We start from the raw sequence: 57,671 nt of genomic DNA on the forward strand, positions 1-57,671 counted from the left end.
CGCTGCGGTGGGAAAATCCGGGGTCAGGTTAACGTTCTGCAACTGGGTTCCCAGCCGGGTTGTGAAGATCCGCTCCTGGTCCTCAGGGACGTCCAGGGGCGGATCAAAGACACCGACGTCGCCCGCGCTTGCCTGGCCGGCGAGCTTAATGGTGCCCCTGTCAGCACTGATGACGGCCACGGCGCCGGGGATACCGCCGGTGGCCCGCACCTCGGCACTGTTTTGAATGAGGATGAGGTAATTCCGCGGTCCGTCCATGCCGAGCATGGGCGGCAGGACTTTGGCGGTGGCCGCGGCGGCGTTGAGTGCGCCGCGGGCCTCATTAAGGGGCGTTATGGCTTGGCCGAGGGGACCGGCGATTTGGGGCAGGAGGGCCGATTGGTCGATGGCCGTCAAACGTTCATAGGAGAGCTGGACTGTCCTCGCGGCTGTCCCGAGTGCGGGGGAGGCGTCGCGAAGGGCTGCAGCGTCGATCTTCCCACCTTTCGGCGCGAGGTCCTCCCACGCGGTCGAACCGAACACGCTGACCAGCGGCGCAACAGCTCCCTGGACGACGTCGTCCGCGGACTTGGTAACAGCGGTCACCGCTGAGAAATTGGCACCAATCCGGGGGACCGACGACGCTGCCTTCCACAGCGGGTCGGTTCCGGCTTCGCGGGCTGCTGTTGCGTGATCCTGCAGTTCTTCAAGGACGGCTTTTCCGCCTTCCACGTCACCGGCCAGGAGTTTTTGTTCGACGGCGGGAAGAAGGACAGCGGTTGCCTCGAGATGGGTCTTGACCTGGTCCGCGCGGTGGGCGAGCCAGGCCGCGCAGGCTCCGGCCGTCAAAGCAATAATGCCCATTGCGAGTGCCAGCCGTAGCAGTCGCCTGCGCAGCCTTCGCCGGGCGTGGCTCCGACTTTTCTTCCGGACCTTCATGGGCTGGCCCGCATGCTGCTGTGCCTCGGCGGTTTCGGTTCCTGTCACGCGGCAAACCCTTCCTGTTGTGGCGCGGCGCCGCGGCTAATAGGCGCCATGGCGGCTTACCACTGCGCGGAAGGTTCGCAGCAGGATGGAGATATCGCCGGACACGGACCAGTTTTCGACATAGTAAAGATCCAGGCGCACAGTGTCTTCCCAGGAAAGAAGGGACCGGCCGCTCACCTGCCACAGCCCGGTAAGTCCGGGCCGCACCAGCAGGCGCCTGTGCACATGGTTCTCGTACTGCTCAACCTCGGACGGCAGCGGGGGGCGTGGTCCAACAAGGCTCATGGAGCCGCTGAGGACGTTGAACAGCTGGGGAAGCTCATCCAGGCTGTAGCGGCGGATGAAACGGCCCACCCTGGTGACCCGCGGATCATCCTTGATCTTGAACAAAACTCCGCTGCCCTGGTTCAGGAGCTGAAGGTCGCGCACTTTGCTCTCTGCATCCACCTCCATGGACCGGAACTTGAGCATGTGGAACGTCATGCCTTGGGTTCCCACCCGCTCCTGCCGGAAAAGCACGGGGCCCGGACTGTCAAAGCGGACCACAAGGGCCAGCACCACAAGCAAAGGGGACAGCACCAGAATCAGCGCGCCCGCCCCGGCGACGTCAAAAGCGCGCTTCACGAACCGCTGGGCGGGCGCCAGGTTAGGGGTGGAAACGTGAATGAGCGGCAGCCCGGCAACCGGCTGCGTATGGATGCGCGGACCGGCAACATCCGTCAGGGCAGGAGCCATGATCATGCGGACATCCATATCAGCCAGTGCCCAGCCGAGGGCGCGGATTGCCCGGGGCTGAAGGTTGACGCCGCCGGACAGGGCCACTGCGTCGGGCTTGAACTCCCTGATGGTGCTGGCAATGCTTTCCGGGTCCGTCGCGTGGCCGAGTGTGGGAAGGTTCAAATCCGCGGCAACAGTCGTTCCCTCCGGGCTGCCCGGCAGGTACGTGGCGGCAGGAACATAACCGGCCATGGGCTGGAGGGCCAGGGAGCGGGCAAGATGCTCCGCGCTGCCGGGGCCACCAATGATGAGCACCCTGGACATGCTCTTTCCGGCATGGCGTTCAAGCTGCAGGAACTGACGGATCAGGTACCGGGACATGAGCAGGATGCCCAGCCCGGCAGGGAGCGCGATTCCGACGTAGCCGCGCGCTGTGTCGAACTGGAAGGTGTAGGAAACAATTGCGATTATTCCGAACAGCCACAGAGAGGAACTGACTACCCTTTTGTACTCCTCAGTCCCGTGGCCCAGAATGCGAGAATCCCTGGTACCCCAGGCCGAAAGCATGAGCCACCAGCTGCAGGCCAGGACGAGGGATATTGAAATATAGGGCATTCCCTCTTTGCTGATGATGCTGCCGCTATCCGGGCTGCCGAATCGAAAGACCAGGGCGCCCAGCGTAGCCCAGAGCACCGCAGCGGCATCCGTCACGGCCAAGCGCCGGGCGTAACGGGACTGCCAATGAGGGTCTTCACGCAAGGCCATAAGCACCTCTCGTAGGAATGGTGAGACGGGTCCTAGCGGTCAGCGGGCGGCATGGTCATGCGGCGGCTCAACAGAATCGAATGCGGACGGACGCGGCTTTCTCCTATCCGCCGGCTTCTTCTTTCCCTTTTTTGCCTTGGGTTGGTCCGTTTCATAGCTGTAATAGCTGTACGCATACGCATCCGGACCCTTAACCGGCAGGAAATTAAGCACCACGCCCAATACATCGGCGTCGACCATGTCCAAGGCATTCAGGGACTTTTCGAGATCGGGGAGCTTCACGCGGGAGGACCCGACCATCAGGACGACGCCACCCACATGCTGCGCCAGCACGGCTGCGTCCGTGACGGGAAGCAGCGGGGGCGCGTCGATGATGACTGCATCAAAATCCTGCTCCAGCCGAAGAATCAAATTCTTCATGGCTTCCGTTCCCAGCAGTTCGCTGGGGTTGTGCGGCGTCTGCCCCGCCGTCAGCACATAAAGTTCGTCCTGGCCCCAATGCTGCAGCAGCTCACTCAAATCCGCTTTGCCAAGGAGGGCGGTGGTCAGGCCCGCGTTCTTTTCAAGTCCTAGGTACTCTCCCACCCGGGACCGCCTCAAGTCGGCGTCCACCAACGCTACGGACTGCCCGCCTTGTGCCACGGCGATGGCAAGGTTGATGGCGGTTGTGCTTTTGCCTTCTCCAGGAAGCGACGACGTCACCAAGACGGCCTTGGAACCGTGGCTAACGTGGGCGAACTGCAGGTTGGTCCTTATCTGGCGGAACGACTCTGCCCGTGTGCCCTGGGACGGAGCCTGGGTGAGGAGAGGCTTTTTGGTGGCGTCGGCGTCGAACGCGATTCCTCCCAGAACGGGCGCATCGGTGACCCTTTGCAGGTCAGTCTCGCCACGCACCTTCGTGTCAAGGACGTTCCGAAGGAGGGCCAGGCCCGTGCCAAGGGCCAGTCCGATTGCCCCGCCGAGGGCAATGTTAAGCCGGTTGTTCGGGGCGGACGGCTCAGCCGGCGGCGAGGCCGGGGTGACAACCGAAAGCCGGACCGGCGAGGATCCTGTGCCGTTGGTCGGTTTTTCGAGTTCATCGATCACTTCGATGAGGCTCTCACCGACTGCCTGGGCAATCGCCGCGGCCTGCACCGCTGAACTGTCGGTGGCAACTATCGAAATGATCACTGTGTTCGGCCCGGCGCTGGCTGTCACTTTGCCCACCAGTTCACCCACTGGCTTTCCCAAGCTTTCAGCCGCAGGCTCCAAAACCGCAGGTGTCATGGCGGCTTCGACGTAGGACTGGACACGCGCCTGGATAAAGGTATTTCCCTGCTGCAGGTCACCCACCGATCCGGAGCTTTGGGTGGCCAGGAAAAGCTTTGTCTGGGCCGTATAGGTGGGTTTGATGCTGAGCGTGTAGGCCGTGGCGGCAACCAGCCCAAGAACCGTGAAGGCCACCACCATAATCCAATTGCGACGCAGGATTCGCAGATAGGTGCTTAGCTCCACGGGTGAAACCTTTCTGACCTTCGAAAAAGACTTCCCCTTGAAGGGGCAAGTTCTTTGATTCTATACACGCAATCCCTCGGGTCGGGTCCCCACAGGCAAGATAAAAAGTAGGCTTGTCAACTTTTAAAACTGAATATCAACAGCATGGTCATTAAAATTCTGTCCGTAGTATGTTGGAAGTGCAGGTGTTGTTGGGGCCGGTAAATCCCACGTCGGAACGTCTCATCCGGCGGACCCACAACACGGGCAAACAGCAGGGGGAAATGATGGTTGTTCTTTGCGGTTCCACCGAAAGCGGCACGGACCATGAGTGAAGAGCCCATGACCCCTGTCACCGTCGTCGTTCCCCACTATGGAGACCCCCAGCCTGCGGTTGGCCTTGTCAAAGCCCTCCAAATGCAGGAAGGCGCCGGGCCTTTGCAGCTGGTGGTCGTCGATGACTGCTCCCCGGTTCCCTTTCCTGACAGTGCAGGCGCGGCAGTTGTGCGCAGGCCAGTGAACGGGGGATTCGGCTCCGCGGTTAACTCGGGTGCCGCCCTGGCTGAGCACCCCCTGCTGCTCATCCTGAACAGCGACCTTGAGATCAGTCCCACTTTCGTTGCGGATCTCCTTCGCGCCGCCGCACCCTGGCAGCCAGCCGTGGCGAGTCCCCAGGTCCTGGGGCATAACGGCGTGCCGCAGTGGGTGGGCAGGCATTTCCCCGCAGTGCGGCACCAGGTCATTGAGTGGCTCACGCCGCTTGCGCGCTGGCGCCATTTACCCCTCCTGCACGAAATGGTGGGGCACGATACGCGCTGCGTGGACGGCGCGGTTGTTCCCGTTGACTGGGTCATGGGGGCCGCAATGCTGCTACCCACAGGCGAATTCCGGGCCGTTGGCGGCTTCGACGAAGAATTCTTCATGAACTCGGAGGAAGTTGACCTGCAACGCCGCCTCCGTGACCGCGGTGTTCCATCCGTCTTCATTGGAACGGTCGCCGTCACGCATGAAGGCGGGGGGTCTTCGGATTCCACCAGGCGCCGCCAGTGGCTGGTGGATTCCCGGAAGCTCTACGCAGAGAAGTGGGGGAGCCCCCGGACACTGCGGGCAGGCCTGGCTGCCGCCACTGTGGTGAATCTTGCGGTCAATACAGTGCGCCGCCTGGCCGGCACTCCGGTGAGGCCGATGGAAGTTGCGCGCACAGAGTGGCACCTCCTTCAGGACAGCCAGCTGGACGGGCCCACAATGGACCAGGCCGTCCGATGACCCGGAAGCCTAAACTCCTGCTCATCAGCCCGTCTTTTCATGGGTACCACGAATCCATCGGACGGGCCTTCAGCGATGCCGGCTACAACGTGACCATCCACCGCTACGATGCCTTCGACGGTGTGCGGGCGAAGCTTCGCAACAAACTGGTGCACGAGCTTCCGGCCAAGGTGGGCCTGGACGGCAGCGCCTCAGCGGAGCGGTGGCTTACGGAGCGGACACTGCGGGTCCTCCGGGAATTACGTCCGGACCGTCTGGTCGTTATCAAGGGTGACATCCTGGGCCCGTCGTTTTGGGCCGAGGTGGACACCCTCGCAGTCCCCCGGATCCTGTGGCTCTACGATGACCTTTCCCGCCACCGCTTCAGCATGGATTTCCTCCGGCGGATCGGCCCCGTGGCCAGCTACAGCCGAGAGGAAGCCGCGAGATTGCGTTCCGACGGAGTCAACGCCGCGTTCCTGCCGAATGCTTTTGATCCCCACCTGGCGGAGCGGGCAGGCAAGCGCAGGGATGAAGTGGTCTTCGTGGGGTCGAAGTACCCCAACCGCGTCGCCCTGCTGTCGGGCCTGGTCAAGGCCGGTGTTCCCGTCCGGGCCTACGGCCGGCAGTGGTCCCATCATCCTTTTGACCGGCTCCGCACGTGGGAGTTGTCACGCCCGGACATTCCGGCCGAACGGGACATCCCCCTGTCCGAGGCGTACCGGGTCCAGGCCGCAGCCGCGGCAGCGATCAACATCCATGGACTGCAGTCCGGCCTGGCAATGCGGACGTTTGAGGTGCCGGGAATGGGAGGCCTGCAGCTGGTTGACCGCCCCGATGTTTCCGAGTTCTACGACGTCGGCACTGAGTCTCTCGTCTTCTCGTCTTTGGAAGAGCTGAAGGAACACTCCGAAAGGGCGCGGTCTGACCAGCGCTGGGCTGAACGTATCCGGGAGGCCGGGCGGCGGCGGTCCCTCGCGGAGCACACCTTCGCGCACCGGATTGCAGTGCTGGAGGAATTGTGGGACTGAACATTGCCCTCGACCTTGATCAATGGCGCAAGTGGCAGCATGGCCGGCATCCATTGAGGAAGCTCAGGGCAGCGCTGCGCCCGGCTCCCGATTCCGGCTTTGCCGTTGCCGTCCGCGGAGACGTCCCAGTTGTTTTGGTAGCGCTCGACGCCGACACCCCCACCCAGCGCATGTCACTTTTGGAGCCGCTGAAGGCGCTGGGAGACATGCCTGCGGCAGTGCTTGCTCCGGCGGGCCTTCCCGGACTCCGCCAGATACTGCCGGGAGGGCCGTGGCGCGAGGAACCGGTGCGGAACATGCAGCTTCCCGGGCAGCTCCGGCAGCTTTCCGCCGTCCTCGCAGTGGGCCATTACCTTCCTGCAGGCGCTTTGGCCCATGCGTGGTCCCGGCAGCTTGGTGTGAAGTTCGATGTTGTCCAGCACGGACTCATGACGCCACACGCCCCGCCGCTGCCGCAAGATGCGCACCTGCTCGCGTTCAGTGACGCCGACGCCGAATTCTGGCAGTCGGGACGCGGCGACGTCACCTGGGATGTGGTCGGTTCGCAGCTGCTGTGGACGGCCGGGGCGCAAGGCGCCGAGCGGGCGGACGGGGCCAGCCGCCCGGTGTTTCTTGGCCAGTTGCACGGCGCCGAACTTCCGCGCTCCGGATTTGCGCGAGCCGCCACGCAGTTCTGCACCGCAACCGGAGCCGAATACCGGCCCCATCCGTCCGAGACGGACAAGCTCTCGCGGCTGCAGCACGCCCTCTGGGAGCGGCGGGGCGTGAAGATTGACCGGTCCGGAATCCCGCTCGCGGCGCTGAATGCTCCAGTCGCGTCCGTCTTCTCTACAGGTGTTCTCGAAGCCGCAGCACGTGGCATCCCCGCGTGGGTCACCTATCCCTCACCTCCCACCTGGCTGGAGGAGTTCTGGGGACGGTACGGCATGTCCCGTTGGGGAACTGAACCGACACCCGCTCCCGCCCGCCCGGATCTGGAACCGGCCCGCGCTATTGCCGCAATCATCAGCAACCAAGTGAGGGAAGTTTCGTGAATATCCTGTGTGTGATTCCGGTCCGCGGCGGCTCCAAGGGGATTCCCCGTAAGAATATCCGCGACTTGGCAGGCAAGCCGCTGGTCAGCTGGACCATTGAGCAGGCGCTGGCAGCGGACTGCGGACTGGACGTCCTGGTGTCCACCGATGACTGCGAGATCGCGGAAGTGGCCCTGCAGGCCGGCGCCGACGTGCCGTTCCTGCGGCCGGAGGAACTCGCACGGGATGAAACAGCAACGGAACCCGTGGTGCAGCACGCCATCGAATACCGCACAGCGCAGGGCAGGGAACCGGACGCCGTCATGCTGCTGCAGGCAACCTCGCCCATCCGCCATCCCGGCACCCTTGACCGCGCCGTTGCGCAATTCCTTGACTCGCGCGTGGACTCGCTGGTCGGCGTCGTGCCCCAAACCCCGTTCCTCTGGACGGCAGGGGACCCGCCCAAGGCCCAATACGCCGTCGACCGCCGGCCCCGCCGCCAGGACCTGGCCGAGGAGGACTACCGGTACAGGGAAACAGGTTCCCTCTACCTGACCCGCACGGAGATTTACCGCAAGTTCTCCAACCGGCTCGGCGGACGCATAGGTCTCTTCGTCATGGAGGAGGCGGAAGGCGTGGACATAGACACCGAACTGGATTTCACCACCGTGGAGCAGCAGATGCTCGGATCCAGGCAGATGCAGGGGACAGAAAAGGAAGCCCGCAGATGATCATTGAACGCAATACGCTGCCATACATCGTCTTCTCCGAAGATCCTGTGCTCACCGGCCTGCAAAAGATCACGGCTAACCAGGAACGCATCGTCTTCTGCGTGGACGAGCACGGCGTGCTCCAAGGGTCGCTGTCCGACGGCGACTTCCGCCGGTGGATCGTCGAAAACCCTGCTGAAGGACTGAACGTCAGCTGCCTGGCCGTCGCAAACCGCGCCGTCCGCAGCGCAAGCCACACCACCAGCCCGGCAGACCTGGCCGTGCTGATGCCCCGCAATGTCAGCCACCTTCCCCTGGTGGACGCGCGCGGGCACCTGCGTGCCATCGCCGTTGACCGGGCTGATGAAATGCGCATCGGCCGGCACCACATCGGACCAGGCCACCCCGCCTTCCTCATCGCCGAAATCGGGAACAACCACAACGGTTCGGTGGATCTGGCCAAGCGGCTGGTGGACCTCGCCCAGGAGGCCGGAGCCGATGCCGTGAAGTTCCAGCTCCGGGACATGAAGTCGCTCTACCGCCAGTCCAGCGGCAGCTCCGCCGGCGAGGACCTGGGCACGCAATACACGCTGGATCTCCTCTCCCGGTTCTCACTGGACGCTGCTGACCTGTTCAAGGTCTTTGACCACTGCCGGGACCAGGGCATTGATGTGCTCTGCACGCCCTGGGACATTGCCAGCGCCCAGTCGCTGGTTGATTACGGGCTACCGGCGCTCAAGATCGCATCCGCGGACCTTACCAATCACGAGCTCCTGCGGAACGTGGCTGACCGCGGCGTCCCGCTGATCGCCAGCACGGGGATGTCCCGGGAAGACGAGATCCGGGAGAGCGCTGCTTTGCTGCGTTCGGCAGGCGCCGCGTTCGCCCTGCTGCACACGCAATCGACGTACCCCGCGCCCTTCAAGGACGTGAACCTTGCGTACCTGGACCGCTTGGCAGAGATCGGCCAGTGCATCGTTGGGTACTCGGGCCATGAGCGCGGCTACCACGTGCCCATTGCCGCCGTCGCCCGCGGGGCAAGGATCATCGAGAAGCACTTCACGGTTGACACCACCATGGAAGGCAACGACCACACGGTCTCCCTCCTTCCCGAAGAGTTCGCCCGGATGGTCACCCGGATCCGGGAGGTGGAGGAGTCCATCGGCGGCAAGTCGCCGCGCACCGTCTCCCCGGGCGAGATGATGAACCGCATTAACCTGGCCAAATCGCTCGTGGCTGCCCGTCCCATCGCCAAGGGGCAGGTGATCGGCAGCGCCGACGTCGACGTCAAGAGCCCCGGGCGCGGCCTGCAGCCCAATGCCCTGCCGCTGCTGCTGGGCAGGACCGCGCCAAGGGATGTGGCCGAAGGGGACTTTTTCTACGAGGGCGACCTCCGGGACCACGCACCGAAGGGGAGAGACTTTGACTTCCGCCGCCCGTGGGGGCTGCCGGTCAGGTATCACGACCACGAGACGCTGATCAAGGACTGCTCGCCCGACTTCCTGGAGTTCCACTTTTCCTACAAGGACCTGGAGATCGACCCCGACTCCGTGTTCACGGCGCCGCTGGATATGGGCTTCACCACCCACCTGCCGGACCTTTTCGCGGGCGACTTCCTGGTTGACCTGGCCTCGGAGGATGGCGCGCACTGGGAGCGGTCCATTGCCGAAGTTCAGCGGACCATTGACATCACCCGCTCGCTGACCCGCTGGTTCAAGCAGGAGGACGAACCCATCATGGTGGTGACCATGGGCGGGTTCACCAAGGACAGGCACATTCCGGCGCAGGAACGGGCACGGAAGTACGCGCGCGTGGCTCAGGCCCTGCAACGGCTGGACACCGACGGCGTCCGGATTGCGGCCCAGACCCTGCCGCCCTATCCCTGGCTTATGGGCGGACAGCAATTCCACAACCTATTCCTTGACCCACACGACACCGCCGAGTTCGCGGCACAAACGGGCACCAGACTTTGCCTGGACGTCTCGCACACCAAGCTGGCCGCGAACTTCCTGGGCATGCCCTTTTCCGAGGCCGTTGAAGCTCTCGCCCCGCACACCATCCACCTGCACATGGTTGACGCCACGGGCGTGGACGGCGAGGGCGTGCAGGTAGGCGAGGGCGAGGTGGACTTCGCGTCCCTGGCAAAGCAACTGGACAGGCTGAGCCCTGAAGCCGGTTTCATCCCCGAGATCTGGCAGGGGCACGTCAACGACGGTGCCGCATTCTGGACCGCTCTGGAACGGCTCGAGGCATGGTACTGAGCGGGACGGCAACGACGACGGCGCACCCCACCGCGCTGTGGGTTGTTCCTGTGGCGGACCTCGGGGGCGTGGCCCGTCATGTCCTTGACGTCGCCAGGGCCGGGCTGCCGGGGTGGCGCCTGGTGGTCCTCTGCCCGGAAGGCCCGCTTGCCGGCCTGCTGAGGGAAGGCGGCACCGCCGTCGTCACCGGGCCGTTCGGCCCGGCGGCCGGCTTCCGCGCATCACTGCGGACCATGGGGCGGACTGTGCGAACCCTGCGGCCGGCCGTTGTGCACAGCCATCTCTCCTATGCGGACGTGGTGGCTGCGTGTGCTTTGGCGGGGGACAGGCGTACCCGGCTGGTCACCACCGAACACGGGATCGCTGCCGACGACCTCGTGTACCACGGGTCGGTTGCCAAGTCCCGGGCTAAGGCGGCGATGCACGCGCTGCGCCTACGCCGGGCCGACGGGATTATTGCCGTTTCTCAAGCGACGCGCCGGACCATGGAGGCGAAATGGAGCCCGGCCAAGTTCATTACTGTCATACCGAACGGCGTGGACCGCTCCGCCGGCGGAGGATCCGCTGACGCCTTCTTCATGCCGGCGGCGGTGGGGCCGCGCGTGCTTTCCCTCTCCCGGCTCTCTCCGGAAAAACGCCTCCCGGACCTGCTGAATGCCTTCGCGAAACTGCATGCGGACCTCCCCGGGGCCACCCTGACCGTGGCAGGCGAAGGGCCCCTGCGCGGCGAACTCCAAGAGCTTGCCGGGCAGCTCGGCATTGGGCAGGCCGTCCGGTTTCCGGGTTTCCTCGACGCGGGCGAAGCAATGGCCGCGGCCGACGTCCTGGTACAGCTCTCCGTCTGGGAAAACTGCTCCTACACCCTGCTGGACGCTGTCAACGCGGGCCTTGGCGTGGTGGCGACCCCCGTTGGGGGCAACCCGGAAATCCTGCCCCGTGAGTGCCTGGTGGAGGCCGGGGACGTGGACGGCATTGTGGAGGCGGTCAAGCGGCAGGTCTCCGATGCGGAGCAGCGGCCGCAGCTAGATCCACGGTGGCCGGACATTACCGCCATGGCCGCCTCCATTGCCCGGAAGTATGCGGAGGCAGGCCGGACATGAAACAGGCATCCGCACTCGCTGAACCCCGGACCGCCGCAGGTGCACCAACAGCACCGTTTGTGGTGCTGATGTTTTCCGCGGTGTTCCTGGATGCCATAAACGTGCCCGGCCTTGGCGTGCCGGCGAACTCGATTGCCATGGGACTTGTAGTGCTGTTCGCGGTTTTTGCGCCGTATCGGGGCCCGAAAATGGCCGTTACCCTCGCGCCGCTGGTTGTTGCCGTGCCAGTGTGGCTCTTCCTCACCTCACTGCTCAACGGTGATGTCGACATGCGGAGAATCCTTAACATCTCCCTCTTCGCAGCCGTAATTCTCGCAGTCGCCTCAGGCCGACTGAACCGCGTCGCGATCGGGCGGGGGCTGGCGACAGGTTTGGCGGCGGGAATCGTCTGGGGTGCCGTTACGCTGCCGCGCAGCTCTTACATCGGGCGGATGACGGGTCCTTTTGGCGATCCTAATGCCGGCGGATTCCTGATTGCTGTGTGCGCCGCGTTGGCCATCCCGGCCCTCACCAAAAAATGGCAGCGTGTTGGGCTGATCGCCGTTTGCCTCGGCGGTGTGTACTTGACCGAATCCAGGACCACCATGCTTGCGGTGGCGATCATGGCCGTCTGGGTGGTCCTTGGCCGATACGGGTCGCGCTGGCTGGGGCTAACCACAGTGGGCCTGTTGATGTGGTGGGTGAGCACCATCCCGCAGGATTCATTCGCCACAGGTGCCTTTGCGGACCGGGCAGGAAGCGATGCCTTGCGGGCACGCATTTTTGCCCTGGAGGTTGTGGATGTGGCCCGGAATCCGTTGATTGGAAACGGGGCGGGCACTGCCCGAGTCGATGTAGATGGTCTGACGTTTTTCTACCACAGCTCCTACCTCGCGATCCGTGCCGAGGCAGGGTGGGTGGGTTTCGTGATCATCACGGTGCTGCTGGGGCTGGCCTTCGTTGCCCTGATCCGCCTTCCCCGCACCCAACGCAACACGTGGTACGAGGCAGCCCTTCTCGGCGTGGCGGTCTGTGCGCTGAACCTGGGCGAGGTGCTGCTGACTCTTCCCACGGCGATCGCGCTAGGGCTCGCGATGCAGCATGTGGCAGCCCAGCGGCGCCCGGCCGAGCCATCGCCGCGGTCTCCGCGGAGCAACAGGACGCGGAGGGCACCGGTGCCGCCCTCACGCCGGAAGTGGAGGATAGCCGCATGAAGGCGACACCGATAGTACTTGTCACAAACAATGGGGACGTCGGCGGTGGCGAGGTGATGCTTCTGGCGCTGGCCAAGCAGGCCACGAAGCTCGGAATCCCTGTCGTGGTGGTGGGTCCCGCGGTGCCGTCGACACTCGTGGATGCATCCCGCGCCGCCGGTCATCGCACAGTGGTGCTGCCGGTCTCAGGCCGGGCCGGATACATGGCTGCGCTGCGGCGCTGGAGGCTGAGCCACCCGGGGGGCCTGCTGTGGTGCAACGGGCTGGTGCCGGCCGTCGCCACCGCCCTGATGGGCCACCGGGTTGTCCATCTTCACCAGCTGCCGCGGGGCGTGCAGTCCCTCCTCGTGGGGCTTGCACGAAGACGCGCGGTGGCGACACTTGTTCCGTCCCGGTCGATGGCTGCGCGCCTTGCGGGCTCGCATGTCCTGGAGAACTGGGTGGAAGAGGTCCGCCCCGTGGCCCAGCAGCCCCGGGAAGGAACCGTTCGCCTCGGCTTTCTCGGCCGGCCCTCTCTTGAAAAAGGCGTGGGCGTTCTTGCCGCAGCGCTGCAGAAGCTCGACCGGCGGGCCCCTGGAAGATACCGGCTAGTGCTTGCGGGAGAACCCCGATTTACCTCGGAAGCCGCCCAGCGCGAGCTGGAGCAGGCGTTGCTACCCGTAAATCATTTGATAGACCGCCCAGGGTGGATGGCGCCTGAGGAATTTTTTGGCTCGATCGACCTCATGGTGTGCCCGTCGCTGGTATCGGAAAGTTTCGGTCTCGTTGTGGCAGAGGCCATGTGCGCGCGTATCCCGTTTGTCATAAGTGATGCGGGAGCCCTGCCTGAAGTCGCCGGTCCGGAACACCCGTGGGTTGCTCCGGCAGGGGATGCGGAGCTATTGGCCGAGGCCATCAGAGGAGCGGTGGATGGCAACAAAGGCGACTTCGCGGAAAAGGCCTATGAACGCTGGCTGTCGCGCTATTCGCCCATTGCCGGAGGGGAACGCCTTGAAGCGCTGCTGAAACTGTGGGGTATTGCACCAAGCTCTTCCTTTTCAGGAGGAAAATCATGAATTCCCAGGTGGGAGCATCCATCGTTGTACCTTCCCGTGGCGGGGCACTTCGCCTGCCGGTCCTGCTCTCAGCGCTGGCGCGGCAGGACTCGAATGACTTCGAGGTGATTGTCGTTGTGGACGGCGACATCGACAACAGCGCAGGCACGCTCCAACGCTTGGCTGCAGAGCATCCCGGCATGGCATTGCGGACTATTGTCTTTCCCAAGAACCGAGGCAGGGCAGCTGCCTTGAATGCCGGGGCGGCGGCCGCGTCAGGGCGGGTCCTCATTCGGTCTGATGACGACCTTGAACCCAGCGCGGACTACGTCCGGAACCACGTGGCAGAGCACCAAGGAGATCCTGTAGGCGTTATAGGTCTGTACCGTAACGTTTTCCCGGAAACCGCATATGCACGCGTCTACGGCCGAGCGTCTGACGAGCGTTTCCGGTCCGATGCCCTGGCAATCAACCCGAACCAGCAGTGGCGGTACTGGGCCGGCAACGTCTCTGTACTGAGGGAAGTTCACGAACGGCTGGGCGGCTATGACGAGCGGTACCGCGCTTACGGCTGGGAGGATGTCGATTACGGCTATCGCCTTAAGCAAACGGGTATTCCTGTTCGCATCCAACCCTCACTGACCACGGCACACCACGTGGCGGCAACGACGACAGGCATCAGGGCTACACGCGCCCTCCACTCAGGGGCAGCGAGGGAGATCTTCGTAGCCAAGCATGGTTCTGAGCCGCTAACCGCGGTCCCGCATAGCCCAGGCCTCTGGTCAGCTCTGGTGGCTGCGGCCAGCATGATCACGAACGAGCGGACCATCAAGGTGGGTGGGTCAGCCATCGATGCCGCCGCCGCTATTCTTCCTAGGCCGCTCGCAGAAAAGCTTGTGGCGCTGGCGGTGGAATCAGCCGGGAGGGCCGGAGTAGTCCATCCCCAGCGCGCCAGAACGCATTTCTGATCACACGCTATAACGAGCTTGAACCAGGGAGAGGTGACCAGTGAATATCGAAATAGACCGGGCATCGCGTGCAAATGTGCCGTCCGCGAAGCCGAGACCCAAAATTGCGATAGCACATGACTACCTCACCCAGCGGGGTGGAGCCGAACGCGTGGTACTGGCCATGCTCAGCGCCTTTCCCGAGGCAACGATTTACACGACGCTGTATCACCCGGATGACACCTACGCGGAGTTCCGGTCCGCCAGAATTGTGACTTCTCCCCTCAACCGGGTCCCACTATTCCGGCGTGACCACAGGCTGGCACTGGCTTTGCTTCCGCACGCTTCGTCGATGCTTAGGATCCCTGCCGACATCGTCGTCGTGTCCAGCACCGGCTGGGCCCACGGCTTCCACATGCCAGGCAAGGTATTCGTGTACTGCCATTCGCCCGCCCGTTGGCTCTACCTGACAGAACAGTACCTGGGACGCCCGGCTTGGCAGTCCCCGGTGGGCTGGGCCTTGACTGCCCTGAAACCCTTCCTCCGCTGGTGGGACGGCCGCGCCGCAAGGAGGGCGGACAAGTATGTGGCAAACTCCACCGTGGTCCAGCAGCGGCTCAAGGACGTTTACGGTATTGAGGCTGAGGTCTTCCATCCGCCCCACAGTGTCGACATCAGCGGCGAACGCACCCCCGTGCCCGGCGTCGAGGGCTTCGTTGGACAGGGCGGCCACTTTCTCCTAGTGTCCCGTCTGCTGCCCTACAAAAACGTCGGCCAGGCGATCGAGGCGTTCCGTGATCTGGACGAGCGCCTCCTGATAATCGGTGCCGGACCTTTAGCGGATCCATTAAGGGCGTCCTGTCCCGCGAATGTAAAAATCGTCTCGGGACTGACTGACGCGCATATGCGATGGGCCTATTCCCTTTGTTGCGCCGTGATAGCACCCTCCTACGAGGATTTTGGCATAACTCCCTTGGAGGCCGGGGCCTGGGGAAAGCCGACGATTGCTCTACGGGACGGAGGTTATCTGGATACGATCGTTGAAGGGGTGACGGGCGAATTCATAGAAAGTCCCGGTTCTGCCCGCATACGCAAGGCCGTAGAGTCCTTCAGTCCCGACCGTTGGAATCCGGAAGTCATCCGAAAGCATGTGGAAAAGTTCTCCGAAGCGCGCTTCCGTGAGCGTCTCCGCCGCGAAATCATCGAATTTGGAAATGGTGGAGAGGAGTGAGTTGCATGGCAACGAAACCCGGATCCCTTATTGAGACGCTCCGCCGCCAGGGCTATGCGGTAGAAGAAGACGGAAGGTCTGTGTTGGCGCGAGGAACCGCGGCGCCACTCATAGTCAAGGACGCGGCTGAATTGTTGTGTTGGTTCAGCTTTACCAAGAAAGTTGAGGAATTGCAATGAATTACTTCCGCGGAAACATTGCATATGTTGACCTACGAGGTTACGTAGGGCATTACAGCAATTCAGCCAGACGTTCGATTAAGAAAACGGTGGCTCGAAACTTCGTATTTCCTTCAAACTTCAAAAGCCTTAGAAGCGAGTCGGTTTGGGGCATCTCCATGGTTCGCGACGAGGAAGACGTCATAGAAGAGGTCATACGACATCAGTTAGGACAGGGGATTTCGCCGATATTGATCGCGGATAACAACTCGGTGGATAGCACGCCGCGTATCTTGGCACGTCTTGCGGAAGAGCTTCCGGTTTTTATCGTTCAGGACTCGCTGCGTGCCTATCATCAAGACGAAAAAATGACAGCACTGTCGCGTGCAGCTTTTGATCATGGCGCGAAGTGGATCGTGCCCTTTGATGCCGACGAAATGTGGTTTGCAGAAGAATCAACGGTTGCCGATTTTCTGACAAATTCCGACCTTTCCATTGTTAGAGCTGCCATGTACAACATATATCCAACTGGAGCAAAATCTATTGGTAGCATGGACCTAAGTGAGCAGCCTATGGCAAAGGTGGCCTTCCGAGCCAGCCGTTTCGCGCTGCTCGGGATAGGAAATCATAGAGTCGTACGATCGGGAAAGCTAGGGACCGGTCTTTATGTAGCTCATTATCCGTGGCGGAACGTTGAGCAATTGCAGCGCAAAGTACGGCAAGGGCGGGAGGCTCTGGAGGCAGCCGCACTTGCCGGCAATATGGGTTCGCACTGGCGGGCGTTGGCAGATCTGACTGACCGGGATGTACAGAGACTGTGGTCATTCATTGAAACTCAGACCCCCCACCCAGTCCTTGAGGACAAGTTTCTCGGGCCCTTTGTCGATGTTGACCCCCGGCATTGGAGCACGTGGCAGGGACCGCGCGCGGACCAGCAAGACGCTGGATCTAAACATGCATAGCCTTGACGAGACCTTGAAGTCCCGGTTACTTAGCCTCTTGAGAAGGGGGCCCGGTGAAGTGGATTGGGTTCCTTCGGGCCTGGGTTTTGGTAATCACTTGTACATGTGGCTCTATGCTTGGAGGCGGCAGCAGGCGGGTATAACGTCCCGAATCCTGCTGCATGACTCGATGAGATCGTGGATTGATGCATTCCCTCGATTAGCGCCCCTTACGGTGGAACGCCAGCATGTAAGACTTACAGATCGTCGGATAATTGTCTGGGGTCAGGAATTTGGAGTCGACTTCACCAAGGATGAATTATCCGGCTTTATTAGTAGTTGTCTGTTTGAGTCCCAAGCGATGCAGTCTGCTCTCGCGGATGCTCGCGTGAGTTTGCCACGGTACTCAGTTGTGGTAAATGTGAGAAGGGGCGACTACTACAGCGTGCCGCGTTTTCATCGAAATTATGGAATGGATATCAAATCATATGTCCAATCCGCCTTATCCGAGGCCGCTGCTCTCTCTAATTTTCAGCATGTGCGCATTGTTTCGGATGATCCTCAGTGGTGCAGGGAGAACTTACGGCAACTTGAACACTATGGTTCGGTAGATTTCGGTCCCGACCATCGAACCCCAATGTCAGATCTGGCCGTACTTTCCACAGCAGACACGCTCGTTCTCGCCAATTCAACATTCTCCTACTGGGGGGCATATATCAACGGGTTCCTCCACAGAAACGAACAAAGCCAAATCTGGGCGCCCAGGTTTCATGCTCGCTTTCATAATCATGGCAATGCTTGGCAATTAGATCCGCAGTGGAATGTAATTGAAAGCCTGCCGGGAGGGTGGGCTTCCCCGGAAGCGGCCAAGACTGAATCTTGAGAATTGGTCGCTGGTATCTTATTCTTCCTGACCTGGCTCATCGAGTTAGTGCCTGAACTTTTTACACTGTGGATAGTTTCGACGATGGGCTCTGCGGCGACGTTGGAGGCGAATCTCATGTGATGCTGTGGGTGGTGATGGCCGCTGACCCGACAGTCCACACGGTTGCGTAGTGCCAATCAGATGGCGAGCGAATATGAAGCGGTGAGGATCAGCGCGATGATATAGGCTTGTGCCCGGATGATGCCGGTCAATTGTCTCCGTTCGACTAACCAGTGCAGAAGTAAATGGGGGACTTCTTGTTATCTGAACTACGAGTCATTCGCACACTCATTCACGGACCCGTTAGAGGTTGGGTAGCAGCGGCCATCTTGGGCTCCTGTTTATTGGCAGGGTTGGACACGCTGGGTGTGGCAGCCACGTTGCCCCTGATGCAACTTGTTACCGGTGCTGATCCGACACAAGGAGCCCTTGGCACAGTCTCGGCGATCGTAGGGACCGAGGACTCCAGGACGTTGATATTCACCGTGGCCATTGCTGTCGGCATGTCATTCGCACTGAAGAGTCTTGTGACCATAGCGTTTCGATGGTGGCTGCTGGGACATGCAACGCGACTGGAGGCGGAAGCCGCTACTGATCTCATGAGGCGCTATGTACTGGCGCCGTTCTGGGTACATAGACAGCGCGAGTTATCAGTAATCCATAGAAATATTTCGTCTGCCGTTGCTCAAGCCTTCAACCAAGTAGTGCTTGGACTTATCGGCGTGATCGCCGATGTCTTGACCTTGCTTGCGATTGGGCTCGTCCTATTCGTTGTCTCACCGCTTACGACCACCTTTGCAATTGTTCTTTTCAGCCTTCTTGGGTGGTTGGTTCAGCGAGCGCTGAAAGCGAGGCACACTCAGGTCGGGCGAGCTATTGCGCAGGCTGACCTCGATGCGTGGACGGCCTTGATGCCCGGTCTAAATGGCTTTCGCGAGGCTCGCCTCTCGTCCAGCGCCGAGCTGTTCGTTGGCCGCTTCGGTAAGGCCAAGAACGAAAGGGCATACGCTAGTCGTCTGTCGTCTCTTGTGTCGGAAGTGCCGAAATACATACTGGAAATCGGCTTCGTCGTGGGAATCGCCGGGATGGCAATCGTCCTTTTTGCCACTGAAACACCTGAAGCGGCCCTGTCCATCTTAGGCGTTTTCGCAGCCGCTGCTACGAGACTTCTGCCGACGCTGAACAGGGTCGTAGCAACGGTGGGGGTAATACGTGCCGGTCGCATTGGACTTGGGATTTTAGCAAGGGAGGTCGAGGCTCTCGATTCTGCCGGCTACCACTCCGAGGCCAGAACCTCGGACGAATCCTTTTCCGGAGACTTGGAACTGGATGCGGTTACTTACAGATATCACGATTCTGAGTCTTATGTCCTGCACGGCATTTCTACTACGCTAACGAAAGGACGCACCACGGCATTTGTGGGATCCAGCGGTGCTGGAAAGAGTACTTTGCTCGACATTATCCTGGGCCTCCTGGAGCCTACCTCCGGTAGCGTCCGATGTGGAGGAAGGAATATCACGGACGATCTTCCTAGCTGGTACAGGGGCCTCGGAGTGGTACCCCAAGACGTCTACCTGCTTGACGACAGCGTGCTAAATAACATTACGTTTGGGCAGCCCGCGGATGAAGTGGACTCCGCTCGGCTTTCCGAAGCGATAGCCTTGGCCGAACTGACATCGCTGATTGCCGATATGCCTGAGGGTCTGGATACCCGTCTCGGTGAGAGGGGAGTAAGGCTATCGGGCGGACAAAGGCAACGGATCGGAATTGCGAGAGCACTTTATCGTCGCCCCGATATCTTAATTTTAGATGAGGCGACATCATCATTGGATAACGCCACAGAGCGAAGGATCTCCGACACGATAGAATCTCTAAGCGGCAGCATGACAATCATCCTTGTGGCTCATCGACTTTCGACCGTTAAGAATGCTGACAAAGTCGTTTTCCTGTCCCACGGCCGTATCGAGGCAGAAGGTACATTCGATGAAGTCCAGCACAAGAGCGTGGAATTTGCAGATCTGGTTGCGCTCGGAAAACTCGGATGAATGCAGGAGGAACGCAGTCGGACGCTAGATTATTGCCGTGTGCGACGTGTTTCGGGGCGTTTCGGCGTTTCCCTGATTGCAAGGGGAAAGGTCTTAAGGTTTGACCGACTTATGGTTTTGGCTGAGCAATAAGTCGAGGCCTACGGTTCTGGAAAGACGGCTTGCCTCGACTCTTGGATTGATCAGCATCAACGGTCCCAACTAGTTCTCGTCGCTGCACAGTAAGGTAGCGGTGTTTCCACACCGTAGGTCGGGCGTCCTATTGGAACAACAAATATTTAGAGACCCGAGCAGTTAGCCCGGGCATTACTTGGGGGACGTTGCAAATGAAGGAGAGACTTCAAGGATTGGATGGCTTGCGGGGAATAGCGGCCTTGATTGTGCTCTCCTCGCATACGTTGTTGATCTTCCGCTCGGTAGCAGGAGGATCGGAAAGATCCGCGTCTGATCAAGCCGAGCCTTGGATCAAAACCGCACTGCAGTCCCCGTTGCACGTAATCTACGCTGGCGGAGAAGCTGTGTTCGTCTTCTTTATACTTTCGGGCTTTGTCTTGGTCCTTCCGTTTCTACAGCGGCGCCCGCCATCATGGATTGGCTACTACCCGAAGCGACTACTGCGTCTTTATGTGCCAATCTTGGGAGCTGTCATCATGACGGCGGCGATGGTCCTGGCCATACCGCGGGTCGTATCGTCGGACCAGACTTGGTGGGTCAATATGCATGCCATAGACATGACGTTCAAGGGCCTCATTAGAGAGTCATTTACCTTGTTGGGCACTGGTCGTTACAACTCGGTCTTGTGGAGCCTGAAATGGGAAATTATTTTATCACTTTTCTTACCCATATATGTCGTGGTCGCGCGCTCCATGCGGTCGTGGTGGCTACTTGGGGCAGGAGTCATGATCTTGTTGAGCGCCGCTGGACTATCGATGGGGAATACGTATCTCGAGTACTTGCCAATGTTCGGCATCGGGGCGTTCCTAGCAGCTGGCAGGGACAAGATCGTGGGGTTGGCAGATCGGCACTCGGTGGGGAAAATTTCTATGACAGTTGCGGCCGCTATGTTCTCAGCGTATTGGTCGATTCCAGGACTCCCCCTGCCAAGAGTCTGTCTGCTGATCGCATGCACTGCACTTTTGATAGCTTTCCTGACGTGGACTCCTGCACTTGGTTTGTCACGCACACATATCATGAAGTGGCTAGCATCCCGATCATTCAGTCTATATCTTGTTCATGAGCCGATCATTGTCTCGGCGGCGCTGGTTTTCCCGAGCCGCCCGTGGCTTTCGGTGGCAGTCGGGTGGCCCGTCGCAATACTGGCCACTGAGCTTTTCTTCAAATTCATTGAGGATCCTAGTCGGCGTCTAGCCAACTGGGGAGGCTGCGCCACTACCGACCGATTGATGCCGCGCGCATCTGCGAAATCCCAAGAATGACGGGAATAGAGTTCCTGCAGGGCGGTCGATTTAATAATCTTCGTTGGCAGGTGCAGGTGTGGCTCGGAGTGTAACCCGTCCGCGTAGAAGGTGGTGAATAGGGAGACGCTTGAAGCTGACTCGGCTTACAAGTGTAGCAATAGCGAGTTCGACCTTCATGCGGCGATGCGGATACACTCGGTGCGATCAACAGAAAAATCGTGTACCAGTATGCTTTGATCATGAATATTTCATTGGGGGAAAATCTCGTTTCCGTTGTGATCCCTTGCTTCAATGACAAGCCTGAGCACATTCAGGAGTGTATAAAGTCAGTCTTGTCTCAGTCTTACCCACGAGTTGAGATCGTCGTTGTTGATGACGGATCCACCGATCCAGGCACGAAAGATGCACTCCGTTCGCTTCCAGAAAGCGTACATCTGGTTCGCTCAGAAAACCGCGGCCCATCCGCGGCGCGAAACCTCGGGATATCGAAAAGTGCGGGTGTCTTCATCTTGCCCTTGGATGCTGATGATTGGATCAACCCGCAGTTTGTAGCTGCTGCCGTCGGCGTTGCCCTAGATCGGGACGTGCAGATTGCCTATCCCGATGTGCAGGAGTTCGGTGCGTCTTGTCGTCTGAAGCGTCCACCTCAAGTCATAACGCTTGCTGACCTAGTTAGCAGTAATCTAATCGCTTCGTGCGCGCTGTTCCCTCGAGCCCGTTGGGCCGAGGTGGGCGGATACGATGAGTCCTTGCGGCATGGCTTTGAAGATTATGAACTGTGGGTGCGTTTGCTGCGTGACGGTGGTGCGGCTCGGAAGGCCATACCCGCTGTCCTCCATTATCGGCAACGGGACAGTTCCCGTAGGTCCGACTTGGCCGTCGCCGACGCATTGGCAATCACTCGTGCCAAGATCTTGACAAACAACAAGGAACATCTTCACACGCTGCTCACCGCGGCTTGGGAGCGAACAGATGCTTTGTCCGTGGAAGTAGGGAAAGCATGGAATGACCCCCTTCAGTTGAGGAGGTGGCTGCGCTGGACAAAGCCTGCGTCGGCCTACGTGCGGAGGGGATTTTCGCGATTCGGGTGATACAGGTGGAGTAACATGTTTCGGCTCCTCATCTGCCGTTGACGACCTGCGCCCGCAGTGGCCGGTTGACTCTTGAGAGGTAGGCGCGTTGCTGGCCTTGGGCACCAGGTGATAACTGGAAAGCGAATATAACGCTGGAGGTGAGGGCGTCCCAGCGCCGAGACGGGCGCAATGACGCAATGCCATGCCGACCGCGTCCTGCATCCGCTTACGGGGATCATCCTCTGAAGATGTCCTTGCATAGGCGGGTTGTTTCTAGCGCCCACGTGTCCCAGTTCAACAAGGACCGGTGACGCTCGTTGGAACCGTTCACCATATTCTGATAAAAGGCACTATCGCTCAATTCTTCAAGGGCGGTGCGGACTTGGAGTTCCAAATTCTTCGTCCTGTCAATGAGGATGCCGCTGACGCCGTCGGCGACGATGGATCTCACACCGCCGGTGTCGGTTGCTACCACAGGGAGACCAAAGGCATGGGCATCTGTTAGTGTCACGCCGCCTGCATTTGCTTCGGCCAGTTCAAGGAGCACATCGTGCTCGGCATAGACGCTCGGCATCGCTTCCCTAGGAACTCTGCCGAGGTTGGTTACCCACCCCGGTAGATGTGGCGCGTCCCCTACTACCGTCAGTGTTGTATTAGGGTGTTGCACTCTGAAGGAGGCTACTGCCGCCACCGCGAGATCTCCTCCTTTGCGCTGCCAGTCGCGGGCGACCACGAGTACGCGCAACCCTTTGCCGCATTGCCTTCGCACAGGTGAGGGCGGCTGCATGGAAGGTCCGAACGGGATCACCCGACAGCTGTCCGGACGTGCCCCTGACTTCTCCAAAGCGCTCTTAGCCCAGTCGCTGGCCACTGAGAAAGCCGTGGTCTTTGCTTGGCTTCGCTTGGAGAGGTAGCCACCCTGCCAGGCCGACAGAGTATGCAGATTCGAGAACAGCGGATAATAGCCAGTCATCGCGTTGAAGGTCGCGTCCGTTACTTGGACCACATGCTGATCGACCTCAGCGAATGCGATGTCCTGAGAGGCAGCGACGCAGAGAACCACATCGGCCTTTGTTTGCCGGATCAAGCGGGCCACGATTTTCCCACGCTTCACGCTCGTCGCCAACGCATGACCGCTGAGATATGGCTTATCGGAGACTCGGCCCAAGGTTGCCAGTAACAACCGGTCGACTTGGGACATTTTGATGTTCCCCGTTTCTGCGGCGACCACATCGGCATGCTGTGCAAGGGCGCGGTACATGGGATTTATCACCCCTGACCACGAGTTTTCATCTGAAATGTCCCACGGAGTCAAGAACGCTATTCGCAAGGCTTTCATCTTTCAGTGTGAGATTAAGGTGCCGGCTGTTGCATGTCCGGTAACTCTGATACGGACATGTCACTCAGGGTACCGGTATATTCACCACTGCGACGAGGAGGGGAGTGCATCCTAACAATCAACATCTGAGGGCAACATTCTGCAGTGGTCCTGAACTGTTGCCTCGAAGGCCATGGCAGCCCGACATAGGCTATGTTAGCTTTTGCGTTTGATCGTGCTAATGAGATGAACAAGCGGATAGGCTTTTGTTCATGAATATTCTGGCGGCCGCACGGCAAATTAAGCACCACGCTTTCCTAATTAGAAAGCGGAGCGGATTCGTCAAGGTCGTCGACATTGCATATCGAGGGTTTGATGCTATCCACCAGTTCAAGTTCGACCCACACCAGTACCCAGGCACCTTCCTCCAAGCGACCGTGCCACCGGGAGTCGCACTACCGGTGCCTAACGTGATCTATGCTTTTTGGACTGGGGAGAATCCTCTGACTACGAATCGGCTGAAGAGTCTGGACTTGATGAGGCGACGAAACCCGGGAAGTAGGGTTTTGTTAGTGACGCCTGAGAACCTAGCTGAATACGTATTGCCTGATGCTCCACTCCATTCAGCCTATGAGCACCTATCGTTAGTGCACCGCTCCGACTACCTACGATGCTATTTCATGCACCACTATGGCGGCGGATACTCCGACATCAAAGAGCACCGAGGTGCATGGCTGCCTGCCATTGAGTTGATGCAACGCAGTAGCCAGTCCTACGCCCTAGGCTACCGAGAAGTGTCATCCGGAATGTGCGCTCAATTGGATGGCCGAATCGGCCGACAAATTCGCCTTCGTTACCGACGCCTGATAGGAATGGGCGCTTTCATCATGCGTCCCAAGACGCCTCTCACTAGTGAGTGGTATGCGGCGACGACGGCCCTGCTTGACAATAAGGCGCAGGACCTAGAGTCGCACCCAGGCAACATTCGAGGAGACAACCCGGGGTATCCGATCCGATGGACCGGCCTTCTAGGTGACGTCCTGCAGCCCGTTTGCCTCAAATATTCCGACCGTTTAATAATCGATGACTCCGTTCGCCCATCGTTTGATAACTATAGGTAGTGAGCCGTGCCTCTGTCTGAGAGACAGTTTGAAGGATTGAGCTCATATCTGCCCGGTTGAACAGGGCTCAAGACCGCAGTAGGAGTGCACCTCCGTCCCTCTGAGGACCGTGCGGCGGTCGGTAGAGCTGTTCAGGCTTGTTTTTGACAGAACACCGGCCAGACGCCGTGTCCCTGTACAAGCGCTGCCACGTTCTTCCCTCTATACCGCCGGTACTTATGCACCTACAGAGCATTATCGCGATGATTCAATGCCCAGCATCCGCGGATTGAGTTTGTCCATGTCGGTCAGCTGCAGCAGGCACGCCTCCGTCACAGCGGCGCGGACCATCCACGAGGACCCGGCGAGGCCGGCAGCTGCTTCCGATGCGGCTCTGCCGGAGCGGATGACGGCGTCGACGAGCTGGTCCCGGAGCCGGCTGGTCGAGTGGGCGCGGCGCGGGACCTTGGGCGTTGATTCGAAAGAACGAGAGCCGGTTGCAAGCCACTTCTTCGCACTACCAGCGGTACTTGGACCAGAGCACGTCCACCGGCCCTGCGACCGGAATATCCCGGAGCCGTTGACGGCGGCGTTCCTTCCGCCGCGAGGAGATGGCACCGCAGCCCGACAGCTGATCAGTTTCGATGATGACCTGGCGCCGGTAGGCAGTGGCGCTTTACCAAGCAATCGGCTTCAACTCAGTTCTAAGGCTCGACCCACAATTTGATAGCCTCATGAAAAATGCGGCGGTCAAACTTCTCGGTTTGTTGGCGACAGCCCTCCTGCCCGATGGACGGTAATGCATCTGCCGCCGCCCTCATCTCCGAGGGTGAAAAGCTTTCTAGGAGAAATCCGGAGACACCATGGCTGATCGATTCGGCTGCGCCTCCTACCGTGGTGGCTATGACGGGTGTCCCCGTTGCGTTTGCCTCCACGGGCATGATGCCGAAATCTTCGACGGCAGGAAAGATGAAGGCCCAGGCTCTCGCATACAACTCGCGGAGCAGCGGCTGCGACGGTCGGACCACGAGCTGCACCGGAACGGTTGCAGATTCTGCCAACTCCAGGAGTACGGACCCAAGCGGCCCGGAGCCGGCGAGTACGACAGGAATCTGGTTGGCCTCACCGAAAGCAATGGCACGGTCCAGCCTCTTGTAAGGAACGAACCGTGAAGCTCCAAGGACAAATGTGTCCGGCAACGACTCGAGCAGGTCACATTCACCTGGCGTAAGGAATTCAGCTTTGCTGGTGCTGTAGTAACCGACATCGACAGGCGGGTGGATGACCTTACAGTCGCGCAGCCACGCGCTCTGTATCCTCTCACGCACGTAATTACTTACGGCTGCGATCGACGTGGCCTCTTGGGCACGTGCACGGTCGATGGCCTGCAGCGGCTTCGAAACGGCGCGGGCTGCAAGTGAATTGCCCCGATCATCCAGTTCAGGATTCCACACATATCTTGCCGGCGTGTAGGCATAGACGTACTTCGGAATTGGTCTTCCAGGACCAGATAGTTTCGCGTGGTGCGCGAACAGGTGCGAACTGCAGATCATCCAGTCCGGAGCTTCTGGAACGTTTATAGACCGCCACGTCGGCAGCGTGAAAGGGAGAGCCAGGCTCTTCCGCCGGCGAAGCGGGGTCTTCGACAACCAGGATTCGGTGACGGTCCGCCCGGCAAACCGTTCCGGATAGTCATCCCACAGGCACGCGATGGCCGCATCCGGGAAGATCGCCGCGAACTCCTCGGCGACTTTCTCTGCGCCACCGTATTGCTCGATCCATTCGTGAACAATCAATCCAGGCACTTGGATGTCCTCTCCGTTTCCCGGTTCAGACCAGGTGTTTCTGGTTGGCCAGGTCGTGTTCCACCATCATCGAGACCAGACTTTTAAAATCCACCTCCGGTTTCCAGCCCAGCGTGGCATGGGCTTTGCTGGCGTCGCCGATAAGCGATTCCACTTCAGCCGGACGGATCAACGTTGAATCCTGCGTTACGTAGCCTGACCAGTCGGAAATTCCGACGGCGGCAAAGGCGACATCCAGCAGGTCACGGATGGAGTGCGACTTGCCGGTCGCAATGACGTAGTCGTCCGGTTCAGGCTGCTGGAGCATCCGCCACATGGCGTCAACGTAGTCACCGGCAAATCCCCAGTCCCTTCGGGCATCCAGGTTTCCCAGCGCCAAAATGTCCTGCAGCCCGAGTCTGATCCGGGCAACTGCCAAGGTGACTTTGCGGGTAACGAACTCCGGTCCGCGCCGGGGGGATTCGTGATTGAACAGAATGCCGCTGGAAGCATGCATTCCATACGATTCGCGGTAATTGATGGTCATATGGTGGCCGAACGCCTTGGCCACACCATAGGGGGAGCGGGGCCACAGCAGGGTCCGCTCAGTTTGGGGCACTTCCTGGGCCTTGCCGTACATCTCGGACGAAGACGCCTGATAGAAGCGGACCTTCCCCATGTCACTTCCGGCGTAAAGCCTTGTTGCTTCGAGCATGTTCAAGACACCCAAAGCCGTCACATCGCTGGTTAAGGCAGCGTTCTCCCACGAGTACCCGACGAAGGAAATGGCGCCCAGGTTGTACACTTCGTGCGGCCCGGCAATGCTCAGGACACGGATGAGGCTGGAGACGTCAGTCAGGTCTCCGGTCAATACCTTGACCTCCGGGATGATCCGGTGAAGAAGTTCACGTTTTGGGTTGCTCTGCCCGCGGACCAGGCCAAAGACAACATAGCCTTTGCTGAGCAGGAGTTCGGCAAGGTAGAGACCGTCCTGGCCAGTGATGCCAGTAATCAGGGCCCGCCTGGGGAAATCCATTCCGTGCATATCCGTCAATTTTGCTCCCCAGCCAAACTCGGAATTCATGGTCCCTTTTTCCAGCTTTCACTCTACGCTCTGATCTTGGTAGAGGACCAAAAACTAAGTCGCGGGACGTTTCAATTTCCTGATCTGAGCATAGAGTGAATCCTATGAAGGTACTGGTCACTGGGGGTGCCGGGTACATCGGATCGCACACCTCACTTTGTTTGCTTGAAGCAGGACATGAAGTGGTTGTTATTGACAACCTGTCAAATTCACAAGTCAAATCCCTCGAGCGGGTGCAGCAGCTTGCCGGAAGTAACATCGCCTTCCGCAAAGTGGATTTGCTGGACGAACGAGCCGTGGAAACGGTGATTGGGCAATCTGGAGGGGACGCCGTCATACATTTCGCCGGGCTCAAAGCGGTTGGCGAGTCGGTGGAAAAGCCGCTGAAGTACTACCAAAACAACGTAGTAGGAACCCTGAACCTGCTGCACGCCATGGACAGGGCGGGCATCCGAACGCTCGTATTCAGTTCCTCCGCCACCGTGTACGGAGCCTCCGAGGAAGTCCCGCTGACGGAAAAAGCGCCCATGGATGCCACCAACCCCTACGGCAGGACCAAGGAGCAAATAGAAGACATACTTTGTGACCTTAGCTCGGCGGACCGTCGCTGGAGCATCGCCCTCCTGCGCTATTTCAATCCGGTCGGGGCCCACGAATCCGGTTTGATCGGGGAAGACCCGAGCGGCGTTCCGAACAATTTACTGCCCTTTGTGGCTCAGGTAGCAGTGGGACGGCATGAGAGGGTGCTGGTCTACGGCAATGATTATCCGACGCCGGACGGCACCGGAGTGCGCGACTACATCCACGTCATGGACTTGGCAGCCGGCCATTTGGCCGCGCTCGATTTCCTGAAGTCCAAGGTGGGGACGTTCCGATGGAACCTGGGTACCGGTCGGGGATCCTCCGTGCTTGAGGTTATCCGCGCTTTCGCCGATGCGGCCGGACGTCAAATCCCCTATGAGTTCGCCCCGCGGCGTCCCGGGGACGCTGCAGTCAGCTATGCGGACCCCTCCTCCGCGCTGGCCGATCTAGGTTGGTCGGCCCGCCGAAATCTCGCACAGATGTGCGAGGACCAGTGGCGGTGGCAGAGGGATAATCCCCTCGGCTACGGTGAGTCGAACTGACGGCTGCTTGCTGATTTACCTTGTGTCCATATTCGATGGACTGACCGATCGTTGGTCAATTCGGTCACACTCTCCTGTTGCCCGGCATCCTTGCAGTCCGTTTCTCCAGGATAGGGCTTAAGTAAGCCCCGCTGGATTGCCGGATCACCAGGCGCTTTTGTTTTTGTCGCGTTGCAGGAGCAGCGGGGGAGTTCCACTGGGGCCTGGCAAGGTCAGTCGGTGCAGGCGGGCGAACTCATTGCCAAGGTCGGAACCACAGGTGCGTCGACTGGCTGCCACCTCCACTTTGAAACGATCTTGAACGGCGACCACACCGATCCCGCGCGTTGGGCGCTCCAGCCGCTGACCCTCGCGGAGCGCCCGGCTGACACCACCATGACTGATTTCCGCGATTCAGCGGCGACGCCTCCGGCCTGGGCGGTCTCCGCTGGGCGGGCCAGACAACAGCACCGTCCGTGGCCTGAGGGCGTTTCAGCCTCCCGGTAACTCCAAGCACCGTGGGTAGACTCTAGGCCAGGCAGACGCAACTGCTTGCCAAAGGTATGGAGAAACATTGTCGGAATGGCTCGAAGTCGGCGCGGACAGCTTTCCGCTGGTCACTCAAGGTTCGTTGCTGAACACTGGCCGTATTAGTGGACCCGAGCGGGCGGTGTGGTCATGAACGTCTCGCGAGCCCCTGTGAGCGATGGCCTTGCCTGGTTACCGGCGCACAGGTTTTTTCATGAGCTTTCCCCGCGGGCGCGGGTGGTGCTGAGCCAGTTGCCGCTCACGGTGTCGATGGTCCTGGTGACGGGCATAGTGCTGGTCTTCCATCCCGCACTGCTGCTGGATCCGGTGTTCAAGGCCGGGCTAATGCTCCATGCGGTGATGTTCATCCTGGCCTTGGCCGTCCCGTGGCAGCGGCTCCCTCCGGCGGCTTCCCTTGCCGTCCCTGTCTTGGACTTCGTCCCTATCGGACTGATCCGCGAGTCAGGGGTGGAAACCGTTCCCGCACTCGGGGCCATGGCTGTCCTTCCGGTGGTCTGGTTGACCAGCTCGCAGCTGTACCCCCGGTTTGGCCTGGTAATGAGTTTCCTCGGCCCGCTGCTGGCGGTCTGGGTCCCGCTGCTTCTCCGTGGCTCTGCCGCCGGAGAAGAGTACAGCGTGGTGGTGCTGTTGCCGGTTCTGATGTTCGCCACGGGCTTCGCCGTCCATACCCTGAGCGCCAGCAGGGACCACCAGCAGCGCACCCTGGAGGAGGCGCGGGGCCAGCTGCAGTCGGCGCTGGACAGCTCGGCGCGCAAAGAACGGCTCATCAACACTGTCGTTGACGCAGTTGGCGTCGGCGTCCTGGCCTTGGACGCCGGAGGCAGCAGCACCCTCAGAAACCAGCAGCAGAAGCGCAACTACGCACTTGCATATCCTTCTCCGGCTCCCGACCGGGAGCCGGAGGTGCACGTCTATGGCCGCGGGGGAAAGGAACTGCTCGTTCCCGAGATGCGGCCGGAGCGCCGGGCGGCCAGGGGAGAGGACTTTTCCGACTACCTGGTCTGGATCGGCGAAAACGGCAAGCAGCGGGTATTTTCGACGTCCGCCAGGGCAATCCGCGACGATGGCAGGTTCGACGGGTCGGTGGTAACCTTCACCGACGTCACCGCCCTGATAGAGGCCATGACCGCCAAGGACGCGTTCCTGTCCAACGTCACCCACGAACTGCGCGCCCCGTTGACGTCGATTCTGGGGTACACCGAGGTGCTGGCCGCCAGGGAAGACCTGCCGGGGGATGCCGGCGCCATGCTGCAGGTCATCCAGCGGAACGGTCAGCGGCTGCAGAGACTGGTCACGGATTTGCTCACAGCAGCATCGGGCTCGGTGGATGTGCGTCCGGAGCCGGCGGACCTCGCCGAAGTCATCGGGTTCAGCCTGGCCACGGCGGTGCCGCTGGCCGGCGCTGCGGGCGTGAACCTGGTCAACGAATCAGACCCCGAGGTGCCGGCACTGATAGATACGACACGAATGGGCCAGGTTTTGGACAACCTGCTCTCCAACGCGATCAAGTACTCGCCCGACGGCGGGAAAGTGACGGTGCGTGCCAGCGCTACCGCGCAAGGTGTGTTCTGTTCGGTGACGGACACTGGGATTGGGATGAGGCAGGAGGAGCTGAAGGAACTCTTCACCAAGTTCTTCCGGTCCGAGACCGCACGGAAATCCGGGATCCCGGGAATCGGCCTGGGGCTGGCAATCACCAAAACCATCGTGGACAACCACGGCGGCAGCATCAGATGCACCAGCACACCCGGTCATGGATCAACGTTCACCGTGACCATCCCCGCCATTCGCTGATTCCACGAGATACCTTAATAAGAAAAGGGGGTGCCGTCCATGCGGAAAACGGCTGTGATCATTGACGACGATTTGGACGTCCGGGGTCTCATCCAGGGCATCCTCGTTAACGCTGGCCTGGAAGTGCATGCAGCCGATTCGGGTGCCGCCGGCGTGGAGGCCGTCCGGCGGCATGGGCCTGACATCATCGTCCTCGACTTCGGCTTGCCGGACTTCAACGGGGTGGAAGCCGCCCGGCGCATCCGGGGCTTCAGCAGCGCGCCGATCCTGATGCTTACCGGTCACGAGGATCTCGCCGACACCCCATTCGCTGCCGGCATCCATGACCTTATGGCCAAACCATTCAGCCCTCGGGAACTGCGTTTGCGGGTGGAGAAACTGCTCTCAAGCGACGAACAAACCAGCATACAACCGGACTGACTGTGCTCCAGCGTCAGGTGTCATGCGCCCTGCCCGGCTCCCCGGGAAGCATAGCTGATCGAGATGCAGCCATCGGCATCGTCGTCTGAGGAGATATAAGCTGTGAAGTCGGCCAGTGACATGAAGCAATAGAAATCGCTGTAGCGGTAGTTTGATTTTTCTGCCCTGGTTGCCACTTTGATTACCTTCATTCTCGTTGTAGGGATATTCTCTGCCTTCTGACTAAATGATGGGTGGCTTCGATCAAGGTTCCCGATGGTTACCTGCACAGTTCTCATAGGACTGGGACAACGTTCGCGCAGGAAGCGTAGGGTTCCGCCGGCCTCCCGCCCAGCGGGCAGCGCCGGACAACATTACCTCTGACCTTGGTGCGCCTGCTGCGGAAGCCGGACCGCCGCCGTCGGCCGCTCCGGCTGAACGTCCCCCTTTCTGCCGTGTCCGGCCTGCTGTTGCCGACAGCATTGCGGAGAGCCCGATGCCGATCTCGTCAGCTCGCCAAGTTTGTTCGTGAAGGAACAGAAGCCGCGGCCCGTGGGTGGGTTCGGCGGTGCTGCCCTATACGGCCTGACCGGCGGGGCCTGGAACTGGGTCCAAGTGCCAAGCAGCGCGAGGAGTGGACGCCCCTGCGCCATCGGCGCCAACCCGGACTCCGGGGACCTGGTGGAACGCGCCCTGGGGAGGGTATTTTTACCAGCAGTCCAGTCCGCGGACCATCACGGACCTGCTGGAGAACATCGAGTCCGTCGACTCGCTCACGTGCCCGGTACATGCACCATGCCGGCAGGCTGCACCTGATCGCGGGAGAGCAGGACTCCGAAGTCTCGGACTCGCTCTCGGCTGCCGAGTACCTGCGGATCCGCAAGTCATCTCCAGCTACTCCTCGGTGGCGCTCGCTGACTGCGGTACCGGCGTGACCCACAATGCGATGAGCGGGATCCTGCAGTCTGCAGACAACCTGGTGACGGCCGCAGGCTACGCCGTGAGCGGTGCCAAGCGTGCGCGCAGCACGCTGCACTGGCTGACCAGCCACGGGTACGCGGACCTGGCCGGAACGCCATTGTGGAGATCACGAACAAAGATGAAGTCTCCTCCCGGGTGGACAAGGACGCCATCGAGGAATACCTCGCCGGGATCTGCCGCGAGCTCATTACCGTCCCGCACGGCCGCGGAGTGGCATATGGCGACCTGGTCACCCTGGACGTGCTCGAGCCCGAGGCTCGCCGTGCCTACAAAGAGATCGCCGCTGCCATCGTGGACGGGTACCGGCAGAGCCACGGCCTGCACCGATCTTGATCAAACCCTCGCCGCACCTGCGGCCAATGCTGAGCCTCCGGGCGTAGCTTGGGCGCATCAGGGCAGGACATCAGAAGGGGTGGCGGGAATGACTATCACCGAATACGCCGCGGCACTGGGCGGCATGCTGGCACAACTCGCGGGCATGGGGCTCCTGGCCGCAGGACTGATCAAAGCAAAAGCCCGCCAACAGGTACTCCTGCGAATGCGCTGCGACCTGTCGAGTGCTCCACGACGTTTAGAAGCCACTGGCGGCAGCGGCGGTGAAGGTAGCGGTTCTGATTGGATAGCGGTCGCACCGAGACACAGGTAGCGCCGCGAAGGCGGTTTGCCGCAGGCTGGATGTAGGCGGCGCACCCAAAGTCTAGTGGGTTACGGGGCATCCAAGTCTTTGAAAACCGGGAACGTCCGGGTATTCCACTCCGGGCATGAACTGTAGCTGATCGAAGATGACGCGGATGCAGGTCGATGTTGTCCACGGTGGGGAACAGAAGAATTATGTCGGAGTCGACTCTAACCAGAGCCACGTGATGCACCTCCGGGAGGGCGCTGAGCTGGTCACGGTGGTTCAGGGCTCCCGAGCTCTATCATGCCGGGGGCCTCGCCGCCGTCCTATGGGCTGGCGGCGGGCCTGCTTGCCCAAACCTGCTGCAAATCTTTATTCGGACTGCGGATAATCGCCGGAGTCCTTGAGGATGGCGGGCCACTCTTGTTCCAGGGGCTTACCGGCCGGATAAGTCACCCAAACACGAGACCGCAAGCATGCAGGGAAGCAGGGAAAATTGTGAGCCACGCAATAGCACTGGATGGGGACAGAACCCAAGACGCAACCGCCGATGAACTCATCGCTGCGTTCCGCACGTGGGGACTGGCCGGCAGCATTGACAGGTTGACCGTGCCGCTCCGCCGGCAGGGTGTTTGTGTACGGATGGAAACTCCCCACCACGGCCTCGAGATTCCGGCAGCCTGCGCTATCCTGCTCTACCGCGCCGGGCAGGAAATTCTCACCAATGCGCTCAGGCACTCCAATGCAACCGAAGTGACTGTCCGGCTCGAGGCCGTCTACCACGGCATCCGCCTGACCATCACTGACGACGGCATTGGCTTCGGCCCGGAAAGCCAGGCCGAGGCCTCCCGGAACCACCGATACGGGGTGTGCTTGATGACGATGGCCGTCAACGAAGCACACGGCCTCGTGAGCGTTGACTCTGCTCCGGGCAGGGGAACCAGGGTCTCCGTCACCATTCCCCTGGATTAGATTTCAGTCCCCGGCCTTGGACACGATAGGCAGTCGTGCTGGCCGCTGCGGGGCGCGGCTATTACTCAGTTTTCTGCGAAGACCGGCCCAGTTCGGCAAGGCCTGCCTGAGGGTTTGCATAGGTTATTCACAGATGCGGCCTTATCCCTCAAATCGCCCTGTCCTCCGTGTTCCCATAGTTACAACACCCGCCACTCATCACCATCCAGGCGGCTCTTCACGGGGGAAATCCATTTTGGCAAAACATCTGGCGCGGGCCGCTGCCCGCCGCAGCCGTCAGCGCGTGCGGCATGCCGCCCGACTGGCCATCAGCGGAGGCACAGGCGTGCTGGCCGTGCTCGTTATGGGACTCCAGGCAAGCGGCTCGGTTACTGCTGCCGAACTTGCGCCCGGGCACCCTTCCGGCAGCTTTGCAGCCACAGCCCGCCAGGGCTTCACGGCGGGGACGGCGAGTGCCCGGGCAGCCGGTTCAACCCCGGACGTTGTCTCGGCCCGGGCCGACGCCTTGCTGACCTACAGCCGTTCCATCGTCCGTACCGAAGCGAAGAAGGCGACCGGGAAACTCAGTGCCGCCTCGACCGCCTCGCAGCGCCCAGCGGCCGGAACCCTGATGGCACCGCTGGAAGTACTTTTGCCCAGTTCACCGTACGGGCTCCGGACGAGTCCGATCACCGGAGTAGCGGGGGAATTCCACTGGGGCCTCGATTTCTCCGCATCCTGCGGCACGCGCGTCCACTCGGCGGATGCCGGCGTCGTACGGGCAGTGGGTTGGCACCAGTGGGGCGGCGGCAACCGGGTTGAAGTGGATCATGGCAACGGACTGATCACCACCTACAACCACCTCGAAGGCATAGGTGTCCGGACGGGCCAGTCCGTCCAGGCCGGCGACGTTATCGCCAAGGTCGGCACAACCGGCGCCTCAACGGGATGCCATCTCCATTTCGAAACGGTTTTGAACGGCAGCCACACCGACCCTGCTAAATGGGCGATGGTGCCGCTGCATTCTCCCGATCCCAAGGCCGATATCACGATGGCCGACTACCGGAGCGCCGACGGAACGAAACCTGCGCCGGCATGGGTAGCCTCCGTTGAGCAGAGCCGTGGCCATGAATCGGCTGGCCACAGCCACGGTCCCGCGGAAGACGGATCGGCGGCCATGACTTCATCGCCCCGAGTCGACGCCTCGGCGCCATCGGCACTTGCACCCGCCCCGACGACGTCGCCGACTGTGGCGCCCGCCCGCGCAGCTACGGCATCCCCGACGGCGACGCTTTCCGCCACCGCGACGGCGGCCACCCCTTCGCCGACGATCACCGCGGCACCGTAGGTGAATTCACGTTGATTTGCCCTGTTTTTGCCTACCTTTTCAAGGATTTCCACAGATTAGTCCAAAGATGGGACTTACCCTGATGCGGCCTTGTTAGCCTACCTTTGGCCGCGGCCGATCAGGATGACCGGACTCAAACGCGGGGTGCAATGGGGGGGAACAGGGCATGGCCAGGTACGGAAAAACGACTCTTCGGTCATTTGTCGGCAGCCACCTGCTGCTCTGCGTCCTAAGCGTGCAGGCCGCATTTGCCCTGGCCGTGGCCGCAGGTTGGCACTCCTTGGCCCACAGCTTTCCGCAGCCACCTGCAGGGGCTGTTCTGGTCTGCGCAGTTGCCGGAGGGTTGATCCTCGTTGCCGGGGTCACGGCTGCGCGGGGCGTCCGTGCCCAGGCCCGGGAGCGCGACCGTAGCAGCGCTGTTTCCAACCTCATGGAAACCGTCTCCGACACGAGCAGCGAATGGGTGTGGGCCGTGGACGGCCAGGAGAATTTCAGCTACTCAAGCGGGGCCAGCACCGCACTCCTCGGGTACGAACCCGGCGAACTGATCGGCAGGCCGGTCAGCACCGTCATCGGTCCGGACGAACTCGCCGGGGCGCGGCAGGCCGTGGCAGACGCCCGCGGCGATCATGGTACTGACTGGAAAGGGGTCCGGATCTCCTACCGCCACCGCAATGGCACATCCGTGTGGATGGAAGTATCCGGCAGGGCACGGCCCACCAGGAACGGGGCCCGCCCCCGCTATGAAGGAACCAGCCGGCCCCTGGCCGCCCAGGCGGTGCAACCGCTCATCGAAGGGCACGTCCGGGAACGCATCGAGAGCACCGTCCGGGGCGGAACCATCCTCACCGCGTTTCAACCCATTTACGAACTTGGCACCGGAATCATGACCGGAGTGGAAGCGCTCACCCGGTTCCCCAGTGATGACGGCAGAAGCCCGGAGCATTGGTTCAGCGATGCCGCCAGCGTTGGACTCGGGGGACACCTTGAATTTGCGGCCCTGGAGGCTGCCCTGCTTAGGACCGCGAAGCTCCCCGAACACCTCTATGTGGCGCTGAACCTCTCGCCCGATACCTGCCTGGACCACCGACTGCCGGTGCTGCTGGAGCGGTCCGGCCTGGCCGCCCACCGGATAGTTCTGGAACTGACAGAAAGACTGCCAGTGGCTGAGTACACGCCGCTGCTGTCCGCGCTGGCCCCCCTGCGGCGCAGGGGCCTGAAGATTGCCGTGGACGACGCCGGCTCCGGCTTCTCATCAATGCGCCACATCCTCCGGCTCCGGCCCGACATTATTAAGCTCGACCGCAGCCTGGTTGCGGGGCTTGACAGCGACCATGCCCAGCGGGCGCTCGGTGCCGCCATGGTTACGTTCGCCCAGGAAATCGGGGCCCAGATCGTGGCAGAAGGTATTGAGACCATGGCCGAACTGGCTACCGTTACCAGGCTGGGGATGACATCGGCGCAAGGTTACTTCCTGGGCCGTCCCAGCCTCCATCCCGGCGAATGGGAAAGCTGGAAGGAAGCCCGCATCAGCGGCGCCGCGTGATACCTGCGCCAAGCGATCGTCCTCCACGGACGGCGCAGCCCCCAGCAGCCAGAATTGACACGTTTGTCAATTATCGCGCCGCGAGGGTAGCGTCCTTCCTAGCTTGACTTGGGAATACTGCCATCAATGGAGGTTTGCATGATGCTGGACTGCTACGCCACAGCGCTGCGGCGAGGTAACCGCCGCTAGCCATGCCCTACGTTGACATCAACCCCCACAAAAACCGTCCCAGATGGCAGGGCTACGCTGTCCTGGCCGTTCTCTTAATACTGACCGCAGCCGTAGTTGCCGCCGCACTGGCCCATCGCTGAGTCCGGGCTGACACTCGAAAGCATCGTAGACTTACGGTTTGAACCAGAGTGCTGCTGAACTTCTTGCCGAACGTCCTGGGGGGATAAACATGTCCGATCCGGCGGATCAGAATGCGCGCGCCAATGCAGAAGATGCAGGACAGCCGCCACTGCGACGACGCCGCGACCTCCGTCGCGCCGACGGCGGGCCGGCGGATGTCCGGACAGGAACCATGCCAGCCGTACCGCCCGCACCGTCCAGCCCGCCTGAAGCCGGAGGGCCGCTGACACGCCGGACCTCGTGGGCAGAAGCTGCCGCGGCCGCCGATGCCGCGCAGCCAGCCTCTGCCGTCCCGCCTCCCACCCGGCCACCTGCAGCCGCCCTGACGGCCGCGCAGGACACCCCCACCTCCGTCGCCGGTGCGCCTGCTGCGGAAGCCCCGCAGCCGCCGTCGGCCGCCCCTGCTGAAGCTCCCGCCTTCCGCCGCGTCCGGCCTACCGTTGCGGACAGCATTGCTGAGAGCCCAATGCCGGACTTCATCAGCTCGCCGGGGCTGTTCGTAAAGGAGCAGAAGCCGCGTCCCGTGGGCGGCCTCCGCGGAGCCATCTACAGCATGACCGGCGGCGCCTGGAACCTGGGCCCCAGCGCCAAGCAGCGCCAGGAGGACGAGCTGGGCCGACGCATCTCGCGACAGTTGCAGGGCAGCTACAACACCGCTGTGCTCAGCCTCAAAGGCGGCATCGGCAAAACCTCCACCACCGTGGGCGTGGGCCTCACGCTTGCCGAATACCGCGGGGACGCCCCCTGCGCCATCGATGCGAACCCCGACTCCGGCGACCTCGTGGAACGGGCACTGGGCGAGGGCATCTACCAGCAGTCCAGCCCGCGCACCATCACAGACCTCCTGAAAAACATCGACTCCATCGGCTCGCTGACAGCCCTGGCCCGGTACATGCACCACGCCGGCCGGCTGCACCTGATCGCGGGGGAGCAGGACCCGGAGGTCTCGGATTCACTCACGGCGGCTGAGTACCTGCGGATCCGCAAACTCATTTCCAACTACTACTCCGTGGCGCTGACCGACTGCGGCACGGGCGTGACGCACAACGCCATGAGCGGGATCCTGCAGTCTGCGGACAACCTGGTCATTGCCGCAGGCTACGCAGTGAGCGGTGCCAAACGTGCCCGCAGCACCCTTCACTGGCTGGCCAGCCACGGCTACGAGGAGTTGGCCCGGAACGCCATTGTGGTGATCACGGACAAGGACGAAGTCTCCTCCCGCGTGGACAAGGACGCCATCGAGGAGCACCTCGCCGGAATCTGCCGCGAGCTCATCGCCGTCCCGCACGACCGCGGCGTGGCTGACGGCGATCTCGTCACCCTCGATGTCCTCAAACCTGAGACCCGTCGTGCCTACAAAGAGATCGCCGCTGCAATCGTGGACGGGTACCGCTAGAACGCATCCCGCTCATGCCATCCGCATTGACCGGTTTGGCAGGACGCGCAGGCAAGTAGGGAGAGGGGTGCCACAGGTACCCGGCGGGGGAAACTCAGGTACCGCCTACTGGTGCCCCAGCCAGGATGCTGGGCTAATTTCGGCCCATGGGTGGATACGAGGAAGACCGGCAGGCCGTTCCCTTTCCGTGCGCGCCCGTGCCGGCCGCAATGTTCGGGTTTCGGGACGGTGCGGCCTGGGTAGCGGACGATGTGTTCGTCACCCGCGACGGCCGCGGCGACGTGCTGGTGGAGCGCTGGGACGGTAGCGGTGTACGGTCTGCAGTCGTTCGTAGGGACTGCGAAGGTTTCATGAGGTCGATGTGGATCAAGCTCATGGAAATAGCTGTGGACGGGACCCCGAAATCGGCGCCCTAGTTTCCAGTCGCCGCCAATTCCGGGCCCGGCCGCAGTAAACGCCGGAATTTGTTTCTGGACATTAGGGATTTAGGTTCTGTCCGGCTGTACCCTTTGTTCAGGCCGGGGTTGCGCGCTGCAGTCAATCAGTGTTGCGGCCGAGGCTTGGTGCCGGGCTCAGCCGGCGCCTACAGCCGATAAAGGAATAGCCGATGTCACGGGACGAGTTCACTCTCCTCTCAGTCACCGGCGCAGGGGAAACGGCAGGTCCGGGGGGACCTGCACTGCCGCAGCAGGCGGCGAAAGATGGTTCCCTGCGCGATCAGGTGATGGAGCTGATCAATGATGTCCTCACTGATCCTGATCCCAAAGCGGAGTGGGCCAGGGCGCAGCTGCGGAAGCACCTTGCGTCCCACCCGGACAACCCCGAACGTGCGTTTCTTGAGCATCTTGCCGGGACACGGAAACAGGGCGCGCGGCAGCAACCACGTACTGAGGGTGTGGACGGTACCACTGCCGGTCCCCTTGATGAGCGCAGCGCCCCTGATACCGGGCTTACGAAGAGAATTGAATCCGTTTTGGGCAGCAGGCTGTTGCTGACGGCGTTTCAGCCAATCCACGAATTGCCGGAGCGGCGCGTCGCCGGGGTTGAAGCCCTTACACGTTTTGTCAGCAGCGACGGATCAGACGCCGACACTTGGTTCCGGGAAGCCGAGGCCGTAGGCCTGGGAACCGAGCTGGAGATAGCGGCCCTGCAGTGTGCTGTATCAGCGGCGCGTATGGTCCCCGCCAATCTCTTCGTCGCGTTCAACCTTAGTCCGGCGGCGTTTACGGAGACCCGTGTCCAAGGCCTGCTGCAGAACTCCGGGCTGGCGATGGACAAGATCGTCGTTGAGCTTCGTGGCGGGGCAAACGATATGCAGTGGAGCAGGGTCATCAAGTCCGTGAACCTGCTACGTCACCGCGGATTGCGGGTGGCGGTGGATGGCTCCGGAGCAGGCTTTACCCCTGCCGACAGGATTCTTAGCCTTCGGCCTGACATCATCAAACTCGACCGTACTTTTATCGCCGGGATTCTTGAGGAGCCAGGCCTGGACGAGCCGGCAGTGATTAGCCTTGCCCAGGAGGTCGGGGCCGTCCTGGCAGCCGAAGGTATTGAAACGGATGCGGAGCTTGCCGCAGTCATTGATGCCGGCCTCACTGCCGGCCAAGGGTATCTGCTGGGCCGGCCGTCGGTGCATCCGCTGGACTGGTCGTCGTGGGTCATCCAAACGACTGTAGGCGTAGCCACAGAGTCCTAGTTGGAATGGATTGAGGATAACGCGGGGGATCAATGGCGGGGGAACAACAGGATGATCTGCTAACACAGGCCTTGCTGCTCGACGAGATCGGCCAGTCTGCGATCGGGATGGACAGCAGCTGGCGGGTCACGTACTGGAACCGTGCCTCCGAACGATTGTATGGTTTCGCTGCCTCGGAGGTGATCGGATTGACGCCTCTTGATCTGGGCATCGTCGATAGTTTCCCGACCCCCGGGCCAGGGCTTGCGAATGAGGAGATCGCGGAGCGGTTAGCCCTTGGCCAGGACTGGTCCGGGGAATTGGGGATGCAGGATCGGTCCGGCAGGCAGTTTCCAGTCCATGCGACGATCAGCCCGATCAGGGGCCGCCACACGGTGGCAGTGGATATCGTGGCCATCTCAAAGGACATCACTGACCGGAAACTTCGGGAGGCGGCCTTGGGCCGGCTCTCCGCGATGGTGGAGTCTTCGGGGGATGCGATCATCGGCGCTGACATGGACGGGAAGATCACCAGCTGGAACGCAGGTGCCGTACGGATGTTCGGCTGGAGCATGGCGGAAGCCGTCGGCCAAACGCACGCGCTGTTCACCACCCGGAATGCGGAGGACTTGGATGTCCGCGTCGCTGAGCGGATCCGCGCCGGGGCTTCCGTCTCAGGGGTAGAGGCCCGGTGGCGGCGCAAAGACGGCTCGGTCATTGACGTGGACCTGACGCTGTCACCGGTGTATGGGCAGGACGGAAAGCTTGCCGGCGCTTCTGCCATTGCCAGGGACATCACGGAGATTAAGCGGTTGCGGTCCGAAGCCGATGCCGAGCGGCGCCGGTTGATTGCATCTCAGGAAATGGCGCATGTGGGAAGTCTTGAGTACTCGGGCGCCACGGGGGAGACCTGGCACTCACAGGAATTCGCGCGCATCGTGGGCTTGGCGCCAGGGGAGTCCCTATCAAGGGCATGGCTGCTGGAGCGGACACACCCGGAGGACCGTGACCGGGTCCGGCAGGTGTGGCGGGACCTGCATTCGGGGGTGCGATTCGCTGATGTAGAGTACCGGCTCCTCCGGCCGGATGGCGGGCAGCGCTGGCTTCATTCACGGATACTGAACGTCGACGGCACTCACGGGCAACCAACTCATTTCCTCGACACGGTACTGGACATCACTGAGCGCAAGAAAGCCGAGCAGGTCCTGGAATGGCAGGCCCGTCACGATGCCCTGACAGGCCTGCCCAACCGGTACCTGATAACTGAGGTGCTGCAGGGTTTCCTTGACGATGGTTCCCGGCCAGTGGTCATGTTCGTCGATATCGACCGCTTCAAACTCGTCAATGACGGTATCGGCCATGGCGGCGGTGACAGAATCCTGATGCTCCTGAGCGACCGTTTGACGAAGACAGTGAGGGCCGGTGACACGGTAGGGCGTTTCGGGGGCGATGAATTCATCATTGTCTGCGAGAACATGGGCATGCGTGCCGCTAAGGTGATGGCCGGGCGAATCCGTGAATGCATCAGGGCTCCGTTCGAGGTGGAGGACCGGCAGATTTTCCTCAACGTCAGTGTTGGTATCGCCCTGGCCGGACCTGATGACACAGCACAATCCATGCTGGGCGGCGCGGACACTGCAATGTATAGGGCCAAATCGGCCGGCGGGGACGCGTCGGTGGTTTACCACTCCAGAATGACTCAAAGGGCCAGCGGACGGTTGGACATGGAGTCGGACCTTTGGCTAGCCCTGGATCGGGGAGAACTGCGGCTGAATTATCAGCCGATCATGGAGCTCGCCACTGACACTCCACTCGGTTTCGAGGCTCTCCTGCGGTGGGAGCACCCCGACCATGGCCTCATGCCACCGGAATCATTCATCCCGGTCGCTGAAGAGACGGGCCTGATCGTTCCCATTGGAACCTGGGTGCTGCAAGAAACCCTGCGCCAGGTGCAGCAGTGGCGTCAGGAGGTGGAGGGAGCCGGAGACCTCACGGCAGCAGTGAACATCTCCGGACGCCAGTTCGTGGCGAAGGACTTTCCGGACATCGTGGAGGCAGCAATCCAGATGTCCGGCATTGATGCCGGAGCCGTTCACTTGGAGATCACTGAAACCGTTCTCATGGACGAACCGGACCTGCCCAAGGAAACCCTGCAACGTCTTTCCCGCCTGGACGTCGGCCTTTCCATTGATGATTTCGGCACCGGCTACTCCTCCCTGGGCTATTTGAGGTGGCTTACTGCTAAGACTCTGAAGATCGATCGCACTTTCATTCAGGAACTGGGAGACCGCCCGCATGGGGGCACCGTCATAGAGCTTGTCCTCGGCATGGCTAAAAGCCTCAAACTCGACGTTATCGCTGAAGGCGTCGAAACCCACGCCCAGCTCAACGAACTTCGGCGGATGGGCGTCACCCGCGCCCAGGGATACCTCTGGAGCAAGCCGATCCCCCCGGAACGCGTCCCCGGGTGGTTGAACGGCCGGCTGAGGAAAACCCGTACGCCGGCAGCGCTGACGCCGGGCTGACGGTGCTTGCACACTCTTAAGCAACTTTTGGGTCTGCGATGCCTCTGGCATTGCTGGTCACCGGAGGCCAAGGCGTACCCTGCCGGACAACCACGTGGGGAAGCCCGCCGATTGGGGGGAAATGTGGCGGGCCTCCCCGTAGCGCCCCAAGCCGCTGAATCTTGATCTCGTCAGGACAATCAATTTCCGGGGGATACGGCAAGTGGAACGGTGTTTCACAGTGCAACTACTGCAGTGCCGCGATAGCTTGGCGGCACTACCGGAAATCTTCGCTTGCGCCACTCAAGACTTAATCAAGATTTCCGCAAGAACGGGCGAGTGTTCTGGAAGTGGCTGTTGCCTCCGACCCCATCGATGGGGCGGAACACGCACCTACCGCGTATCCAGATCCTCGAACACCAAAAACGTCTGGGTATCCAGCACGCCCGGCATGGACTGAAGCTGGTCGAAGATGACCCGCCGCAGGTCGATGTTGTCCACGGCGCGGACCAGGAGGATCACGTCGAAGTCGCCGCCCACCAGGGCCACGTGGTGGACCTCCGGGATCACGGCGAGCTGGTCCCGCAGCTCGCGCCAGGCGTCCTGCTTCAGCTTCAGCGTCACGTAGGCGGAGGAGCGGAGCCCCGCCTTGATGGGGTCCACCAGCGCCGTGAACTTGGACAGCACACCTTCAGAAGTGAGCCGGCCGATCCGCGTGTAGGCGTGCGCCCGGGAGATGTGGACATTCTCCGCCACCTGCGTGACGGACATCCGGCCGTCCCGGGTCAGCTCGGCAATGATCCTGCGGTCGATCTCGTCCAGCGGGACGGGTTCCGTCCCGGCATCCCTGGCTGCCACTTGCTCCACGGCCCCCGTCGGTAATCCGGCCCACACTTACAATTCGTCTTCCAGTGTAGGCAGAATCGGGCACGATCGTTCAGTTCACGGGATTTCGGATGCGAAAGCCCGGCCAAAGGCCCGGCTACAGAGACTTGCGGCTATTGGCATCCTGCAGCTGCGACGCGGTGCGGAGGAAGTCGCAGTCACTGGGGGAGAGGGAACTTTCCCCGTGCCTGTCCTGTTCAACCTGCACCCCGGTGGCCTTGGTGATCGCTGCCACGACGGTCCGGGGAAAGATCCTGCATCCGGGATTGTCCACCAGCCACTGCCGCGTTTCCGGCTCGAGCCGGTCCCACAACTTCTCGATGTCCATTACAGCTGCCCCCACTCTTTGTAATTCCTCGGTGTAAGAGATGCGCCTTGCCCACAGCGGTTCCGGGGCAGAAAGGACTGCGCTGTCCCTCCGCACCCTGCGCACCTTCCGAGTGTGGTCCCGCATGAAGGAGAGGTCAAGGGACTTTTGGCACGGGCTCTCAGCACCGGACCTGGTCCTGGAAGGGGCGTGGTCACCGGGGCCCCGGCGTCCCTGGCTGCCATTTTGTCCACACACCCTGTCAGTAATCTGGCTCACACTTACAGTTTGTCTCCCACAGCAGGCATAATCGCGCAGCTTCTCCACGATTCCTGAGGGAGCTGGATACGAAACCTGCCCCGGGCGGATACTGGGAAGGAATAGTGGCAACAGAAGGACGGAACAATGACGATCTCCGCAGACCACACCGCGGCGGACACAACATCCGCCGACCAGGCAAGCGCAGCCCCCGCCGGGAATGACCTCTCGGAAACGGCCAAGAAGTTCGGCATCAGCGCCGAGGACTACATGCTCCCGGCCCGGCACCAGATCCAGATGGTGGACCCGGCCGGGCGGCTCCTGCCGGACAGTGAGCAGGGCACCGAACCCGGCCACGAATACCCCCTGCCCGGCGACGGCGAACTGCTGGCAGCGTACGAACAGCTCGTCGTCGGCCGCCGCGTCAATGACCAGAACTCCGCGCTGGTCCGGCAGGGCCGCATGGCCGTCTACCCGTCCAGCCACGGCCAGGAGGCCTGCCAGGTGGCCGCCGCCCTCTGCCTCTCCGACGGCGACTGGATGTTCCCCACTTACCGCGACGCCGTCGCCGTGATGACCCGCGGCGTGGACCCCGTCCAGGTGATGACCATCTTCCGCGGCGACTGGCACAGCGGGTTCAACCCCCTCCAGCACAAGGTGGGCATCCAATGCACCCCGCTCACCACCCAGCTGCTGCACGCCGTGGGCGTGGCCCACGCCGCCAAGCTCCGCGGCGAGGACACCGTGGTGCTGGCCATGTGCGGTGACGGCGCCACCAGCGAAGGCGACTTCCACGAGGCCCTCAACTTCGCCGCCGTCTTCCACCTGCCCGTCATCTTCTTCGTCCAGAACAACAAGTACGCCATCTCGGTGCCGCTGGCGCACCAGTCCGTGGCGCCGTCGCTCGCGCACAAGGCCGTGGGCTACGGCATGGCCGGCGAACGCGTGGACGGCAACGACGTCGTGGCCCTCCTCGCCGTCCTGGACCGCGCCGTGAAACTCGCCCGCGAAGGCTCCGGCCCCCTGCTGGTGGAGGCCAACACCTACCGCATGCAGGCCCACACCAACGCCGATGACGACACCCGCTACCGCGAAAGCAGCGAGGTTGCGGAGTGGCGGGCCAAGGACCCGGTGAACCGGATGCGGACCTACCTGACGGACCGCGGCCTGCTGGACCCCTCCGTGGAAGCGCGGATCGCCGGGCACGCCGAAGCCGTGGCCACGCAGCTGCGCGACGGCCTCAGCGAGGACGTCCCCGTGGACCCGCAGGAACTCTTCCGCCACGTCTTCGAAAAGACCACGCCCCAGCTGAAGGAACAGTCCGCCCTGCTCGCCGACGAACTCGCCCGCGACGCAGCATCATCACAGGAGGCCGGCAAGTGAGCCCCACCATCACCACCTCGTCCGAGGCCAACGGCAACGTCAGCGCCGCCACCGCCCGGGCAGCAGCCTCCGCCGCCGCCACCGCGGAAGCGTCCGGCCCGCAGCCGGTCACCATGGCCAAGGCCCTCAACACCGCCCTGGCCGACGCCATGCACGCCGATCCGTCCGTGCTGGTGTTCGGCGAGGACGTCGGCATGCTCGGCGGGGTGTTCCGCATCACCGACGGGCTCACCGCCACCTTCGGGGAGCAGCGCTGCTTCGACACCCCGCTGGCCGAGTCCGGCATCGTGGGCATGGCCGTGGGCATGGCCATCAACGGGATGCGCCCGGTCATCGAGATGCAGTTCGACGCGTTCGCCTACCCGGCCTTCGAGCAGATCGTCAGCCACGTGGCCAAGATGCACAACCGCACCAAGGGCGCCGTGAAGCTGCCCATGGTGATCCGGGTGCCCTACGGCGGCGGCATCGGGGGAGTGGAGCACCACTGCGACTCCTCCGAGTCCTACTACGCCCACACCGCCGGCCTGAAGGTGTTCACCCCGGCCACCGTGGCGGACGGATACCGGATGCTCCGCGAGGCCATCGACTCCGACGATCCCGTGATGTTCATGGAGCCCAAGAAGCTCTACTGGTCCAAGGACCTGGTGGACCTGGACGAGCTGCGCCGCCTTCACACGGAAGGCACGACGGCGGGACGCACCACCGAAGGCCGCGCCGCCGTCGCCCGTCCCGGCACGGACGCCACGCTGATCGCCTACGGCCCGTCCGTCCCCACCGCCCTCGCCGCCGCAGAGGCCGCAGCGCTGGAAGGGCGCTCGCTGGAGGTCATCGACGTGCGCACCATTGTCCCGTTCGACGACGAGACCGTGTGCGCGTCGGTGCGGAAGACCGGCCGGGCCGTGGTGATCGCCGAGGCCCACGGCTTCGCGTCCGTGTCCTCCGAGATCGTGGCCCGCGTGCAGGAGCGCTGCTTCCACCACCTGGCCGCCCCCATCCGCCGCGTCACCGGGTTCGACATCCCGTACCCGGCGCCCAAGCTTGAGAAGTACTACCTGCCCGGCGTGGACCGCATCCTCGACGCCGTCGACGACCTTCAGTGGGAGAACTGACCATGAGTGAAACGCGTGTGTTCTTGTTGCCGGACCTGGGCGAGGGCCTCACCGAGGCCGAGCTGGTGTCCTGGCATGTTGCCGTGGGGGACGAGATCTCCGTGGACCAGCCCATCGCCGAGGTGGAGACCGCCAAGTCCACGGTGGAGGTGCCCTCCCCGTACGCCGGGATCGTGGCCGAGCTGCACGGACAGCCGGGCGAGACCCTGGACGTGGGGAAGCCGCTGATCTCGGTGACGCCTGTCTCCGTGGCTGGCACCGCCGCGGACGATGCCGCCCCCGCCGAGCCTGCCGGGCCGGTGGTTGAGCCTGCTGAAACTGAGCTGGGCGAGCCCGCGGCCGAGCCCGCCAAAGCCCACCCGGAAGCGGAGGCGTACCGCGAGGAGGAGAAGGCCGGATCCGGCAACGTACTGATCGGCTACGGGACCCCGGGCGGCCACGGCGTTGCCCGGCGCACCCGCGCCCGCAGGTCATCGGTTGCCTTGGCTGAGCCTGCGGACACCACGCCCGCCGGAACTCCCGCCGAGGACGACCTCACCCTGCTGCGCACCCGCGTCCCCGGCAGGCTCGGTGCCGTGATCTCCCCGCTGGTCCGGCGCATGGCCCGGGAACACGGCGTGGACCTCGGCGAGCTCCCCGGCTCCGGTGAGGGCGGGCTGATCATGCGCCGCGACGTGGAAAAGGCCATCCATGCCCCGGTGGTCGAGCCTGCTGAAACTACGCCCGCCGAAACCCCGAAGTCCCCGGCTGAACCCGCCAAAACCACAGCGGCACCGGAGGGCACCGATGCCCGGACCGGGCTACCCATCGCTGCCCGGACGCCGGTCAGGGGCGTGCGCAAGGCCGTTGCCGCCAACATGGCGCGCAGCCGTTCCGAGATCCCCGAGGCGACGGTCTGGGTGGATGTCGATGCCACCGGTCTGTTGGAGCTTCGCGAAGGGCTCAAGGCCGGCGGCGCCCAGGTGCCGGGCCTGCTCGCGTTCATCGCGCGTTTTGTCACGGCCGGGCTAAAAAAGTACCCGGAGCTGAACACACGGATCGAGACTGCGTCCGATGGGTCCCAGGAGATTGTCTCGTTCGACGGCGTCAACCTCGGCATCGCCGCCCAGACCGACCGCGGCCTGGTGGTCCCGTCCGTCCGGGCAGCCGAGAAGCTGACCGCACGCGAACTGGACGCCGAGATCCGCCGGCTCACCGACGTCGCACGCCAGGGCAAGGCGACCCCCACGGAGCTCGGCAGCGGCACCTTCACGCTCAACAACTACGGCGTGTTCGGGGTGGACGGCTCCGCGGCGATCATCAACCACCCCGAGGTGGCCATCCTGGGCGTGGGCCGGATCATCGACAAGCCCTGGGTGGTGAACGGAGAGCTCGCCGTCCGCAAGGTCACCGAGCTGACCCTGACCTTCGACCACCGCGTCTGCGACGGCGGCACGGCAGCCGGCTTCCTCCGCTTCGTGGCCGACGCAATCGAAAACCCAACCACCCTCCTCGCCGACATCTAACCCCCCACCCGACGCTCTCTCACTTAACGTCGGTTTAATTCCAACCATCTCTCACCTGATGTGGGTTTAACCCAAACCCTCTCTCACTCGATGCGGGGACCAGCCTCGAAAAGGCAAAGCGAACGACGGCGGCCGCGTGCCGCCGTCGTTCGTGTTCCGTGCAAAGGGCCAAGGACCGCCAGTTCGGCAGCCGACGCGTGAAGGTCCCCCAACGTCTTGTTCAAGCCCCCTATTTCGCCTTTTCGGACGGAGTGCCGGCGGGCGGCCAAATTGCCTTGGAGTTTGCCAGGCACGCCAGTCCATCAAGCGGCTCAGGAGGCCCACAGGGAAAGCAGGGCTCGGGCGGCGCGGGGGCCGACGGCTTCTTTGCGAATCGACGCTGATCCGCCGCCTCCGCCATCGGCCCCGGTCTGTTTTTCAACACTCTGGACCCGGCAGCTCAAGAACAGGCAGGCATTGCGTCAAGAATTTCTCAAGACTGCAGCGGTCCCTGCGGTCCTGAGGGGGGATGATGTGCGGGCGGCATTCCGCTGGCAGTTACCTAAACAGGTACCCGGGCGGAGTTGAATCCCAAATATGAGTACTCAATACTCGTGACCGGCCGCGGCGTCGCACCTAGGCTGGACGGAAGGGGATGAGACCGGGGCGCTGCGTTCTTGCCCGCAGTCCCCTGCGGACCACGCTGGGAGGACACATGGCAAACAGGCCCCGCAACGGCCTTTTCGCCTGGATGGGTGCGCCACGGACGCCGCGGCATCCTGTCCCTGAGGACGGAACGTCACCGGCGGAGTCGATCAAGCAGCCCGCGCGGACCGGCGGCGCCGTCCTGATGATAGTGTCCCTGGCGCTCACAATCGGCTCGCTCAGCGTTGCCGCGAATACCCCTGGACCCCAGCCTCCAGAAGGGAAAGACGCAGAGCCGGTGACCCAGGCGACTGGCTCGGCGCAGCCCGCTACGGGTGCTCCTACCCCGGAGCCAACTACTTCTGATCCTGGGCCGCCGCAGCCAATTGCCGAGGCCGGCTCTCCGGAACCCACGGCGGAAACCGCATCCCCGGAGCCAACCCAGGACGGCGGGTCCGGGCCGGCTGCCAATACCGAGTCCTCACCCTCCCTTGAGGCCGTGCCGGTGGGCGACCTGCCCGGCTGGAGGCAGGTCTTTGTTGAGGATTTTACGGACGGGGACGTGCCCCTGGGCGGTTTTCCCGGCATCTACGGGTCGAGATGGAGCGAGACCTACAAGGACGGCACGCCAGACACCCATGCCAAGACGCAAGAAAAGGCCGCCAGAACGTCCGGCTATTTTCCATCCAAGGTATTGAGCGTCCATGACGGCCTCCTGGATATGTACCTGCACTCGGAAAACGGCGTCTCCATGGGTGCGGCGCCCTCCCCGAAATTCGACGGCGCCAGCCAGCCGCCGTACAACAGCCAGCTCTACGGGCGCTACTCGGTGCGTTTCAAGGCAGATGCCGTGCCGGGTTTCAAGGTGGCCTGGCTGCTCTGGCCCGTCAGTAAGCAGTGGCCGCAGGACGGGGAGGTCGATTTCCCGGAAGGGGACCTGTCCAAAGTCATCTATGCTGCCTTGCACGGCATCGGCCCGGACGGGCACACCTTCGACGTCTTCCGTCCCAACGTTCCGTTTACGGACTGGCATGTGGCAACCACCGAGTGGAGCCCCGGGCGCATCGAATTCTTCCTTGACGGCAAGTCCATCGGCGTTGCCACGTCAATGGTCCCGAACACGCCGATGCGCTACATCCTGCAGACCGAGTCCTGCCTGACAGGCTGCCCGGCACCCGACGCCAGCGGCCACGTGTACGTCGACTGGGTGGCCATCTGGGCCAGGAACTAGGCGCGGCCCGCCCGGGTTTTCCGGCAGGCCCGGCCACCGGCATGCGTGCGCGTCCCGGGAACTTCAAGGGCCGGTAGGTACAATCAACGCCTAGAGGAACGCACACTGCTTTGCCGGAGGTACGGAGAAACAATGTCGGAATGGCTCGAAGTCGGCGCGAACAACTATGTGCTGGTCACCGAAGGATCGCTGCTGAACACCGGACTGGTGGTGGGATCCGAGCGGGCCATGGTGATCGATACCGGCTGCGGCCCCCGGCAGGGCCAGGAAATCCTGGACGCGGTGCGGGACAAGACCCAGCTGCCGCTCGTCGTGGTCAACACCCACGCGCATTACGACCATTTCTTCGGCAACGCGGTGTTTGCTGAGGCCGGCGCCACCGAGTTCTGGGCGCACCAGAACTGCGCCACCGAAATCGAAGAGCGCGGGGACCTCCAGCGCCGCTTCGTGGGGACGCTGGAACCGGAGATGTCCACCGGGGAGGGCGAAAACGTGGAGCTCGTGGTCCCCAACGCCATCGTCAAGGACCGGCCGGTGCTCGTTGACCTCGGCGGGCTGACCGCCACCCTGTTCTACCTGGGCCGCGGCCACACGGACGGCGACCTGCTGGTGGGCACCCCCACCACGCTGTATGTGGGTGACCTGGTGGAGCAGGGCGCGCACCCGTCCTTCGAGGACTCCTTCCCGGAGGAGTGGGCGGACGTGCTCCGCCACATCTCGGCGCTCCGCCACCGCTACGAGTTCCTGATCCCCGGGCACGGGAAGCCGTGCAGCGACCAGTTCGTCAAGACCATGGCCCACACGCTGACCACCGCGGTCCGCCAGGCGCGCCAGTCCATCCGCGACACCCCGGACGACGCCACCAAGGCCATCCCGGTCCTGCCCTACGGGCCGGAACAGTCGCGCTGGTTCATCAAGCGGCTGCAGGAGACCCGCCGCGAGCACTAGCCAAAGTAGAACGTACGACGGCGGCCGCGTGCCGCCGTCGTTCGCCTTGTGTTTCGCAGGGCGGACCTTCCGCCCGGCAGCCCGGCGTTTTCCCAGCCCGCCCCGCCTAGGATGTTCCCCATGAAGGTTGCCCGAGAGGCGAACTCCGCTGCCGTGGTGATAAACGCCGGGGCGCGCCTGGGAGCGGCGGCGCCCGAGCTGGCGGTGGACACCCTGCAGAGGGCCGGCCTGCCCGTTTCCTCCGTGCACCACGTGCTGTCCGGCGCGGACCTGCCCGGAATCCTTGACCGGGTGGTTGCCGACGGGCACGACCTGGTGGTGGTTGGCGGCGGTGACGGGACGGTGTCCTGCGCCGCCGGCCGGCTCGCCGGGACCGGAATCGTGCTCGGCGTCCTGCCGCTGGGCACCGCCAACGACCTTGCCCGCACGCTGGAGATCCCGGGCGATCTTGCCGGCGCCTGCGCCGCGCTCGCCGGCGGCAAGGTGGTGGACATCGACCTGGGGCGGGCGAACGGCCAGCCCTTCCTGAATGTCGCGTCCGTTGGCCTGTCGGTCGGGGTCACCGAGACCCTCAGCCCCCGCCTGAAGCGGTACCTCGGTCCGGCCGCCTACGCCGTGGCCGCCGTGCGCGCCTACGCCCGCCACCGGCCGTTCCGGGCCCGGCTCGAGTTCCCGGAGGGGGACCATGACACGCTGGAGCTCGAGGACATGCTGCAGGTGGCGGTGGGCAACGGCCGGCACTACGGCGGCGGCAACACGGTCTCGCCGACGGCCGGGATTGATGACCACCTCCTGGATATCTACGCCATCCCCGGGGCGCCGCTCCGCGAGCACATGCGCATCGCACGGCTGCTGAAGGACGGCAGCTTTGTGGAGCGCCACGGCGTGCACCACCTGACCACCCGGCGGGTCCGGCTGGTTACCGAGCCGCCCATGCACGTGAATCTCGACGGCGAGATCGCCACGGCCACGCCCGCCGACTTCACCATCGAGCGCAATGCCGTGCACGTTGTGGTGCCGGAAAGCAGCACCAGTGCCCGGTTCGATGGCTAGCGGGCCGCGCCGGCCGGCCGGCGGTGCCTTCAGGTCCAGGCAGGAATGGCTCAAGTACGGCGGACTTTTTGTGCTGGCCGTGCTGGCGTTCGGGGTGGCTGCCATTGCCCTGATGGGACCCCCGAACCCGGACGAAGCGGGCCCGGCGGCCGCAAGCCCCGCGGCCGCAACACCTTCGGCCGCCGTGCCGACAGTTACAGCTTCCGTGGCGCCGTCACCCACTGGTACTGCCGCGCCTGCAACGGGCGGAACGCCGGGAATTGAGCTGCCCGCCGAGCCCGTCCTGCTGATTCTCGGCGACTCGTACACGGCCGGGGTGGGGGCGGACCAGCCGGACCAGGGGTGGGCGTACCTCGTTGCCGCGGAGCTCGGCTACCCCGCCACGGTGGACGGCTCGGGCGGAACCGGGTTCGCCTGGGGCGGCGGGGCGCAGGACGACGGGGGTGAAGAGTACGAAGTCCGGTTGCGGAAGATCGCCGACAATGCCGCCTTCGTGCCCAACGTCCTGGTGCTGCAGGGCGGACAGAACGACTCCTCCGTGGCCAATCCGGATGAAGTGGAAGCCGCCACTGCCCAGACCATCGAGGCGGCACGGAGGTTCTGGCCGGGTGTCCAGGTGGTGGTGCTCGGGCCGTCGGCTCCGCAGCCCCTGGCGGAGGGACTGCGCGGCGTGAACAGCGCCGTCCGCGCCGGTGCCGCGGCAGCCAACGCGCCCTTTATTGACGCCGTCGAGGGCAACTGGTTCACGGTTGCCAACAGTCCCGGTTTCGACGCCGACGGCGCCCACCCCAACACCGCCGGCCACGCCTACATCGCCGGGAAGTTCCTGGAGTCCTGGGCGGGCCTGACGCGGTAAGCCGGCGGGTGCCCCGCGCTGAAGGCAAGGAAGTACGACGGCGGCGCGTGCCGCCGTCGTACGCTTTGCCTGCGCGTCAGTTGCTGAGGGCGGGGATCTTCGCTTCGCGGATGATGGCGTCAGCGTAGCCCAGGGCGTAGCCGGTGGCATTCGGGTGGAAGCTCATGCCGCTGAAGGGGTCGGCCGGGTCGAAAAAGAACCAAGAGCCGGGCAGGCCGACTCCGTGTCCCTCGAACTCGTCGGTGACACTGACGTAGACGGTACCGGGGGACTTCTTGGCCGCCTCCTTGATGGCCTTGTTCAGGGTGTCCGTGCCTTTGTTGAAGACCTTCGCCGCTTCGTTGGTGATGTAGCCGTTGGCCCCGACTTCCGGGGAGAACAGGTGCGGGTAGCCCAGTGCCACGATTTTGGCATTCGGTGCCTGGGCGCGGATGGCTGCGTAGGCCGCGGTCAGGGCCGGGAGGACAACGGTCTGGGCAACGGCTTCCGCGGCCTTCACCTCCGCCGCGCAAACCTCCAGGGGGCGCAGCATGCAGGCCCCGAGCAGGTTCCCGAACCCGACGTCGTTGCCGCCGGCGGTGATGGTCACCAGGTCAGTTTCCGCGTTCAGGACGCCGGCGGCGGATGCCACCTGGACCTGCAGGGGCACCATGGCGGCGGTCCAGCCCGCGCAGGCTGCGTTGGCCGTGAGCTGCACGTGGTCCTGGGTGTCCAGCACATCGGCGTAGCCAGGCGATGACTGGTAGCACGGCTGCAGCTCGGCGGGGTAGAGGGGAGAGACGGTGACAGACGGGGAAGCGCCGATGCCGGAGGTATAGGAATCCCCCAGGGCGACGTAGTCCAGCGGCGCCGCGTCCTGGGCGGCTGCGGGCGCTGCTACGGAGCCGGCCAGCAGTCCGGCGATGACGGCGGCCAGCAGACCCATGCGCCCCGCACTGCCCCTTCGGGTGCGGGCGCGTGGGCTTGCCCCTGGCTCAGACTGCGTGATCCGGATTTCCCTAGCGGATGTGTTCTTCACGGTTCTTCTCCCTGGCGTATTGCCAGGTGCCGTGGCTCCTGGCTTCTGGCTTGTGTGTCGAGCGGTCCGCCCGGCCCTACCTTCCATGGCGTTACTACAGCGTTACGGGCACAGGCATGCCGTCAGGCTATATTGAGTTACTAAACATGTTTGGTAATTGGGCTCCGGGGGGAACCATGGCTCCAGTCAGCAGTGTCCGCGTTTCGACCTTTCAGTCATTCCGGTACGTCTACGGTGCCAAAGCGGGGCCGGCCAGTCCTGAGGCCGGCACGGGGAAACCCTGAGGTGCCCTGATGCGGAAGCCCCCGCCGGCCGGCAGTCCCCGCCCGGCGAAGAATGATTCTTCCGGCTCCCCGGTCCCCGGCGGGCAGGCACAGTTTCGGCCCTCCCCGTTGCGGCCGTGGATGTTGTACTCCTGCTTCCTGGCCGGCCTGATCCTCGCACTCACCGTTCCGGCGGTCCTGCTGGACGAACCTTGGGGCGCGGTTGTGCTCGCCGTTGTGGCTGTAATGGCAGCCGGTTACTTGCTGTGGGGCCTGCCGCGCATCCGGGGCCGGAAATCCATTGCCGCGTCCACAACGTCCCATCTCCTGGAAGCTGTGCTGGCCACCAGTAGGGAATGGCTGTGGACCATCGGCCCGGACGGCAGGTTCACCTTTTCCGGGCCAATGTCCCGGGAGCTCCTCGGGTATGACCCTTCCGAACTCCTCGGCCAGCACTACAGCCAGATCATCGAACCCGATGACCTGGCCCGGGCGCTGCAGGACAGGGTGGGCCTGGAGGGTCCTGACGCTTCATGGTCCGGTCTCGTGACCACCTGCCGGCACCGGGACGGCCACCGTGTCCTTGTTGAGGTTTCCGGCAGGCCGACCTTTGACGGGCAGGGGCAAGTGTGCGGCTTCGAGGGGACCACGCGTGCCCTGGACACGCCCCCGGCCCTTGGCGCTGCGGCCGAAGAAGCCTTCGCCGGGGTAGAAGCCATGCTTTCCTCCCGTACGTTGTTGACGGCCTTCCAGCCCATCCGCGCTTCGGACTCCGGCGCTGTGATCGGGGCGGAGGCGCTGACGAGGTTCCTGAGCGCTGACGATCCCGGGATGTCCCCGGAGGCCTGGTTTGCTGAGGCCGCCTCTGTGGGGCTGGGTGTTGACCTGGAAATAATTGCGCTTCAGTCGGCGCTGATTGCCGCGGAGTCCCTGCCGGAAGACCTCTACGTGGCCGTCAATCTTTCCCCTGGGGCGTGCCTTGATAATCGGGTGGCCGGTGTCCTGCTGGGCTGCGGCATTCCACTGGGGCGCATTGTGCTGGAACTGACGGAGCACCACGAAGTGGCCGACTACGGCCAGCTTGGAGGAGTGCTGGCTCCCCTGCGGAGCGCGGGTTTGAGGATTGCTGTAGATGACGCCGGTGCAGGGTTCGCTTCCATGCGCCACATCGTTGAACTCAGGCCGGATCTGATTAAGCTCGACCGGAAGGTCATCACCGGCATCAACGCCGACGCGGGCCTGCAGGCTTTGGGCGCCGCCATGGTCGGCTTCGCCCGGGAGATCGGTGCTTCCCTCGTTGCCGAAGGGATTGAAACCGAGGCTGAACTTGCGGCCGTGCGGAAGCTGGGCATGGGTGCAGGCCAAGGTTACCTGCTGGGCAGGCCCACTGTGGCCACGGAGGAATGGAAACAGTGGTCCAGGGCGGGCTCAAACCGCAACCCCTCCACCCGCCCGGCGGGACGGCACGAACGTCCGTAACCTTCGGGGACCACCCATCCCTGAGCCATGGTGGTGCGAATCACAGGAAGACCACCGAACCTCCTCGGTGGTCCCTGGTAGGGAGCAGAAAATGAACAGAAATTCCAAGCTGGCTATTGGCGGCGCGGCAGCAGCTGTACTCACAGTGGTATCCCTTGGTGCAGGCCCGGTTCTGGCCAATAACGGAAAGTCACCGGACAAGTCCGTCACGCTCACGGCTGTGCTCAGCGAACTGAACGGCTCCGGCGCATCCGGCACCGCGACGGCCGTGGTGAAGAACCAGAAAATCGAACACATCGAGGTCCACGCCGAGGGCCTGACACCGGACGCACCCCACGCCCAGCACATCCATTACGGCAATGACGCACTGAACGAGTGCCCCACCCTTGCCCAGGACTCGAACCGGGACGGGCGCATCAACACTGTTGAAGGGATACCGGCCTACGGCCCGGTGGTGGTATCGCTGAACACCACGGGGGACACCACCCCGGCCAGCTTCCTCGATGTGGCCCGCTTCCCTGTCTCCAGCGACGGGATCTTCAGCTACAGCCGGGACAATATCGAATTCACCGATGTCGCCGGAACGGGCTACCCCGGTGCCGGCGGGCTCGGCACGGCCAAGCAGATCGCGGATTCCATCCGGGAAGGCGAAGGCGTCCTGGTCATCCACGGGCTGGACTACGACGGCAACGGAACCTACAACTTCAGCGACCCCGAAGGCGCAAGCGAGCTGAACGGTGCCTTGCCTGCCGAAGCCACCGATCCGGCGGTGTGCGGCGTCCTGCGCTGATCCCCTGACCGGACAGATCCCCTGACCGGACTGGCCGCTGCTGGGGGCGGCCAGATCCAGAAAGACCCCTTTCGGCAAACTCCGTATCCCCGGGAAATTCACCCTGCGTGGTCTGCCCGGAAAGCTCTTAGCGCATCGTCTCTAATCCATTTCCTGGTCAGGAAGACGTCCAAAGCACAGGACGCCAGGAGAGTCGCCCAGGAGACCCATAAAGGTGCAAGACCCGCAAAAACCAATGCCATGACTGCAAGGACCAAGGCGCCGGAAGCATAGTTGTAAATTCGCCGCCTCGAAGTGGCTTCAAGGGCATCTTGCCGCTCGCGAAAGTAGTTCAGCATTGAGTCCCTCCAAGGGAGCTAACGGCAATGTCCGTCACTCTATCGGAACGCCATGGCCCGGATGGGTGATGACCATGTACCTGCCCGGGGGACTGCGCGGGGCTCGCGCTTGGCGGTGCCCCCTGGCACCGCCAAGCGCTGAGACTCATCGGTTGCCCGACTCAAGGCTGCGGTACTCCTGGACCCAGTTCCAGCCGCACCTTCGTGCGCCGCTGCCTTTCACTGATTACTGTGGACTGCCATCCTCAAGGGACGCGGCAGATAGCGTCAAGAATTTCCCAAGACTTCCTCAAATTCCGGGTCCACCTTCCTGCTGAGGCCGGCGTCAGGTGACCGACTGCTCTACCGGGAGTCCTGCCGCCTTCCACTCAGGGAAGCCCTCCTCAAGCCGTGCGGCCGTGCGTCCTTCGTCCGTGAGAATCCGTACGGCCTCGTCCGCAAACAGGCAGTACGGTCCGCGGCAGTAGGCCACCACTTCGCCCCCTCGGGGAACCTCCCGCAACCGGGACTTGACGTCCGAGAGGGGCACGGAGATCGCACCGGGAATATGTCCGGCGTCGTATTCCGGCTGTGGCCGCACGTCCAGCACTACCACGTCGCCCTGCCGCAGCCGCAGCAGCAGATCGTCGCGCGTGATGGTGCTCAGGTCGGCGCGGTCGCCGACGTAGGCGCGGACCAGTTCGCCCAGTTCCCCGGCGTGGGTTTCGGCTGTCTCCCGAAGTGCCCGCCATAGCCGTTCCACGGCCGGGCTGGCGAGGGAATAGTAGATCCGCGTCCCCGAGCGCCGTGAGGAGGCGAGGCCGGCCCGCAGCAGGCGCTGCAGGTGCTGGGATGTGTTGGCCATGCTCTGGTGGATCTCTGCGGCGAGCTCTTCAA

The 57,671-nt window shown here is 62.7% G+C and carries 48 protein-coding genes and 1 pseudogene (2 of these 49 only partly in view); 37 read left to right on the top strand and 12 right to left on the bottom strand.

The window, feature by feature from the left end; genetic code table 11:
• The 3 genes in view from U7114_RS06460 to U7114_RS06470 are tightly spaced (at most 39 nt apart) and all read right to left on the bottom strand, a layout consistent with a single transcriptional unit that may run on beyond the window.
• Nucleotides 1–966: the 5' portion of a DUF4012 domain-containing protein gene (locus U7114_RS06460; protein ID WP_323056844.1), read on the bottom strand. 933 nt of this gene lie to the left of the window's left edge; the window shows 966 of its 1,899 coding nt (coding positions 1–966); it begins with the start codon at nt 964–966; its stop codon lies off the left edge, out of view.
• 36 nt (nt 967–1,002) lie between these two features.
• Nucleotides 1,003–2,448, bottom strand: a complete 1,446-nt coding sequence (locus tag U7114_RS06465; protein WP_323056845.1) for a sugar transferase — start codon at nt 2,446–2,448, stop codon at nt 1,003–1,005.
• A gap of 39 nt (nt 2,449–2,487) precedes the next feature.
• Nucleotides 2,488–3,942 carry a polysaccharide biosynthesis tyrosine autokinase gene (locus tag U7114_RS06470; RefSeq protein ID WP_323056846.1) on the bottom strand — a complete coding sequence of 485 codons (1,455 nt, stop codon included), beginning with the start codon at nt 3,940–3,942 and terminating at the stop codon, nt 2,488–2,490.
• A 306-nt stretch (nt 3,943–4,248) separates the two neighbouring features.
• Between U7114_RS06470 and U7114_RS06475 the strand changes: the two genes are divergently transcribed.
• The 16 genes from U7114_RS06475 to U7114_RS06550 all read left to right on the top strand — a co-directional run bounded on the left by U7114_RS06475 (nt 4,249) and on the right by U7114_RS06550 (nt 22,264).
• The gene (locus U7114_RS06475) at nt 4,249–5,187 is read left to right on the top strand and encodes a glycosyltransferase family 2 protein (RefSeq protein WP_323056847.1); all 939 of its coding nucleotides are present in this window, start codon (nt 4,249–4,251) and stop codon (nt 5,185–5,187) included.
• Nucleotides 5,184–6,197 (top strand): CgeB family protein, encoded by a 1,014-nt coding sequence (locus U7114_RS06480; protein ID WP_323056848.1) that lies wholly within the window; start codon nt 5,184–5,186, stop codon nt 6,195–6,197. The genes U7114_RS06475 and U7114_RS06480 overlap by 4 nt, the downstream gene beginning before the upstream one ends.
• On the top strand, nt 6,188–7,231 hold the full coding sequence (locus U7114_RS06485; RefSeq protein ID WP_323056849.1) for an RNA-binding protein: 1,044 nt from the start codon (nt 6,188–6,190) through the stop codon (nt 7,229–7,231). Before U7114_RS06480 ends, U7114_RS06485 begins: the two co-directional genes overlap by 10 nt.
• Nucleotides 7,228–7,941, top strand: a complete 714-nt coding sequence (locus U7114_RS06490; protein WP_323056850.1) for an acylneuraminate cytidylyltransferase family protein — start codon at nt 7,228–7,230, stop codon at nt 7,939–7,941. Before U7114_RS06485 ends, U7114_RS06490 begins: the two co-directional genes overlap by 4 nt.
• Nucleotides 7,938–10,181 (top strand): N-acetylneuraminate synthase family protein, encoded by a 2,244-nt coding sequence (locus U7114_RS06495; RefSeq protein WP_323056851.1) that lies wholly within the window; start codon nt 7,938–7,940, stop codon nt 10,179–10,181. Before U7114_RS06490 ends, U7114_RS06495 begins: the two co-directional genes overlap by 4 nt.
• Nucleotides 10,172–11,281 carry a glycosyltransferase family 4 protein gene (locus U7114_RS06500; protein ID WP_323056852.1) on the top strand — a complete coding sequence of 370 codons (1,110 nt, stop codon included), beginning with the start codon at nt 10,172–10,174 and terminating at the stop codon, nt 11,279–11,281. The genes U7114_RS06495 and U7114_RS06500 overlap by 10 nt, the downstream gene beginning before the upstream one ends.
• Entirely contained in the window at nt 11,278–12,474 is a 1,197-nt protein-coding gene (locus tag U7114_RS06505; RefSeq protein ID WP_323056853.1) for an O-antigen ligase family protein, read from the top strand. Before U7114_RS06500 ends, U7114_RS06505 begins: the two co-directional genes overlap by 4 nt.
• A complete protein-coding gene (locus U7114_RS06510) occupies nt 12,471–13,529 on the top strand; it encodes a glycosyltransferase family 4 protein (protein WP_323056854.1) in 1,059 nt (352 codons plus the stop codon). The genes U7114_RS06505 and U7114_RS06510 overlap by 4 nt, the downstream gene beginning before the upstream one ends.
• Nucleotides 13,526–14,476: a glycosyltransferase family 2 protein gene (locus U7114_RS06515; RefSeq protein ID WP_323056855.1), complete on the top strand. Its 951-nt coding sequence runs from the start codon at nt 13,526–13,528 to the stop codon at nt 14,474–14,476. The genes U7114_RS06510 and U7114_RS06515 overlap by 4 nt, the downstream gene beginning before the upstream one ends.
• A gap of 40 nt (nt 14,477–14,516) precedes the next feature.
• Entirely contained in the window at nt 14,517–15,686 is a 1,170-nt protein-coding gene (locus U7114_RS06520; protein ID WP_323056856.1) for a glycosyltransferase, read from the top strand.
• Nucleotides 15,687–15,691: 5 nt separating this feature from the next.
• Nucleotides 15,692–15,865 carry a hypothetical protein gene (locus tag U7114_RS06525; RefSeq protein WP_323056857.1) on the top strand — a complete coding sequence of 58 codons (174 nt, stop codon included), beginning with the start codon at nt 15,692–15,694 and terminating at the stop codon, nt 15,863–15,865.
• Nucleotides 15,862–16,806 (top strand): glycosyltransferase family 2 protein, encoded by a 945-nt coding sequence (locus U7114_RS06530; RefSeq protein WP_323056858.1) that lies wholly within the window; start codon nt 15,862–15,864, stop codon nt 16,804–16,806. Before U7114_RS06525 ends, U7114_RS06530 begins: the two co-directional genes overlap by 4 nt.
• A 340-nt stretch (nt 16,807–17,146) precedes the next feature.
• Nucleotides 17,147–17,668 carry an alpha-1,2-fucosyltransferase gene (locus U7114_RS06535; RefSeq protein WP_323057008.1) on the top strand — a complete coding sequence of 174 codons (522 nt, stop codon included), beginning with the start codon at nt 17,147–17,149 and terminating at the stop codon, nt 17,666–17,668.
• A gap of 527 nt (nt 17,669–18,195) precedes the next feature.
• On the top strand, nt 18,196–19,755 hold the full coding sequence (locus tag U7114_RS06540) for an ABC transporter ATP-binding protein (RefSeq protein ID WP_323056859.1): 1,560 nt from the start codon (nt 18,196–18,198) through the stop codon (nt 19,753–19,755).
• A gap of 326 nt (nt 19,756–20,081) precedes the next feature.
• Nucleotides 20,082–21,191 (top strand): acyltransferase, encoded by a 1,110-nt coding sequence (locus U7114_RS06545; protein ID WP_323056860.1) that lies wholly within the window; start codon nt 20,082–20,084, stop codon nt 21,189–21,191.
• A gap of 221 nt (nt 21,192–21,412) precedes the next feature.
• Nucleotides 21,413–22,264 (top strand): glycosyltransferase family 2 protein, encoded by an 852-nt coding sequence (locus tag U7114_RS06550; protein ID WP_323056861.1) that lies wholly within the window; start codon nt 21,413–21,415, stop codon nt 22,262–22,264.
• Between the two features lie 217 nt (nt 22,265–22,481).
• Here U7114_RS06550 and U7114_RS06555 read toward each other — a convergent pair whose 3' ends face one another.
• The 3 genes from U7114_RS06555 to U7114_RS06565 form a co-directional block, all read right to left on the bottom strand.
• On the bottom strand, nt 22,482–23,585 hold the full coding sequence (locus U7114_RS06555; protein WP_323056862.1) for a glycosyltransferase family 4 protein: 1,104 nt from the start codon (nt 23,583–23,585) through the stop codon (nt 22,482–22,484).
• A 1,783-nt stretch (nt 23,586–25,368) separates the two neighbouring features.
• Nucleotides 25,369–26,469 (bottom strand): glycosyltransferase, encoded by a 1,101-nt coding sequence (locus U7114_RS06560; RefSeq protein ID WP_323056863.1) that lies wholly within the window; start codon nt 26,467–26,469, stop codon nt 25,369–25,371.
• Nucleotides 26,470–26,494: 25 nt separating this feature from the next.
• Nucleotides 26,495–27,484: a GDP-mannose 4,6-dehydratase gene (locus U7114_RS06565; protein ID WP_323057009.1), complete on the bottom strand. Its 990-nt coding sequence runs from the start codon at nt 27,482–27,484 to the stop codon at nt 26,495–26,497.
• A 152-nt stretch (nt 27,485–27,636) separates the two neighbouring features.
• Here U7114_RS06565 and galE point away from each other — a divergent pair, with 152 nt between their 5' ends.
• The 4 genes from galE (at nt 27,637) to U7114_RS06585 (ending at nt 31,398) form a co-directional block, all read left to right on the top strand.
• The gene (gene galE, locus U7114_RS06570) at nt 27,637–28,656 is read left to right on the top strand and encodes a UDP-glucose 4-epimerase GalE (protein WP_323056864.1); all 1,020 of its coding nucleotides are present in this window, start codon (nt 27,637–27,639) and stop codon (nt 28,654–28,656) included.
• Nucleotides 28,657–28,875: 219 nt separating this feature from the next.
• Nucleotides 28,876–29,142, top strand: coding sequence for a M23 family metallopeptidase (locus tag U7114_RS06575; protein ID WP_323056865.1), 267 nt, complete (start codon nt 28,876–28,878; stop codon nt 29,140–29,142).
• 171 nt (nt 29,143–29,313) lie between these two features.
• Nucleotides 29,314–30,978 (top strand): PAS domain-containing sensor histidine kinase, encoded by a 1,665-nt coding sequence (locus U7114_RS06580; RefSeq protein ID WP_323056866.1) that lies wholly within the window; start codon nt 29,314–29,316, stop codon nt 30,976–30,978.
• Nucleotides 30,979–31,017: 39 nt separating this feature from the next.
• Complete coding sequence (locus U7114_RS06585; RefSeq protein WP_323056867.1) at nt 31,018–31,398, top strand: response regulator; 381 nt, start codon at nt 31,018–31,020, stop codon at nt 31,396–31,398.
• A 20-nt stretch (nt 31,399–31,418) separates the two neighbouring features.
• Here the strand turns inward: U7114_RS06585 and U7114_RS06590 are convergent, their stop codons facing one another.
• Nucleotides 31,419–31,574, bottom strand: coding sequence for a hypothetical protein (locus U7114_RS06590; protein ID WP_197432606.1), 156 nt, complete (start codon nt 31,572–31,574; stop codon nt 31,419–31,421).
• Nucleotides 31,575–32,457: 883 nt separating this feature from the next.
• Between U7114_RS06590 and U7114_RS06595 the strand changes: the two genes are divergently transcribed.
• Together U7114_RS06595 and U7114_RS06600 are read left to right on the top strand one after the other, a co-directional pair.
• Nucleotides 32,458–32,691, top strand: coding sequence for a hypothetical protein (locus tag U7114_RS06595; RefSeq protein WP_323056868.1), 234 nt, complete (start codon nt 32,458–32,460; stop codon nt 32,689–32,691).
• A gap of 88 nt (nt 32,692–32,779) precedes the next feature.
• A complete protein-coding gene (locus U7114_RS06600; RefSeq protein WP_323056869.1) occupies nt 32,780–33,004 on the top strand; it encodes a hypothetical protein in 225 nt (74 codons plus the stop codon).
• Nucleotides 33,005–33,063: 59 nt separating this feature from the next.
• Here U7114_RS06600 and U7114_RS06605 read toward each other — a convergent pair.
• Nucleotides 33,064–33,254, bottom strand: a pseudogene (locus U7114_RS06605) (Lrp/AsnC ligand binding domain-containing protein); the annotation flags it as partial.
• Nucleotides 33,255–33,475: 221 nt separating this feature from the next.
• On the opposite strand from U7114_RS06605, the gene U7114_RS06610 reads away from it, so the two are divergent.
• The 6 genes from U7114_RS06610 (at nt 33,476) to U7114_RS06635 (ending at nt 42,769) form a co-directional block, all read left to right on the top strand.
• On the top strand, nt 33,476–33,949 hold the full coding sequence (locus U7114_RS06610) for a sensor histidine kinase (RefSeq protein WP_323056870.1): 474 nt from the start codon (nt 33,476–33,478) through the stop codon (nt 33,947–33,949).
• Between the two features lie 235 nt (nt 33,950–34,184).
• A complete protein-coding gene (locus tag U7114_RS06615; RefSeq protein WP_323056871.1) occupies nt 34,185–35,276 on the top strand; it encodes a M23 family metallopeptidase in 1,092 nt (363 codons plus the stop codon).
• A gap of 235 nt (nt 35,277–35,511) precedes the next feature.
• Nucleotides 35,512–36,822, top strand: coding sequence for an EAL domain-containing protein (locus tag U7114_RS06620; protein WP_323056872.1), 1,311 nt, complete (start codon nt 35,512–35,514; stop codon nt 36,820–36,822).
• A gap of 523 nt (nt 36,823–37,345) precedes the next feature.
• Nucleotides 37,346–38,569 carry a MinD/ParA family protein gene (locus U7114_RS06625; protein WP_323056873.1) on the top strand — a complete coding sequence of 408 codons (1,224 nt, stop codon included), beginning with the start codon at nt 37,346–37,348 and terminating at the stop codon, nt 38,567–38,569.
• Between the two features lie 607 nt (nt 38,570–39,176).
• The gene (locus U7114_RS06630) at nt 39,177–40,265 is read left to right on the top strand and encodes an EAL domain-containing protein (RefSeq protein WP_323056874.1); all 1,089 of its coding nucleotides are present in this window, start codon (nt 39,177–39,179) and stop codon (nt 40,263–40,265) included.
• 32 nt (nt 40,266–40,297) lie between these two features.
• Nucleotides 40,298–42,769 carry an EAL and GGDEF domain-containing protein gene (locus tag U7114_RS06635; protein ID WP_323056875.1) on the top strand — a complete coding sequence of 824 codons (2,472 nt, stop codon included), beginning with the start codon at nt 40,298–40,300 and terminating at the stop codon, nt 42,767–42,769.
• Nucleotides 42,770–43,141: 372 nt separating this feature from the next.
• Here the strand turns inward: U7114_RS06635 and U7114_RS06640 are convergent, their stop codons facing one another.
• Together U7114_RS06640 and U7114_RS06645 are read right to left on the bottom strand one after the other, a co-directional pair.
• The gene (locus tag U7114_RS06640) at nt 43,142–43,606 is read right to left on the bottom strand and encodes an Lrp/AsnC family transcriptional regulator (RefSeq protein WP_321214217.1); all 465 of its coding nucleotides are present in this window, start codon (nt 43,604–43,606) and stop codon (nt 43,142–43,144) included.
• A gap of 124 nt (nt 43,607–43,730) precedes the next feature.
• Nucleotides 43,731–43,976 carry a hypothetical protein gene (locus U7114_RS06645; RefSeq protein WP_323056876.1) on the bottom strand — a complete coding sequence of 82 codons (246 nt, stop codon included), beginning with the start codon at nt 43,974–43,976 and terminating at the stop codon, nt 43,731–43,733.
• Between the two features lie 369 nt (nt 43,977–44,345).
• Between U7114_RS06645 and U7114_RS06650 the strand changes: the two genes are divergently transcribed.
• The 7 genes from U7114_RS06650 (at nt 44,346) to U7114_RS06680 (ending at nt 52,907) form a co-directional block, all read left to right on the top strand.
• The gene (locus tag U7114_RS06650) at nt 44,346–45,581 is read left to right on the top strand and encodes a thiamine pyrophosphate-dependent enzyme (RefSeq protein ID WP_323056877.1); all 1,236 of its coding nucleotides are present in this window, start codon (nt 44,346–44,348) and stop codon (nt 45,579–45,581) included.
• On the top strand, nt 45,578–46,690 hold the full coding sequence (locus U7114_RS06655) for an alpha-ketoacid dehydrogenase subunit beta (RefSeq protein ID WP_323056878.1): 1,113 nt from the start codon (nt 45,578–45,580) through the stop codon (nt 46,688–46,690). Before U7114_RS06650 ends, U7114_RS06655 begins: the two co-directional genes overlap by 4 nt.
• A gap of 2 nt (nt 46,691–46,692) precedes the next feature.
• Nucleotides 46,693–48,195, top strand: coding sequence for a dihydrolipoamide acetyltransferase family protein (locus U7114_RS06660; RefSeq protein ID WP_323056879.1), 1,503 nt, complete (start codon nt 46,693–46,695; stop codon nt 48,193–48,195).
• 694 nt (nt 48,196–48,889) lie between these two features.
• Complete coding sequence (locus U7114_RS06665; protein WP_323056880.1) at nt 48,890–50,050, top strand: family 16 glycosylhydrolase; 1,161 nt, start codon at nt 48,890–48,892, stop codon at nt 50,048–50,050.
• A gap of 132 nt (nt 50,051–50,182) precedes the next feature.
• Nucleotides 50,183–50,998 carry an MBL fold metallo-hydrolase gene (locus U7114_RS06670; RefSeq protein WP_323056881.1) on the top strand — a complete coding sequence of 272 codons (816 nt, stop codon included), beginning with the start codon at nt 50,183–50,185 and terminating at the stop codon, nt 50,996–50,998.
• Nucleotides 50,999–51,118: 120 nt separating this feature from the next.
• On the top strand, nt 51,119–52,051 hold the full coding sequence (locus tag U7114_RS06675) for a lipid kinase (protein WP_323056882.1): 933 nt from the start codon (nt 51,119–51,121) through the stop codon (nt 52,049–52,051).
• Nucleotides 52,032–52,907, top strand: a complete 876-nt coding sequence (locus U7114_RS06680) for an SGNH/GDSL hydrolase family protein (protein WP_323056883.1) — start codon at nt 52,032–52,034, stop codon at nt 52,905–52,907. The genes U7114_RS06675 and U7114_RS06680 overlap by 20 nt, the downstream gene beginning before the upstream one ends.
• Nucleotides 52,908–52,983: 76 nt before the next feature.
• On the opposite strand, the gene U7114_RS06685 is transcribed toward U7114_RS06680, so the two are convergent.
• Complete coding sequence (locus U7114_RS06685; protein WP_323056884.1) at nt 52,984–53,832, bottom strand: SGNH/GDSL hydrolase family protein; 849 nt, start codon at nt 53,830–53,832, stop codon at nt 52,984–52,986.
• Between the two features lie 497 nt (nt 53,833–54,329).
• Between U7114_RS06685 and U7114_RS06690 the strand changes: the two genes are divergently transcribed.
• Nucleotides 54,330–55,667, top strand: a complete 1,338-nt coding sequence (locus U7114_RS06690; RefSeq protein WP_323056885.1) for an EAL domain-containing protein — start codon at nt 54,330–54,332, stop codon at nt 55,665–55,667.
• Between the two features lie 91 nt (nt 55,668–55,758).
• Complete coding sequence (locus tag U7114_RS06695; protein ID WP_157241464.1) at nt 55,759–56,457, top strand: hypothetical protein; 699 nt, start codon at nt 55,759–55,761, stop codon at nt 56,455–56,457.
• Nucleotides 56,458–57,120: 663 nt separating this feature from the next.
• Here the strand turns inward: U7114_RS06695 and U7114_RS06700 are convergent.
• On the bottom strand, nt 57,121–57,671 hold the 3' portion of the coding sequence (locus U7114_RS06700; protein ID WP_157241466.1) for an ArsR/SmtB family transcription factor. 118 nt of this gene lie beyond the right edge of the window; the window shows 551 of its 669 coding nt (coding positions 119–669); the start codon falls outside the window, past its right edge — the gene reads right to left on this strand; its stop codon occupies nt 57,121–57,123.

Origin of the sequence: Pseudarthrobacter sp. C1 (assembly GCF_034720455.1) — a bacterium.
GTDB lineage: Bacteria > Actinomycetota > Actinomycetes > Actinomycetales > Micrococcaceae > Arthrobacter.

What these genes read in the sequence shown, in the direction of transcription:
- U7114_RS06695 (WP_157241464.1), top strand. Translation starts at nt 55,759, where the DNA reads ATGAACAGAAATTCCAAGCTGGCTATTGGCGGCGCGGCAGCAGCTGTA.
- U7114_RS06650 (WP_323056877.1), top strand. Translation starts at nt 44,346, where the DNA reads ATGACGATCTCCGCAGACCACACCGCGGCGGACACAACATCCGCCGAC.
- U7114_RS06635 (WP_323056875.1), top strand. Translation starts at nt 40,298, where the DNA reads ATGGCGGGGGAACAACAGGATGATCTGCTAACACAGGCCTTGCTGCTC.
- U7114_RS06600 (WP_323056869.1), top strand. Translation starts at nt 32,780, where the DNA reads ATGACTATCACCGAATACGCCGCGGCACTGGGCGGCATGCTGGCACAA.
- galE (WP_323056864.1), top strand. Translation starts at nt 27,637, where the DNA reads ATGAAGGTACTGGTCACTGGGGGTGCCGGGTACATCGGATCGCACACC.
- U7114_RS06665 (WP_323056880.1), top strand. Translation starts at nt 48,890, where the DNA reads ATGGCAAACAGGCCCCGCAACGGCCTTTTCGCCTGGATGGGTGCGCCA.
- U7114_RS06500 (WP_323056852.1), top strand. Translation starts at nt 10,172, where the DNA reads ATGGTACTGAGCGGGACGGCAACGACGACGGCGCACCCCACCGCGCTG.
- U7114_RS06530 (WP_323056858.1), top strand. Translation starts at nt 15,862, where the DNA reads ATGAATTACTTCCGCGGAAACATTGCATATGTTGACCTACGAGGTTAC.
- U7114_RS06660 (WP_323056879.1), top strand. Translation starts at nt 46,693, where the DNA reads ATGAGTGAAACGCGTGTGTTCTTGTTGCCGGACCTGGGCGAGGGCCTC.
- U7114_RS06675 (WP_323056882.1), top strand. Translation starts at nt 51,119, where the DNA reads ATGAAGGTTGCCCGAGAGGCGAACTCCGCTGCCGTGGTGATAAACGCC.
- U7114_RS06510 (WP_323056854.1), top strand. Translation starts at nt 12,471, where the DNA reads ATGAAGGCGACACCGATAGTACTTGTCACAAACAATGGGGACGTCGGC.
- U7114_RS06545 (WP_323056860.1), top strand. Translation starts at nt 20,082, where the DNA reads ATGAAGGAGAGACTTCAAGGATTGGATGGCTTGCGGGGAATAGCGGCC.
- U7114_RS06505 (WP_323056853.1), top strand. Translation starts at nt 11,278, where the DNA reads ATGAAACAGGCATCCGCACTCGCTGAACCCCGGACCGCCGCAGGTGCA.
- U7114_RS06555 (WP_323056862.1), bottom strand. Translation starts at nt 23,585, where the DNA reads ATGAAAGCCTTGCGAATAGCGTTCTTGACTCCGTGGGACATTTCAGAT.
- U7114_RS06630 (WP_323056874.1), top strand. Translation starts at nt 39,177, where the DNA reads ATGTCACGGGACGAGTTCACTCTCCTCTCAGTCACCGGCGCAGGGGAA.
- U7114_RS06585 (WP_323056867.1), top strand. Translation starts at nt 31,018, where the DNA reads ATGCGGAAAACGGCTGTGATCATTGACGACGATTTGGACGTCCGGGGT.
- U7114_RS06625 (WP_323056873.1), top strand. Translation starts at nt 37,346, where the DNA reads ATGCCAGCCGTACCGCCCGCACCGTCCAGCCCGCCTGAAGCCGGAGGG.
- U7114_RS06515 (WP_323056855.1), top strand. Translation starts at nt 13,526, where the DNA reads ATGAATTCCCAGGTGGGAGCATCCATCGTTGTACCTTCCCGTGGCGGG.
- U7114_RS06670 (WP_323056881.1), top strand. Translation starts at nt 50,183, where the DNA reads ATGTCGGAATGGCTCGAAGTCGGCGCGAACAACTATGTGCTGGTCACC.
- U7114_RS06550 (WP_323056861.1), top strand. Translation starts at nt 21,413, where the DNA reads ATGAATATTTCATTGGGGGAAAATCTCGTTTCCGTTGTGATCCCTTGC.
- U7114_RS06525 (WP_323056857.1), top strand. Translation starts at nt 15,692, where the DNA reads ATGGCAACGAAACCCGGATCCCTTATTGAGACGCTCCGCCGCCAGGGC.
- U7114_RS06685 (WP_323056884.1), bottom strand. Translation starts at nt 53,832, where the DNA reads ATGGGTCTGCTGGCCGCCGTCATCGCCGGACTGCTGGCCGGCTCCGTA.
- U7114_RS06495 (WP_323056851.1), top strand. Translation starts at nt 7,938, where the DNA reads ATGATCATTGAACGCAATACGCTGCCATACATCGTCTTCTCCGAAGAT.
- U7114_RS06535 (WP_323057008.1), top strand. Translation starts at nt 17,147, where the DNA reads ATGCAGTCTGCTCTCGCGGATGCTCGCGTGAGTTTGCCACGGTACTCA.
- U7114_RS06565 (WP_323057009.1), bottom strand. Translation starts at nt 27,484, where the DNA reads ATGGATTTCCCCAGGCGGGCCCTGATTACTGGCATCACTGGCCAGGAC.
- U7114_RS06580 (WP_323056866.1), top strand. Translation starts at nt 29,314, where the DNA reads ATGAACGTCTCGCGAGCCCCTGTGAGCGATGGCCTTGCCTGGTTACCG.
- U7114_RS06690 (WP_323056885.1), top strand. Translation starts at nt 54,330, where the DNA reads ATGTTGTACTCCTGCTTCCTGGCCGGCCTGATCCTCGCACTCACCGTT.
- U7114_RS06480 (WP_323056848.1), top strand. Translation starts at nt 5,184, where the DNA reads ATGACCCGGAAGCCTAAACTCCTGCTCATCAGCCCGTCTTTTCATGGG.
- U7114_RS06475 (WP_323056847.1), top strand. Translation starts at nt 4,249, where the DNA reads ATGAGTGAAGAGCCCATGACCCCTGTCACCGTCGTCGTTCCCCACTAT.
- U7114_RS06465 (WP_323056845.1), bottom strand. Translation starts at nt 2,448, where the DNA reads ATGGCCTTGCGTGAAGACCCTCATTGGCAGTCCCGTTACGCCCGGCGC.